The sequence below is a fragment of the Chloroflexota bacterium genome (genome assembly GCA_026706485.1).
Classification (GTDB): Bacteria; Chloroflexota; UBA11872; order UBA11872; family UBA11872; genus JAJECS01.
On sequence record JAPOYR010000002.1, the window covers coordinates 288,150 to 345,820 of the forward strand.

Here is a 57,671-nt window from a genome sequence, read left to right on the forward strand (position 1 = left end):
GAGCACCGGCTGATACCAGGACGTCTGCACGAACGACTGCGCCGCCAGGTTGTAGACCTCGTCGGGTCGGTGCTTCTTGAGAATCTCGATCAGCGAGTACTGGTCGTGCAGGTCCCCCGGTTCGAGCGTGACGTCGTCCTGGATGTGCGCGATGCGGCCGTTGTTCTCCGTGCTCGTGCGGCGCACGATTCCGACGACGTGGTAGCCGCGCTCGAGGAGGAACTCGGCCATGTAGGAGCCGTCTTGCCCGGTGATCCCGGTGACGATGGCGGTCGGCATCAGTGGCGTGTCTCGATGCTCGGTTGCGCCTTCAGTGTACGCGGCCCCACGGTCCGGCCTAGGCCGAGCCGTCCACGGGCGATGGAAACTCCACCCCGACGGCGGCGCCGGTTTCGGTGAGCGTGGCGATGATGTCGTCCGTGAGCGGGCAGCCGTTGGCCTCGCGGTCGGCGGCGTTGGCGGCTTCGATGTCGCCCGGCGCGAAGACCTGGTCGAAGCCCGGTCGTCGGGCCACGCCGCGCATGGCGGCCAGGGTGCTTGCCACGCGCGCTTTGAACTCCTCGAGCGGCATCATGCGCGACACGTCGATGGCCATGAAGCAGTGTCCGACACGCTGGGGACGGTCCTTGTGCTGCCAGTACATGCTGCCAACGTCGACGGTGGACGCGGCGCCGGAGAGGATCCCGGCCATGACGTCGATGAGCAGCGACAGCCCGGCGCCCTTGTATCCGCCCAAGGGCAGCAGCGAGCCGCCGTCCAGGAAGGCCGCCGGGTCCGTGGTGTCGTTGCCGTCGGCGTCCAGCGCCCAGCCCTCCGGGATCGGCTCGCCGCGGCTCTGGGCCAGGAAGATGTGTCCGGCGGCGACCTGCGTGGTGGCCATGTCGAGCACCAGCTCGTCGGGCGGATCGGTGGGCATGGCAATGCAGATGGGATTGGTGGAAACGAACTTTTCGCTGCCGCCCCAGGGGGCGACGATGGCCTCGCCGTTGGTGAAGGCCCAGGTCATGAGGCCGGCGCGCGCGCCGCGCAGCGCCCAGTAGCCCTGGGAGCCGTTGTGATTGGACTCGCGGATGCCGGTCCAGCAGGCGCCGTTGGCCTTGGCGCGCTCGATGGTGGCGTCGATGGCGAAGTCGCACACCACGTGGCCGAGCCCGTTGTCACCGTCGACAGCGACGGTGGTGGGCGTTTCGGTGACAATCCGGGGCCGGGCCTGGGCGTTCACCAGTCCCGCGTTGAGCCGCTCCAGATAGATGGGAATGCGGGTGATGCCGTGGGTGTCGACGCCGCGCAAGTTCGAGTCCACCAGCCCGTGCGCCACGACCTGCGCGTCCTTGTCCGCGACGCCCGCGGTGCGGAAGATGGCGGCGGTGAATGCGCGGAGATCGTCCGCGCTGAATCGCTGCGCTGGGGGTGAAGCGGTGCCCATCGATCACTCCTTCGCCGAGACCGGTCGGCGAACCATAGCGCCAATGGCCACCCCGGCTCGACGCGGTTGATGTCTCGCCAGGAACTCAGGCCGGTTGACCTGGTGAGCATAGCGGCGCCCGGGGACATCGTCGCCATCGTGGGCGCCGGTGGCAAGACCTCGACCATGTTCGCGCTGAGCCGCGCGCTGGCCGCGGCAGGTCGGCGCGTGCTGACGACCAAGTCGACGATCATCTATCGACCGACGATGGCGCAGAGCCCCGGCGTGGTGGAGGTTCCGGCGGAGCGGTGGGCGACGGAGCTGCCCGGCCTGCTGGACGAACGGCGCGAGGTGACGGTGGTGACCGGATCGGCGGGACCCGATCGCTGGCAGGGCGTGCCGGCGGACCGCATCGAGCACCTGCGAGACGCGGCGGGGGCCGACGGCGTGATCGTGGAGGCCGACGGGGCACGGGGTCGGCTGCTGAAGGCGCCGGCGGACCACGAGCCGGCGATGCCGGAGACCGCCAGCGTGGTGATGCCGGTGGTGAACCTGCGGGCGGTGGGACGGACCGTCGCTTCCGAGCACGTGCATCGGCCCGAGCTAGTGGCAGCCCTTTTGGGCATCCGTGTGGACGGCGTGATTGGCATTGAGCACGTCCCGAAGGTGTTGCTGGACGAATCAGGCGGTCTCAAGCGTGCCCCGGCGACGGCCCGCGTGTGGCCCGTGCTCGCGGGCGTCGACGCCGTGGATCAGCAGCACGTTGAGGCGTTGCTTCAGCGGCTGTTCGAGGACCCTCGGGTCAGTGGGGTGGTCACGGCCGATCAGGGGTGGCGCTACTCCGCGTTAGCCGCGAACCGCGCGGACGATATCGCCCAAGCGCAGACGCCTGCCGTAGATCAAGAGCCCGAGGCGGAAGACTCGCGTGCTGATCCAGAGGGCGAGCGGGGCGAAAACGGCCAGAATCCCCACGCTCACGGCGAGTGACAGCGTGTCCTGCGATCCGGCCGCCACCCGCATCAACCCCCCGACGGGGGCGGTGATCGGAATCCAGCTGAGCACCACGGCCAGCATGCCGTCCGGGTCGCCCTGAATGAACCCGCTCAGCATGAAGGGGACGATGGACGGCAGGATGAGGTACGCCGCAAGCTGCTGGCTCTCCTTGAACGTCGAGGTCATCGATCCCACGGTGGCGTAGAACGCCGCGAAAAGCAGGTAGCCGAGCAGCAGATAGGCCAGGGCGAGCGGGAGCACCGCGAGGTTGAAGGTCAGGTCGTCGAGGTCATCGAACTGGCTGAGCAGCACGGGAACCAACGCGAGCGCGGGCAGCACCCACACCAGCAGCTGCGTGAGGCCGGCAATGGCCTGACCGGCCACCTTGCCGAGCAGCAACTGGTCGGGCGTCACGGATGACAGCACGACCTCGATGACGCGTGTTTCCTTCTCCTCGCTCACGCCCTCCAGCAGGTATCCGGCGCTCGTAAAGACGACGATCATGAACAGAATGGCCGCGACGTAGGGCACGACGGAGTCAAGAATCACGCCGGCGCCGAATCCTCGCGGCGGGGAGCCATCCACGCTTTCGGCGCGCAGTGCGACGGGTTGCTGGATGCGGGGCGCAATCTCGGGCGCCACGTGCGCCTCGACCAGAGCCTCGAGCAGCACGGAACGGATGGCGCGACGGGCATCACCCTCGCGTTCGCCGAACGTGCCGAAGTCCTCGGCTACGTAGCGCACGTCCCCGGACGCCATGTAGCCGGCGTCGATGACGAAGTAGCCGTCAACGTCTCCCCGCGAAAGCGCCTCTCGGGCCGCCGGCTCGTCGGCGACGCGCGTGAATCCCGGCGGCAATTCGCGCCCTTCCAGCACTCCGGAGTGGTCGATCAAGCCGTAGCCGTCGACGGGATCGGACGTGGTCGCCTCGGCCGCCGCCGCGCCGATGCGGTCGCCAAAGATGACGAACACCAGCACCGCGATCAGCAGCAGCACGGGCACGGTGGCCGTGCTGATGAGAAAGCCCTTGCGGCCAATCGTGCGCCGCAGCTCCCAGGCCGCCACGACGGCTGCGTTACGCATCCTAGGCCGCCTCGCGCACGGCCTGGATGAACACATCATCGAGCGAGGCCAGCGCGCGCTCGAAGCGGTCGATGCGCACGCCGCGCTGCACCAGCTCGCGCAGGACGGCTTCGGGCGCAACGCCCTCATCGAGCACGGCGTAGTAGCCGCCGTCCTCGACGCGAAGCTCGCCAACGCCGGGAAGCTCGGCGACGCGATCAGGCGACACGAATCGCACCGCGTTGGGCGCGTAGGCGCGGCGGACGTCCGCCACGCGACCCTCAATCACGCCGCGGCCGTCGGCGATGAGGTAGATGCGGTCGGCCAGATCCTCGACCTGGCTCATGACGTGGGTGCTGATGACGATGGCCGCGCCGGCGTCGCGGCGTTCGCGAATGATGTCGAGCAGGAGCTTGACGTTGATCGGATCGAGGTTCTGGGTCGGCTCGTCCAGGATCAAAATGTCCGGATCGGTGAGCAGCGTGGCCGCGATCTGCGCCTTCTGCGCCATGCCGCGGCTGAGCTCATCGGTTTTTCGAGACGTCGCGTCGCCAAGGTCTAGCCGTCCGAGCCAGGACTCGGCGCGGTACCGGGCCTGGGCGCGGCCGAGCCCCTTGAGCCGCCCGAGATATTCCACCGCGTCCAGCGTGCGCACGCCGCGATGGAGCCCGCGCTCCTCCGGGAGATAGCCGATGCGGCGTCGGAGCTCGATGGTGGGCGGCCGGCCGTGGATGCGGACGTCCCCGGCGTCGGGCGCCACGATGCCCATGACGGCGCGAATGGTGGTGGTCTTGCCGGCGCCGTTGGGGCCGAGCAGACCGAGGATCTCGCCGGGATTGACGGTGAGCGAGACGTCGCGAACGGCGGTCACGTCCGCAAACGACTTGCGCAGTCCGTTGATCTCAAGCGCGGGCATGGCGCATGTTTAGCACGCCCCGCGGTAGGTCACGTGTGCCGAAAGCTGCCACCATCGACCAAATCAGCCAAAATGCGCTGTTTGGCCACGCGGAGAACCACGGCTCATGCCCGAGCTCGTCCCCATCGATCACGACCGCCTGCTGGAGACCTTCCTGCGCCTGGTGCGCATCGACAGCTATCACGGCGATGAGGACCGAATCGTGGAGGTCCTGGAACCGATGCTCCATGCGGCGGGCCTCACGACGGAGGTCGACGCCCACGGCAACCTCATCGCCCGCTGGGAGGCCCAGGACAGCGACGCCGAGCCGCTGATGCTCAACGCGCACATGGACACCGTGTGGCCCACGCCGGGCATGGAACCGGTGGTGACGGACGAGGGGGTCGCGTCGGATGGCTCCAGCGTGCTCGGCGCCGACGACAAGGCCGGCGTGGCGGCCATCGTGGAGGGCGTGCAGGCGGTGGCGGACGCGGGCCTGCCGCACGGGCCGATCGAGCTGGTCTTCACGGTCGGCGAGGACGTGGGGCACATTGGGTCCAAGGCGTTCGACCCGGAAGCCATCGAATCGCGCCGAGGCCTGGTGTTCGACGGCGACGGGCCGGTCGGCACGGTGGTGACGGAAGGGCCGTCGGCGCAGGCGTTCACCGCGGTGTTCCGCGGCCGGGCCGCGCACGCCGGCGTCGAGCCCGAAAACGGCGTCAGCGCCATCGCCATGGCGGCTCGGGCCATCGATCGCATGAAGCTGGGACGCATCTCGCGCTACACCGTGGCCAACATCGGCACTATCAACGGCGGGCAAGCGGTGAACATCGTGCCGCCGGAGGTGACGCTGGTCGGCCAGGCGCGCAGTCTGCGCCCGAGGGTTCTCGAGCAGCAGATCGCGCACATGCGCGAGGTCATGGAGGAGGCGGCCAACGAGTTTGGCGGCACGGTGGAGTATGAGGAGACCATGCGCATCGACGCGTTTGGCTTCAACCAGCAGAACCCGGTCGTGATCTGGGCCAACCGCGCGATCCGGGCAGCCGGACTCGAACCGTCGTCCGTCTTCACGGTCGGCGGCAGCGACGCGCACGAGTTCAACGCCAAGGGCATCTGGTCGGTGATGCTGGGGATGGGCTGCACCAGGGCGCACACCGTGGAGGAGTTCGCGCCGCACGAGGCGCTGCGGCAAATGGCGCAGGTCGCCGCGCAGGCCATCGTCCATGGGTAGTAGTTGCGGCACCCACGAGCCTCGCCCATTAATTGCCCGTGCGGCAGAAACACGCCGTTCGTGGTGAGCTTGTCGAACCACGCCCTTCGACAAGCTCAGGGCGAACGGATTGGGGTGCGGACCATGGCCAGATTTGCATCTGACCCAAGGTTCCGGGGCCGACTGTCCGGTTGCCGCGCGTGGGAGCAGGTCTATGCCTGAAAGCCCGGGCCTCGTGCCGATCAACTGGGACCGCCTGCTAGAGAACTTCGTCGACATGCTGTCGGTCGACAGCTACTACGGCGACGAGGAGCGCGTGGCGGCGATCATTCGACCCACGCTGGAGCCGCTGGGCATCCGATTTCGCAATGATGCGGCGGGGAACCTGATCGGGTCCTGGCCGGGCCGTGGGCGCGGCGACGGCCTGATCATGCTCAACGCGCACATGGACACCGTGCAGCCGACGCCGGGCATGCGGCCCGTGGTGGACGCCGACGGGGTGCGCTCCGACGGGTCGAGCGTGCTGGGCGCTGACGACAAGGCCGGGCTGGCGGCAATCATCGAGGCGGTTCGCGCGGTTGACGAAGCCGGATTGGATCACGCGCCGATCGAGCTCGTGATAACCGTGGGCGAGGAGTTGGGCCACATCGGGTCGAAGGCGTTCGACCCGGCGTCCATCGACGCTCGCACCGCATTCGTATTCGACGCCGGCGGGCCGGTTGGCACGGTGGTCATGCGCGCGCCGGGGCAGATTCGCTGCACGGCCACGCTGCACGGGCGGGCGGCGCACGCGGGGATCGAGCCCGAATTGGGCATCAGCGCCATCAGCCTGCTGGCGCGGGCGGTGGACCGAATGCCGCTGGGGCGGATCGACGACGAGACCACGGCCAACATCGGGCGCATCGAGGGCGGTCAGCAGTCGAACATCGTCGCGCCCACGGCGCGCATCGAGGCCGAGGCGCGCAGTCTCAGCGAGGACCGGCTGGCCGGGCAGATTGACGCGATGCGGAAGGCCGTAGCCGACGCGGCGGCCGACCTTGGTGGCTCCTTTGACTTCGAGGAGCACCGCTTCTACGTCGCCTATCAATTGGCCGAGAGCGAGCCGGCCGTTGGGCTGGCGGACCGCGCCATCGAGGCGTCCGGCCTCACGCCGCGGCACGTCAGCACCGGCGGCGGCAGCGACGCCCACGAGTTCAACCTCAACGGCATCACCTCGGTATGCTTGGGGGTCGGCTACATCGACGTGCACACCACCGACGAATTCATGCCGCACGAGGCCCTGCGATACATCACCCAAGTCGCGGCGCAACTCATCACGCAGGCCTGAGCCGCACCGCACGCTCGACTGTTACTGCGGCATCGTCCCGTGGAGCATGGCGGGACCGGTTGGGCCGCTCGGAGTTTCGTGCATCGGCTCCTCGGTGACCTCGAACGCGTGGAACACCTGCACCGGGTGGTCGCTCACCACCAGCACCACCGCGCTGCCCGCGTGGTCGGTCTTGAAGTTGGCGCCGCTGACGCGATCGCCGCTCTCATGCACCATCCAGAAGTGATAGATGTGCTGGTCGCGCGGGGCGTGCAGGCCGTCCACCACGAGCATGACCTCAGAGCCCGCGTCGTCGAAGATCAGTTGCGCCCAGGCGTCGTCGGCCCCCGGCATGCCGTTCAGCGTGACGATGTGGGGTTGCTCCGCATGGATGCCGACGAGCGCGGCGCTCTGGGCCGACAGCTCGCCCTGCATGTCATCAACCGTCTGCTGCAGGTCGCCGACTCTGAGCGTGAGGACGATGACGGCTGCGACCGCCGCCGCGCCGACCGTGGACATGCCCGCAAATCCCAGCACCGGCCATGACGGCATTCGCCATCGCCGCCTGGGAGGCTCGGCGACCACCAGCACTCGGCCACGCAGTCTTGGTGGAGGAGCCTGGGCGCCCGCGTCGAGGGCCAACGTCTCAAGCGCCTGGCGCACGGCCTCCGCTTCGCGGCGCAGCGCGGGATCGCGCGCCAGGACGGCCTCGAGCTCATGGGCCTCGGACGCGCTGAGGTCATCCAGCGCGTAGCCGGTGATGAGGTCGTGAATGTCCGGTGAGGCCATGAGCGCTAGCCCAGCAGGTCCTGGTCGCCCAGGCGTTCGCGCAATTTGCGCAAGCCGGCCCTCGTGCGCGTCTTGACCGTGCCCAAGGGCACGTCCAGACGCTTCGAGATTTCCGATTGGGTGTAGCCGAAATAGGCCAGCCAGAGCACGTCCTGCTCGGTCTGACTGAGGCCCCGGATCGCCTCGCGCAGCTTCTGCCGCCGCTCGGCGAGCCACGCGTGCTCCCACGGGGCGGGCTCGCCGTCGGCCGGCTGGCGAGCATCGAGATCGACCTCGTAGGGATAGAGCTGGGGACGGGCGCTGGCGGCGCGAATCGTGTCGGTGATGCGGTTGCGCGCGATGCGGAGCACCCAGGCAGCGAGCGAGCCGCGCGCCTCGTCGAACTGGTGGCGGCGCGTCCAGACCTGCATGAACACGTCCTGGACGACATCCTCGGCGACGGCCTGCGGAAAGGCACGCCGCGCCATCGACCAGACCGTCGGGCTCAGCAAGTCGTAGACCCCGCCCAGTGCGTCCGGCTCGTTGCGCACGAGCCGACGCCCGAGGATCGCGTCGGGGCGTTCGGCCGGTTCCGTGCGTTCGCTAGTCATGCGCGCTGGGGCTAGAGTGCCACGCCGGTCGACCGGACCCTTAGCGAGGCGTCGCGGGCCGGCAAGGCCCGGGAGCTCGGCGGCGAGCGCAGCGCCGGTCACGTGGCTGAAGCTCGCGGCGTCCGTGGCGCCCGAATTCGATCACGACTCGACGGCATATGCGGCAGCGCGGCGGCGAGGCGCCGTATGTCGGGGGGTTCGTGGACTGCTACGTAGGTTTCGCCACCGTGGATTGGCTGCCGCGCGCCCGGAGCAGGGCGTACTCGTAGCTGTCTTTCAGCGCCAGCCACGAAGCCTCGATGATGTTGGCCGAGCTGCCCACGGTGCCCCACTCCCCATCGCCGTCGGACGACTGGATGAGGACGCGCACCGCCGCGTCCGTGGCAGCGCTGGAGTTGAGGATGCGGACCTTGTAGTCGGCCAGGTGCATGGCGCCCAGCTCGGGGAAGAACCGCTCCAGCGCCTTGCGGGCGGCGCGGTCGAGCGCGCTGACGGGGCCGTTGCCCTCGGCGGCGGTGTGGAAGATCTCGTCGCCCACGCGAATCTTCACCATGGCCTCGGAGAGCATGTCGCGCCCGCCGCGGGTCTCCGCCAGGACGAGGAAGTCCACGAAGGCAAACGGCGGCTCGTAGTCCCCGGACAGTCGTCGCAGCAGGAGCTCGAACGACGCTTCGGCGCCCTCGAACTGGAAGCCGCGCTCTTCGAGCGTCTTCAACTCGTCGACGACCTGCGCGGCGTCGGTGTCGGAGCCGAGGCCCAACGCGTCGGCGCGGGCCACGACCGAGCTGCGCCCGGCCAGCTCCGAAATGAGGATGCGGGAGTCGTTGCCGACCAGCAGCGGGTCGATGTGCTGATAGGCATCGCTGTGCTTGCGCATGCCGCTGCCGTGATAGCCGGCCTTGTGCGCGAAGGCGCTGTGGCCGGCGAACGGCGTCTGCGGATCAAGCGTCACGTTGGCGATCTCGGCGATATAGCGCGCCAACGCGGCGGTCTGTTGCAGCTGCGCGGCGGCGACGCAGTCGTGGCCCAGCTTGAGCTGGAGCGTCGGGATCAGCGTGAGCAGGTTGGCGTTGCCGCAGCGCTCGCCGAGACCGTTGGCCGTGCCCTGGACTTGGCGGGCGCCGGACTCGACGCCGGCCAGGGCGTTGGCCTCGGCCAAGTCCAAATCGTCGTGGGTGTGAATGCCCAGCGGCAGCTCGGTCCAGGCCGCGGCCGCCAAGACGCCGTCCCTGATTCCGGACGGCAGCGATCCGCCGTTGGTGTCGCAGAGCACCAGCCAGTCGGCGTCGGCCGCGGCGCGTACGCACTGTTCCACGTAGGCGCGATCGTGGTTGAGGCCGTCGAAGTAGTGCTCGGCGTCCACGATGACCTCGCGGCCGGCGTCCTTGAGGAAGGCCACCGAGTCGCGAATCATCGCCAGGTTCTCGTCGGGCGTGGTCTCGAGCACATTCTCAGCCTGGAAGCGCGAGAACTTGGCCACGATGGTGACGGTCGGCGTCTCGCAGGCCACAAGCGACTGCAAGTTGTCATCCGCCTCGGCCCGGATGCCCTTGTAGCGCGTGGCGCCAAACGCGGTGATGCGTGCGTGCTTCCAGGATCGCTCGGCGGCGCGGGTGAAGAACTCGCGGTCCTTGGGGTTCGATCCCGGGAAGCCGCCTTCGATGTAATGCACGCCGTAGGCATCGAGGCGCTCGGCGATGCGGAGCTTGTCCTCGGCGGAAAACGAGATGCCCTCGGTCTGCGCGCCGTCGCGCAGCGTGGTGTCGTAGAGCGAGAGTTGCATACGGAAGTTCCTCGGCAAGTCTGGAGGGTTGAGAACCCGAACGGGCGTGGGCCGGGGCCCACCGGCCGGCGGTTCGGCTAGCGAGCCGCCACGCGGACTGCCGCGGCAATGTCGACCGCGCCCGTGAACATGGACTTCACGGGTCGCGGAGATTCCTTGCGTCGGGCAGTCATGGACTCGGGCCTGTCTCGATCAGTGGGGCGGGCGCTGCCGCCGAGGGCATTGTAAGGCCTGCTGGCGCTCATTCGGAGGCCGGGAATCCGGTGAGGTACGGCAGGCGGGCGCTGGTCGCTCGGACTTCGTCGGTGTTTTCGAGAAGCTGTCCCAGGGCGTCCCAGCGGCCCGTCAGGAAGCTGGCGCGGGCGCTGGCGGGGACGGTGGCCGGGTAGGCGCCCTGGTCCGTCACCACACGCTCTGCCTCGATATCGATGGCGAGCTCGGCGTCCGGTGCTTCGTCCAGCAACGCTTGCAGCGATTCGACGTGCTCGGGATCCATCGTCACGCAAGGCAGGCCGATCGTCACGCAGTTGCCAAAGAAGATCTCCGCAAAGCTCTCGCCGACGATTGCCCGAATGCCGCGACGAAGCAGCGCCTGCGGCGCATGCTCGCGGCTTGACCCGCAGCCGAAATTCTCGTTCACGACCAGCACGCCGGCGCCGGCGAAGCGCGGGTCGTCCAGCGGGTGCGCGCCGTCAAGGGCACGGCGGTCGTCCTCGAACGCGTGCGGGCCGAGCCCCTCGAACGTGATCTCCCGCAGATAGCGCGCCGGGATGATCCGGTCGGTGTCGATGTCGTTGCCCCGCACCGGCACGCCGCGGCCCACGATGCGGGCGATGACGGCCCCCTCGCTCATGACGCCACCATTTGCCGCACGTCGGCAACCTCGCCGGCCAGCGCCGCGGCAGCGACCATGGCCGGACTCATGAGCAGCGTGCGGCCCGTGGGGCTGCCCTGGCGGCCCTTGAAGTTTCGGTTGCTGGACGAGGCGCAAACCTGGTCGCCCTGCAGCTTGTCCGGGTTCATGGCCAGGCACATGGAGCAGCCGGCTTCGCGCCATTCGAAGCCGGCCTCCTGGAAAATCTCGTGCAGACCGGCGGCCTCGGCCTCGGCGCGAATGCGCTGCGAGCCGGGAACGACCAACGCCTTGACGCCGTCGGCGACACGCCCGCCCTGGGCCACGCGCGCGGCCTCGTGCAGGTCGCTGAGCCGGGCGTTGGTGCACGAACCGACGAATGCCACGTCGATGGGAATGCCGGCAATGGAGCGTCCGGGCTCGAGGGACATGTGCTCCAGGGCCTCCTGCGCAGCTGCGCGGCCGGGTCCGTCGAGCGCTTCGAGGGACGGCACCACGTCGTCGACGCCCGTGACCTGGCCCGGGTTGATGCCCCAGGTGACCATCGGGGCAATGTCGGCGCCGTCCATGGTCACGACGTCGTCATAGTTTGCGTCGGGACTTGAGGCGAGCGAGCGCCACCACGCGGCCGCCCGCTGAAACTCGTCGCCGGCCGGCGCGAACTCGCGGCCCTCGATGTACGCCTCGGTGGTGGCGTCAGGGTTGACGTAGCCCACGCGCGCGCCGCCCTCGATGGACATGTTGCAGATCGTCATGCGCTCGTCCATGGACATGGAGTCGAGCACCGCGCCGCCGTACTCATAGGCGTAGCCCACGCCGCCCTGCACGCCGAGGCTGCCGATGATGTGCAGGATCACGTCCTTGGCGAAGACACCCTCGCTGAGCCGACCATTGATCTCAATTCGGCGCAGCTTGGGCTTCGCCACCGACATGCACTGGGTGGCCAGCACGTCGCGCACCTGCGACGTGCCGACGCCGAACGCCACCGCGCCGAACGCGCCGTGGGTGCTGGTGTGGCTGTCGCCGCAGGCGATGGTCATGCCCGGCTGGGTGAGGCCAAGCTCCGGCCCGATGACGTGCACGATGCCCTGACGACCGGTCGACCGATCGAAGAACGGCAAGTCGTTGACCCGCACGTTCTCTTCGATGGCGGCGAACATCTGCTCGGCCATACCGTCGGCGTAGGGCCGCTGCTGCGCGTCGGTGGGGATGATGTGATCCACCGTGGCGAACGTCCGCTCGGGATAGCGCACCCGCAGGCCGCGCTCGGCCAGCATCTGGAAGGCCTGTGGACTGGTGACCTCGTGCACCAGGTGAAGACCGATGAAGAGCTGCGTTTCGCCGTTGGGGAGACGCCGCACCGTGTGCAGGTCCCAAACGGTGTCCAGCAAGGTGTTGGCCATCGTCGTCTCCTAATCCTCGCTCGTCGGCGCGTGCACGATGGCCTGCGCCTCGGGCGTGGCCGACCAGTCCTTGCCCAAGCCGGCCAGCATCCGGTTGAGCGCATTGATATAGGCCTGCGCGCTCGCGACCAGGATGTCCGTGTCGGCGCCGTGGCCGTTGAAGACCTTGGCGTCGGCTTCGATACGAATCGTCACCTCGCCGATGGCGTCGATGCCGCTGGTGACGGCATTGACGGAGAACTCAATGAGACGGTTGGGCACGCCGACGATGCGGTTGATGGCCTGGTAGATGGCATGGACCGGGCCGTCGCCGATGGCCGCGTCCGAGAACTCGGTGCCGTCGTCCGACAGCAGGCGCACGGTGGCCGTGGGCATGGAGCCGGTTCCGGCGCTGACCTGGACGTGCTGCAGCACGAACGCCTGGTGGAACGCCTCGCGCTGCCGCTGCTGCGCGATGGCCTCGAGATCGCGGTCGGTGACCTGCTTCTTGCGGTCGGCAATGTCCTTGAAGGCGCGAAACACCTCCATGAACTCGTCCTCTTCCAGGGCATAGCCCATGGATTCCAGGCGGTCGCGCACCGCGTGCCGGCCGGAGGTCTTGCCCAGGACGATGCTGCTGTCGCTCACGCCCACGTCGGCGGGATGCATGATCTCGAACGTCGTGCGCTCCTTGAGCATGCCGTCCTGGTGCAGGCCGGAGGCATGCGCGAAGGCATTGCCGCCGATGATGGCCTTGTTGGGCGGCACCAGCATGCCCATGAAGTTGGACACGAGGCGACTGGTGCGGGCGAGCTCCTTCGTGTCCAGGCGCGTATCGGCTTGAAAGTACTCCCGCCGCGTGCGCAGCGCCATGGCGATCTCTTCCAGGGCTGAATTGCCGGCGCGCTCGCCAACGCCGTTGATGGTGCACTCGACCTGCCGGGCGCCGGCCCGCACCGCCGCCAGCGAGTTGGCGACCGATTGGCCCAGATCATCATGGCAGTGCACCGAAAGCACCACGTCGTCGATCCCCGGCGTGTTCTCGGTGACGTAGGCCACCATGCGGCCGAACTCTTCGGGCTGCGCGTAGCCGACCGTGTCGGGGAAGTTGACGACCGTGGCGCCGGCTTCGATGGCCGCCGCGAAGATGCGGCAGACGAAGTCCAGATCCGAGCGCGTGGCGTCCATGGCCGAAAACTCGATGTGCGAGGTGAATTGGCGCGCGTAGGACACGGCGTCCTGCGTCAGATCGAGCACGTGCTCGCGCCGCGCGCGCAGCTGATGCTGGATGTGAATGTCGGAGGTCGAGATCACGATGTGCAGCAGCGGGTTGGCGGCCGGCTCCAGCGCCTGCCAGGTGCTGTCGATCTGCTCGCGCTTGAATCCGCTCAGGGCGGCGATTTCGACCTCGCGCAGCTCTTGCGCCAAGAGCTGGACGGCCCTGAAGTCGCCGGGCGAGGTGTGCGGAAAGCCGGCCTCGATGACGTCGACGTTCAGTCGCGCGAGCTGCCGGCCAATCTCCAGCTTCTCGTCGATGGTCAGCGCGCCGCCGGCGGCTTGCTCGCCGTCGCGCAGCGTCGTGTCAAATATTCGGATGTGTCGCATCGGTCAAACCCTCGGTCAGTGTTGTGGGCGGTCGCGGGACGACCGCGTCTACGCTCCCTAGCTCCCCTCTCGCAGCGGAGAGGGGCCCGGAAGCGCAAGTTCTAGGGCCCTGCGGGCGGTGACGAGGGTCACCATGTCGATGCGACGTTTCACTCGCGAGTCTTTGGCAGCCAGTCCATCATACTGCGCAATTCGCCGCCGACACGCTCCAACTCGTGATTCAAGTCGGCATTGCGCAAGGCGTTGTATGCCGGACGGCCCGCCTGGTTCTCCAGGATCCAGTTCCGAGCGAAGGTGCCGTCCTGAATCTCGGTGAGCAGCTGGCGCATCACCTGCCGTGAATTCTCGTTGACCACACGCGGGCCCGAGACCAGGTCGCCGTACTCGGCGGTGTCGCTGACCGAGTGCCGCATGTAGGTGAGACCGCCCTGGTAGATCAGGTCCACGATCAGCTTCAACTCGTGCAAGCACTCGAAGTAGGCCAGCCGCGGGTCATAGCCGGCCTCGACCAAGGTGTCGAAGGCCGCCTTGATGAGCGCCGTGGTGCCGCCGCACAAGACGCTCTGCTCGCCGAAGAGGTCGGTCTCCGTCTCGTCCTTGAAGGTCGTCTCGATGAGGCCGGCCTTCGCCGCGCCCAGCGCCTTGGCGTAGGACAACGCCACCTCTCGCGCGCGGCCTGAGGCGTCCTGCGCCACGGCGATCAGCGCGGGCACGCCGACTTCCTGCTCGAACATGTCGCGCACGATGTGACCGGGGCCCTTGGGCGCCACCATGACCACGTCGATCTCCCGCGGCGGGATGATCTGGCCGTAGTGAATGTTGAAGCCGTGGGCGAACATGAGCGCCTGCCCGGCCTTGAGGTTGGGCCGGATCTGGGTATCGAACGCCTCGGCCTGGGTTTGGTCGGGCAGCGCGATCATGGTGGCGTCGGAGACGGCGACGGCCTCGTCGGTGTCCAGCACGACCAGGTCGGCGTCCTCGGCGCGCTCACGCGAGGAGCTGGCGGGCCGCAGGCCCACCACGACGTCGACGCCGGAATCTCGCAGGTTCAGCGCGTGCGCGTGACCCTGGCTGCCGTAGCCGAGCACGGCGACCTTCTTACCCTCCAGCTCGTCGGAGGTGATGTCGGACTCGTAAAGGACTTTGCTATCCACGTGCGCTCCCATTCCGCGAGGTCTTGGTCCCGCGCGCCATAGCGACGATGCCGGTGCGCGTCAACTCGTCGATGCCGTATTCGGCGATTACGTCCAGGAATCGGTCGATTGTCTCGGAAACTCCCGTGATCTGGACAATCATGCTGTCTCGGCCAACGTCCACGATCTCGCCGTGGAAGATGCTGGCAATGTCGGCCAGGCCGGGTCGGTCCTCCGGCGACACGCGCACGCGCACCAGCGCCGTCTCCGTCTGCACGGCGGACACGTCGGTGAGATCGCGGACCGTGATGACCTCCACCAGCTTGTAGAGCTGCTTCTCAAACTGCTTGACCTCGTCGTCCGTGCCTCGGACCTCGATGGTCATGCGGGAATAGCCCGGCTCTTCGCAATTCCCGACGGCCAGGCTGGCGATGTTGAATCCGCGCCGGCGGAACATGCTGGCCACGCGGGTGAGGACACCTGGATGGTCGGCCACCATGGCCACGAGCGTGTGGCTGCGGCTGGTTCCGTTCATCGCGGGTCCTCGATCACGCTGCGGACGCCGGTGCCCGGCACGATCATGGGATAGACGTTCTCGACGCGGTCGACGTGCACGTCCAGCACGACCGGTCCGTCGTAGGCGTGGGCGTCGGCGATGGCTTCGTGCAGCTCGTCGCGCGAGCTCACCGAGACGCCGCGCAGGCCGAACGCTTCGGCCACCTTGGCGAAGTCGGGATTGTCGAGGAACGCGCCCATGTAGCGGCCTTCGTAGAAGAACTGCTGCCACTGGCGAATCATGCCCAGGTGCGCGTTGTTGAGGATGGCGACCTTGACCGGGATCTTCTCCGCGGCCAGCGTGTTGAACTCCTGGATGTTGATCAGCAGGCCGCCGTCGCCGGTGACGCACCAGACGGGCTCGCCGGGCGCGCCCATCTGCACGCCCATGGCCGCGGGCAGGGCGTAGCCCATCGGGCCAAGGCCCCCGGCGCTGAAGAAGCGGCGCGGCTTCTCATACCAGAAGTGCTGCGAGGCCCACATTTGGTTCTGGCCCACGTCGGCGATGACGCGCGCATCGCCGCCCGAAGCGTCGTAGATCGACCGCACGACCTCCTGCGGCAGCACCGTGTCGGGGCTGTCGGGAATGTCGAGCGAGGGGTGGTTCTCGCGCCACTCGTTGAGCTGCGCGATCCACGGGCGCCGCTCGCGATGCTCGATGAGCGGATTCAAGGCCTGGAGGGTGAGCTTGAGATCGCCCACGATCGGCACCTCGGTGTCGAGCACCTTGCCGATCTCAGCCGGATCGACGTCGATGTGCACGACCTTGGCGTTGGGGCCGAACTCGTCGACCTTGCCCACGGCGCGGTCGTCGAAACGCACGCCCAACCCGATGATGCAGTCGGTCTCGCCCATGGCGAAGTTGGCATAGGCCAACCCGTGCATGCCGAGCATGCCGAAGGACAGCGGGTGGGTCTCGGGGAAGCCGCCGACGCCGTGCAGCGTGGTCACCACCGGGACGTTGCCGCCCGTGGCCAGCTCGAAGAGCTCGGGCGCGGCGCCGGAGATGTCGACGCCGTGGCCGGCCATGATCATGGGCCGCTCGGACGCGTTGATGACCTCCGCCGCGCGGCGCACCATCTTGAGGTTGCCGGCGCGGACGGGACGGTAGCCCCGGAGATTCACCCGGTCCGGCGCCGGAACTGTGGTTTCCTCCAGGAACACGTCCTTGGGCACGTCCACCACGACGGGGCCGGGGCGGCCGGACTTGGCCAGGTAGAAGGCCTCAGCCATGACGCGCGGAAGCTCGTCGGCATGCATCACCAGGTAGTTGTGCTTGGTGATGGGAATGCTGATGCCCGTGATGTCGGTTTCCTGGAAGGCGTCGGAGCCGATGGCCGGACGCGCGACCTGGCCCGTGATGTAGACCACGGGCACCGAGTCCATGTGGTCGTTGGCCATGCTGGTGACGAGGTTGGTCGCCCCAGGGCCCGAGGTGCTCGTGGCCACGCCGACCTTGCCGGTGGCCCGCGCATAGCCGTTGGCCGCGAATCCGGCGCCCTGCTCATGGCGCGCCAGCACGTGGCGGATGCGGTCCTGGTAGTGGTAGAGCGAGTCGTAGAACGGCAGCGAGGCGCCGCCGGGCATGCCGAAGATCACGTCGATGTCCTCGGCCAGGATGGCTTCGCAGATCACCTGGCCGCCCGAGCGGGCGGGCACGGCGCCGTTGGTCGAGCCGTTGGATTCAGAGGCGGTCATATGGGAGTGCTCCTGTCAGTGTCGAAGAGTTGCGGGATCGAGGGGGAGCCGCGAACCGGCGCGCTATCGCCGGTTCGCGCCGCCTACCGCGACAGGCAGCGCCCAACCAAGCGGCTCGCCGGCGCGAGCGGCTCGGCCATCGTGGCTCGGACCTGCCGTCACGTGATCGTTCATCCTGTCCTCGGCACGTACAAAAGCCCGTCCCCTGGGGACGGGCTCAACCCGCGGTACCACCCCGATTGCCCGGCATACGCCGGGCCACTCGGCGCCCCGCTAACGGTGGGCGACCGGGCCGGCCTCCCCGTGGATCGACCGACCGGCTCGGGGGCGACCTTCGGTCCCCACAACCCGCTGGCTCGCACCGTCTCCAGCTCGCTCAGGGTTGGAGGGGGACCTACTCTTCCCCGTCAACGCCGTTGGCTTTTCGGCTCCCGCCACGCGCCGACAAGCGGCCGCTTGACAGGTTCGGCTCCAACGTATCAGGCGGTTGGGAGCTGGGCAAGACTTTTGCTCGAAGGATTCGGGGCGGTCCTATTGGGTTGGGCACTGCCTTTCTCTCCCGAGGGCTGGTCAGGAATCGCCGGCACCACCGCCCATTGCCGGCTCCTTAAGATTCCTCGCCTTCGGCTCGGAATGACAGGACGTGGGGCGGAGTGACTGGGTTGTCGCGCGCGTGGGGCCGCCGCGCGATCCCGCATAATGCGCGGATGCCTGCGACTCCCGACCCACCCCCCGGCGACCGGCGCTACGTGGTGTGGGATGTCGAGACGCTGCGGCTGAGCTACGAAGTCCCGGGCGGTTGGCGCCGCATCAGAGACTTCGGCCTGGCGGTGGCGGTAACCATCGACGACCAGGGCATGCAGAAGTCCTGGGAAGAACCCGAGGCCGGCGCGCTCATCGAGTATCTTGAAGGATTCCCCCACGTGGTCGGCTTCAACTCGCTGCGATTCGATTGCGAAGTGATGACGGCGTACGGACCCGTCGACACGCTGCGCGAACGCAGCCTGGACCTACTGGCCGCCATTCAGAGCGTCACCGGCCGCCGCCGCGGGCTGAGCCTGCAAAACCTCGCGCGGACGATGTTCGGTCAGGAGAAGACGCTGGAGGACGGCACGGAGGCGGTTCGGCTGTGGCGGACCGGGCGCCCGGACGATCGGCAGCGCGTGATCGACTACTGCGCGCAGGACGTGGTGCTCACGCGGCGGATCCTGGATTTCGGGATTGCCAACGGCTACGTGCTGGCGCCGGTGCCCGATGTCAATAACCGCGGCGAGCCCGTGGGGGTGCAGGTGCCCGTGACGTGGGGGGAACTGTCCGGACTGGCCGGCGGAGCGACGGAGTCCGAGTCCTAGTCGGGCGTGCTGCCTCGCCCTTGAACATCCCTGCCCGGCGAGTAGGCGGCGCGACATGCATGCCCCCAATTCGTTCGCCCTGAGCTTGTCGAAGGGCCGTTCATGGTTCGACAAGCTCACCACGAACGGCTTGGGGCGGGCTTCACGAGTTGATTCAGAGATTCCTTAGAACGGATTGGGGCGCGGCCTAGGGGCTGATTCGCAGCTTTCCTAGCCGAAGATCACGAGCGCCGCCACCGTGCCGGTTACGGCGCCGATCGCCGCGCCCATGACCAGGGCCACCAGCATCCACATGGCGCCCGAAGGACCGGGGGCAGGGGCGGATGGGAGCGGCGACGCCTCCGCGGACCTGCGGCGGCTGCCGGGCTGATTCACGTCGTCGGCGCCGATGAGCCGCGGTTGGTCGAGTTCCGTTTCCGCCCGGACAGCGCGACGCTCGCTCATGTCGCAGGCTATCACGGGGGTATTTCGGACCCGTGCCGACAGACTCACGCGAGTCTGCCAGTCGCGCATGGCCTTTGCGCCGCAGCATGAGGCCCCACCATTGGCGGGTGCTCTCGATTCGTCAGGCGACGTGCGGACCTGGATTCCGGCCTCCGCCGGAATGACGGAACCAAAATCACCCACTACGGCTATTTCGCGTCGATCAGCTCTTGCACCAGATCGAGCACGGCGTCGGCCACCGCCGCCTTGCTCCGCAGCGAAACTTCGCGGCGCCCGCCGCCGCGGGTGAGCATGGTGACCGCGTTGGTGGCGGCGGCGAAGCCGCGATCGTCACCCGCCACGTCGTTGACCACCACCGCGTCGAGCTCCAGCTCGTGAAGCTTGGCCCGGGCATTGGCTTCGTGGTCGTCGGTCTCCGCGGCGAAGGCCACCCGCACGAAATCGCCGCTGAGCGCCGCCAGCAGACTCGGATTCTCCACCAATCCAACCGTGGGCACGCCGGCGCGGCGCTTGATTTTGCCCGCCGACTGCTCGGCCGGACGGAAATCGCCCACCGCGGCGTTCATGATGAGGGCGTCGCAATCTTGGGTCGCGGCTTGCAGGGCTTCCAACATGGCGCCGGCCGACTCCACCTGTTGAGTCGTGACGCCATAGGGCGGATCCACGGTTGCCGCGCCAATCACGAGCCGCACGTCGGCCCCGCGCTCGACCGCGGCGCGGGCAAGGGCCACGCCCTGGCGACCCGTGGCGCGGTTTCCGATATAGCGCACGGGGTCCATGAACTCACGGGTCCCCCCGGCAGAGACCACGATCGAGCGGCCCGCCAGCGGCCCGGACCGCCCCAGCACGAGCCGCACGGCATCGACGAGGGTTTCCGTAGGCGGCAACCGGCCCTGTCCGGTCGCTCCCGACGCGAGCCGCCCCTCGTCCGGCGGGACGACGTGCACCCCGCGGCCTTGCAGGGCGTCGAGGTTGGCTTGCGTGGCGGGATGCGCCAGCATGCCGGGCTCCATCGCGGGCGCGACCACCAGCGGAGCGGCGCTGACCAGCGCGATCTCCGTGACCGCGTCCTCGGCCAGACCGAGCGCCAGACGCGCGATGGTGGTCGCGGTGGCCGGGGCGATGACGACGACGTCGGCCGCGCGGCCCAGCTCGACGTGGGCGATGCGATGCTCGGGCGTCATTGGCGTGTCCGCCGTGACGACCTGGCGCTGGGTGAGCGCCTCGAAGGTCATCGGCGCGACGAATTGCTCGGCGCTTCGCGAGAGCGCCACATCCACCTGCGCGCCGGACTGCGTGAGCGCGCTGGCCAGCTCGGCCGCCTTGTAGGCGGCGATGCTGCCGGTGACGCCGAGGACGACCCGCGCGCCCGCCAGCACGCTCATTCGCCCGTCATTGCCTGGTGAATGCGGGCCAGGCCCTTCAGCGTGAGGTCGGCGTCCACGCGCTCGAATCCCCCCACGTCCGCGGCGAGCCGGGCCGCCAGACCGCCGGTAGCGACGACCTTCCAGGGTCCGCCGGGCTCGGCGGTGAGCCGACCGATCACGCCGCGCGCGAGCTCCACGTAGCCCCAGTAGACGCCGGCGCGCATCGCATCGACCGTGTTGCGACCCACGAGCCCTTCCGGCCGTTCGATGTCAATCTTCGGCAATTGTGCCCCCGAGGCCGTGAGCGCCTCGCCGAGCGCTCGGATGCCTGGCGCGATGACGACGCCGCGCAGGTCGCCCTGGGCATCGACCACGTCGAAGGTGGTGACGCTGCCGAGGTCGGCGACGATGACCGGCCCTCCGACCTCCTCGCGCGCGGCGACGGCGTTGGCCACGCGGTCGACGCCCACCTGCGCCGGCTCATCGACGCGCAGCCGGATTCCCGGCACCGCTTCGGCGCGCACGACGACGGGCGGCGTCGTTGTGACCGCGGCCAGGGCATCGCTGATGCGCGGCGTCAGGGCCGGAACCACGGAGCCAACGACGGCGTGGACGATTGGGCCGGCATCGACGTAGGCCAGCATCGCTCGCAGCAGGTCGGCGAACTCGTTCTCGGTGCGATTGAGGTCGCTGTGCAACGCCCAGCGCGCTCGGACCGTGGCGTCGTCGATGACGCCGCACGTGACGTCGGTATTACCAATGTCGACAGCCAGAATCACCGTTGCGGCCTACCTGTCGGTCGCGGGTCATGTTGCTTGCTCGGGCGTCCGACCCGCTCCGGCTTTGCTCGCATTCACCCTCACCCTAACCCTCTCCCATCAAGGGAGAGGGAACCTGATCGTACTCCCGCTACGGAGACCCTTGCGTAACCATTCGTCATTCCCGCGCAGGCGGGAATCCACCCCTCATTGAACCTGGGGGCGGAAAGGGTGCGCCCGGTCATCCCCAAGCCCGTCAGGATTTCGCAAGGATCTCCGCTACGGAAGAGGGGACCGGGCGGCTCTCGCGTTGGGGGAAAAGGGACCGGACCGTCGCCCCGGCGTGGAAGAGGTGGATGGAACGCAGTTTCAGCTACGCCACAGGACGGGAACGATCTGAGGGACTAAGAAGCGCCTGAAGCTGAGCGGCGTGACCCACGGCTCACCTGTCGGGCCAAGGTTATGATAGCCGTCGCTCGCCGCCACCCTCCCTGCATGGCTGACCTTCCACGATCCCTGCGACTGACCCACATGACCTGGCCCGAGGTCAAGGCGGCGCGCGACGGAGTGCGGCTGGTCGCAATCCCGCTGGGGTCCATCGAGCAGCACGGACCGAATACCTCGCTCGACACCGATCTCGTCATCGCGGAGGACCTGACGCTGCGCCTGGCGGAGCGCTTTCACCCGCAGATTCTGGTCGCACCGACCATTCCCTACGGCATGTCGGCCTATCACATGGGCTTTCCCGGCACCGTCACGCTGCGTGCGCAGACCTATCTGCACGTGATCGAGGACAACGTGACGTCGCTGCTGCATCACGGGTTCGATTCGTTCCTCTTTACCAACTGGCACACCGGCAACGAGTCCGCCCTGATCCTGGCGCTGCAAACCTTGCCCGCGCGGCTGCCGGTGCGGTTCATGGCCGGCATCTCGCTCTATGACCTGGAAGACGAGACGCTCGCCAAGCGCATCATGCAGTCGGGCACCGGAGGCCACGCCGACGAGTTGGAAACGGCGGAGCTGCTGGCGGTGCGTCCGGACCGGGTGAAGACTGGCGCGCTGGAGGCCGCAGCCCTGCGCGGCGGCCTGCGCTCGCCGCGCAATCGCTTCTGGCGTCGCGGCATCCGCATGAATACCGATTTCTCCGACTTCACCGCCAACGGCGCGGTCGGCGACGCCCGGCTGGCGACGGTGGAGGACGGTCGCGAGATGATCGAGGCGATCGAGCGGCGCGCCGACGAATTGATCGAGCAGTTGCTGGAGGCGCCGGAAGAGCTGATTGCGCAGGGGCGGCTGCTGCGGTGGCGCGATGGGACGGGCGGCGCATGACCGCCGCGCCGCAGCCGCCAATGGTCCTGGCCCAGCAGTCGTGGTCGGAGCTTGCGTCGGTGTTGAATGACATCGAGTTGGTGCTCATCCCGATCGGATCCACCGAGCAGCACGGGCCGAACCTGGGTCTGGGGCAGGATCACTTGATCGCGCAGGCGTTCTGCGAGCTGGCCGCCGAGCGGCTGCGCCCGCGCCTGCTGTCGACGCCGGCGATTCCGTGGGGCATCTCCGATCACCACATGAACTTTCCCGGCAGCATGACGCTGCGGCCGGAGACGTTCCTGGACCTGCTGGAGGACGTGATCAACAGCCTGGTCCACCACGGCTTGCGTCGGTTTCTGCTGGTGAACGGCCACGGCGGCAACAAAGCGCTGGCCGGCGCCGCCATCCAGGACTTTGGCATGCGGCTGGACGTGGACTTCGTGGGCGCGGTTTCTCACGGCATGCTCGACCCCGAGGAGGCGCAGGCTTCGATCCGCGGGGACTTGCCGACCGGACACGCGGACGAGTTCGAGACGTCGTACGCCTACTACCTGGACCCGACGCTCGTACGCGAGGGCGCCCTGGTCCGCGCCGAGATGGACGAGCGCTTCTACGCCTTCCGCATGAAGCTGGCCGAGTTCGACCTGGAATGGCCGAATCCCGAAGGCGCGCTAACCCGCAACGGGGCGCTGGGCGACGCGACCCGCGGCACGCGCGAGGCCGGCGAGGCCCTGATCGAAGGGGCGATTGCCGAGCTTGGGGAAATGGTGGGATTCCTGCGCGAGCACGCACCGCGATGGAATGGCCCGCCAAACGGCCAGCTGCGGTGGGGGCGCCGCGAGAGAGGCTAGCGGCTCGGTCGGGCGCGGTGCATGTGGCTTCCCAGGCTGCACGCAGCCCGGGCCACCGGCCATGTCATCCCGAACGGAGTGAGGGATCTAAGGCGTTGTGCTTATTCGCAGCCGCTTAGATTCCTCGCTGCGCTCGGAATGACAAGGCGGCGGCTTGGAACGACAGGAAGGACGCCCCGCCCCCTCCGCCAGGGTCGAGACGCGACCTAGTCGGACCCGCGTTCCTCGCTTGGCGCGCCGTTGTCCGAGGAGGAGCCGTTCGGACCACTTGCGCCATTCGAAGCGTCGTCGCTGCCGAAGACGTAGGGCTCGGGCGCGGAGACGCCGGCCGTCACCAGCACGGGCGGCTCGGGCAGCGCCTTGGGCTCGTTGCCGGCGGCGATCATCTCGTCGTAGCGCGTGACCATGTCCTCGACGTCCTGGCCGTCGACCTCATCCTGGTCGATGAGCAGTTGCGCCAGGTCGTGCATGGCGCCGGAGTACTGCGTGAGCAAGGACTTCACCTTGCGGTACTCCTGGTCCAGGATCTGGTCGATCTTGCGCTTCATGTCGGGCGCCGTGGCGGACACGGCCGGGCCGAACGGCAGGGTCGAGTAGAAGCTCCCGTCCATGCCCCACACGCTGAGCATGTGGAAGGCCATGTGCGTGGCGTGCGCGAAGTCGGACGTGACGCCCACGGTCGGCGAGCCGATGAACAGCTCCTCCGCCGCGCGGCTGGCCAGCGACACCTGGATGCTGGCGAGCAACTCCTCGCGCACCAGCACGCGCTTTTCCTCGACCGGCTTGTAGGCGGCCAGGCCGAGGGCGCTGCCGTGCCGAATGATGGTGACCTTGGTGAGCCGCTCCCAGTGCTTGAGCTTGACCTGGGCGATGGCGTGCCCGGCCTCGTGGTAGGCGAGGCGGCGGCGGTCTTCCTGCGTGAGGCCGCGGATCGGCTCGCGCAGGCCCCATTCGTGGTTCTCACGCGCGCGTGAGAAGTCGGCGTAGGAGATGGCGTCGCGGCCGTCGAAGTGGGCGTGGATCACGGCCTCGTTGAGGACGTATTTGATCGCGACCGGGGTGTAGTCGATGGTGTCGTTGCCCATGCGGTCGATGGGCATCTCTTCGTGCCGCACCTTCGCCAGGTAGTACTCGATGATGTCTTTGCGGCCTTCGAAGTCGGGCTTGTCGACGTGGATCTTGCGGTCGAACCGGCCGGGCCGCAGCAGCGCCTGGTCGAGCACGGAGGCGATGTTCGTGGCGCCGACGGTGAGCACCGGCGGCGGCAGCGCGCGGCCTTTCTTGAGGCCAAGCGTGCGCAGCAGCCGCGAGAACATGCCGCTGTCGAAGTTGGGCGGGTCCATCTGCAGCAGCAGCTCGTTGAGCAGCCCCAGCCCGCCGCCGCCAAACATGCCGCCCATGCCCATGCCCATGCCCATGCCGCCGCCCGTCTGGCTGGTGCGGGAGGTGCCAATGGCGTCGATCTCGTCGATGAAGACAATGCAGCCGCCATGGCGCCGGGCCAGCTTGCGCGCCTTGCCGTAGAGCATGCGGACGCGCAGCGGGCCGATGCCGATGAACATGGCTTGCAGGCTCGGGGCGGAGAGGTAGCCGAACGGCAACCCGGCCTCGCTGGCCATGACCTGCGCCAGATAGCTCTTGCCGGTTCCGGGCGGTCCCTCGAGCAGCAGCCCGCGGATGGTCTCACCGCCCATGCGCTTGAACTCGCGCACGCCGCGCAGCAGTGTCACCACGCGCCGCGCGACCTCCAGGATCTGATCGTTGCCCCGGTAGTCCGAGAACCACACGCCGGTCTCGCCCGGCTGCACCCAATAGGTCCGGCCTCGCCCCAGGATGTAGAACAGCGCGCCGAACTGGACGATCAGGAACATCATCGCGAACAGCAACTGCGCGATGAACTGCAGGATCCCGACCGTGATCTCGGTGGCCTGGGTCAGCCCCAGCAGCAGCGCACCCGTGATGACCAGGTAGAGCGTGATCGCGCGCCAGTTCTCGCGCACGAAGGTCAGCGGGCTCCGCCGGGCGGCGGCGCGTCGCCGAATATCAGAGTCGATGGTCATGCCCATGCCGGCGTCTCCCCCCGAGCGTGGCCTCTGGCGCGTCGCTCGCGGCGCGCACCATGCCGCCTGGCGATGAACGACGAGTATACCCGCGGAGGCGGCGCCAAAGGTGACGATACGCACGTAGCGACGACGAACTTGCTGGTCGAGTGGTTGGAGAACCGCCGAATCGTCAAGGGCCCCGTGGCTTCCGTGCGTCCCGATTCCGTCAATAGTCCCTACGGCTGGCTCGGGGCGAACGGATTGAGGCGACCGCCATCAACCAAGGCGGACGATCCCTAGCGGGCGGGTCCGTCGTGCCAGCGGCGGCCAAACAGGGCCAGACGCGCCTGCACCATGCCGAAGACCGAGTCGGGGTGATAACGCCTGCTCGCGGCGGCGGACCCGGCGCGCACGCCCGTGAGCAACTCAATACCGCCGCCAATCGTATCCGTGGTGTAGACGTGGAACTCCCCGGCGTCGATGGCCTTGGCCACGTCCCACCGCAGCGTGAGGTGCCTGGCGTTCGCCGCCGGCAGCAGCACGCCCTGCGCCCCGGTGAGCCCGCGCCGGCGGCAGAGATCGAAGAACCCCTCGACCTTCTGCGTTACGCCGCCGACGGCCTGGACCTGGCCGTGTTGATTCACTGAGCCCGTCACGGCCACGTCCTGGCGCAGCGGCAAACCGCTGAGGCTCGAGAGCAACGCGTAGAGCTCGGCGGAGGAGGCGCTGTCGCCCTCGATGCCGCCGTAGGACTGCTCGAAGACCAGGGTGGCGCTGAGGCTGAGCGGCCCCTCGATCCCGAACGTGCCGCTCACGAACCCGGACAGGATCATGGCGCCCTTGTCGTGGATGGGCCCGGTGAGCTTGGCCTCGCGATCGATGCTGAGCACGCCGTCGCGTCCGGGGTAAGTGCGCGCCGAGATGCGGTGCACCTGGCCGAACTCGTGGCCGCCCAGGCCGACGACGGACAGACCATTGACCTGCCCGACCGCCGCGCCTTCGATCTCCACCATCACGGTGCCGTCGGCGATCCGGTCGCGGATCTTCTCCTCGGTGAGGTTGCTGCGGCGGATGCGCTCGTCGATCGACGACCAGACGTGCTCCTCGGCGACCACGTCGGCCCCCGCCCGGCGCGCCCAGTGCCCGGCTTCCCGGATGATGTCGCTGAGATCGCCAAACCGGGTGGACAGGCGGCGGCGGTCCTGCGCCAATCGCACGCCTTCCTCGACCACGCGCGCGACGGCCGTGCGGTCGAAATGCGGCAAGTCTTCGTCGTGACAGCGGGCGGCGATGAACCGGGCATAGCGGTTCATGTTGGCGTCGTTGAGCTCGATCTCGGTGTCGAACTCGGCGCGGACTTTGAACAGGTCGCCGAAGTCGGGATCCACGTCGTGGAGCAGGTAGTAGACCCACGGCGCGCCCACCAGCGCGACTTTGACATCCAGCGGAACGGGCTCGGGATCGAGACGCGCCGGTGGAGCCAACCCAAAGCCCTCCGCCGCGGTTTCGATGCGGATCACCTGATCGCGCAGCGCCCGCTTGAGCCCGTCATACGCGGCCACGTTGGGGAGCACGTCCTCCGCCTGCACGACCAGGAACCCACCGTTCGCCGCGTGGAGCGCGCCGGGCTTGATCATGGTGAAGTCGGTGGAGACGACGCCCATGGTCTGGCGCTGCTCGATCTGGCCGAAGAGGTTGGGGTAGGTGGGGTGTCCTTCGCGGACCAACGGCGCCCCGCTGTCGGGGGCATGGGTCACGAGCACGTTGACCTGATAGGGCACGAGGGGGTCGGCCGGGCGGCGCGCCGTGCGGTCCGGCGTCGCGTCGCCGTCCTCGCTCTCGCGGAAGACTTCGAAGTTCTCGGTCGCATGCCGTTCGACCGCGAGCAAGTACGCCGTGACGCCATCGTGGCTGCGGTAGGCCTCGCGCAGATCTTCGAGCAGCGGCCGGACGACGCTGCGCGCCACGTCGACGTTGAGCGCGTGCAGTTGGTCGCGCGCCTGGCGTTGTCGCCGGCGGAGCGCCCGCATGGTGTCCGCCAGGGCGCCGTCCACGACCTGCCGGGCTTGCTGAATGGCGCTGCGCTCGGACTCCGGCAGTTGCCGCAGCGCCTCCGGCGTCAGCGGCTGACCGTCGCGCACCGCGGCCACGCTGAGGCCCACCGGCGTCTGGACGATGGCAAGGCCGGAAGCCTGGGCGCGACGGTTCAGGTCCTGCAGCGCTGCCTGCCGCTCCGCCTGTTCAAGCTGCGCGATGCCGCGCCGCTGCGCCTCGTATTCATCGGTGGCAAAGGCCCGCGCCATCTCGACTTGGAGCGCTTCGACCAAGTCGGCCATATGCCGCCGAAATTCCGGCGCGGCGCCCGGCGGCAGTCGCAGCGCACGCGGGCGGTGCGGCTCGTCGAAGTTGTGGACGTAGCACCAATCGGGCGGGGTGGGACGGCCGTCCGCCACGGCGCGCAGTCGCTCGAAGATCATGGACGTGCGCCCGGTGCCCGGAAGCCCCATGGCGAAGATGTTGAATCCGGGACTGCGGATGTCCACGCCGAACTCCAACGATCGCTCGGCGCGCTCCTGGCCGATCAACGCGTCCGGCCGCTCGAGCTCGGCGGTGGACTCGAAGCTCAGCGTGTCCGGATCGCACGTCCAACGCACCGCCTCGGCGGATAGCTCGGTCACGCCCGAGGGCAGGGCGCGCGTGTCGTGGCGAACGGGATCGGAATGCAGCGGGGCGCCCTCGGGGTGGAACGCGGCGAAGTCTAGCAGTGGCCCCGGCGGCGGCCGCCTACACTGGCGGGCGTGCGCCGCAGCGCCGGAGAAACTGAGGACGCCTTGAACGTTGTGATCGACTACCCGATGGGCACCAGCGCCGACTGGGATCCCTTGCGTACCGAGTTTCCGGACGACGACTTTGCCTGGGCCGCCGAGCTCGACGCCTCACTCCCCGCCCTGCGCGATGCGGAGGTGATCGGCGCCGCGCGACCGCTCGGTCCCGGCGTCCTCGACGCGGCGCCGAACGTGCGCTGGGTCCAGGTCTTTTCCGCTGGCGTCGAGGCGTACCTGGAATCTCCGGGCCTCAAGGAACGCGACCTGGTGTTGACCAATGTGAAGGTGGTGCTGGGTACCCATGTGGCCGAAACCGGCATCGCCCTGCTCACGGGACTCTCGCGCGGCATCGGGCCGGCGGTGCTGGCCCAGCGGGAGCATCGCTGGGATCCGTCGATCCAGGTGGACGAGCTGACCGGCAAGCGGGCGCTGGTGGTCGGCGCGGGCGGCATCGGCCGCGCGCTGGCCCGCCGGCTGGACGGCCTCGAGGTCGAGGTCCGCGCCGTGGACATCTACCCGCAGGAGCCGGACGACTACATCCGCGAGGTGCGGCCGGTGAGCGAGATGCCCGCCATGCTGCCCGACACCGACATCCTGGCGATCTGCTGCCCCAGCACGGCCGAGACCCAGCGTCTGATTGACAAGAGCGTCTTCGACCTCTTGCCCGACGAGGCCTACCTGATCAACATCTCGCGCGGCGCGGTGGTGGACACGCCGGCGCTCGTCGCGGCGCTGCGCGGCGGCAGGCTGCGCGGCGCGGGTCTCGACGTGCTCGACCAGGAGCCGCCGCCGCCCGATCACCCGATCTGGAGCTTTCCCAACGTGATGATCACGCCACACAACGGCGGGGCGTCGCCCATGCGCGTGGTCCGGATCCGCGAGTTCTTCGCGAGCAACCTGCGCCGCTATAAGGCGGGCGAGCCGCTGGAGAACGTGGTGGACGTCGAAGCCGGATTCTGAGGCGGGGCGGAGGCTTCCAGGATTCACCGGACTGGATTCCGGCCTCCGGAGACCTTTGCAGAATCCAGCCCGAATTGGGGATGACCGGGCGCATCCTGTCCGCCCCCAGGTTCAATGAAGGGTGGATTCCCGCCTTCGCGGGAATGACGGACGGGTTGCGCCAAGGTCTCCTTCCACCGGGAAGGAACAGGGAACCGAGACTTCCTAGATGACGTTGCCCGTGCCGCCGTCGATGGCGACGGCGGTGCCGGTGATATAGGCGGCGCGCGGCGAGACGAGGAACGCCACCAGGTCGGCGACTTCTTCGGCGCGACCAATTCGTCCGAGCGGGATGTCGGACCCCATGCTGGCGTAGTAGTCCTCGAGCGAGACGTTCGCCGATCCGCTGCGCCAACGGCGCTCCCACTGCATGCTCCGAATCGAGCCCAGCATGACGGTGTTGACGCGAATGCGATCGGCGGCGAGGTCCTTGGAGAGCGCCTTGGTGAGCCCGATGCCCGCGGCGCGACTCACCGAGGTCGGCACCGACGCGGCGGCCGGCTGCTTGCCGCCGACGGTGGTCATGTTGACGATGGCGCCGCCGCCGGCCGCGCGGAGATGCGGGATGGCCGCGCGCGTGCAGCGGATGGCGCCGTAGACCTTGAGCTGCAAATCGGCCTCCCAGGCCGCGTCGTCGACGTCCTCAAAGGGCGAGGCGGCGGAGGTGCCGGCGTTATTGACCAGGATGTCCAGGCGGCCGAGCCGCCGGGCGGCGGCTTCCACGAAATCGTGCGGCTGTTGCGCATCGGTCACGTCCAGCGGGAGCGCCTCGACGCGGCGTCCGGTGGCGGCGCGGATCTCCTCAGCGGCCCGCTGCAGCGGTTCGGCACGCCGGGCGCCGATGGCGACGTCGCAGCCCTCGGCCGCCAGCGCAGCCGCAATGGCCCGGCCGATGCCTTCGCTGCCGCCGGTGACGGCGGCGGCGAGCCCCGTCAGCTGGAGGTCCACCCGGGTTGCTAGCCGTCGGCGACGACCACGTCGGCCGTGGCGTCACGCTCGGCGAGGAGGATCTCACGCCCCTTGCGCACAATCTCCTCGCGCTGCCGCTGCTGCCAGCTCGTGCCGGTCTTCGAGAGGAACCACAGCCGCCTGGGATAGCGCGGCACAGCGATCCACACGACTTCCATCCACGGTGGCAGGCGCGCCGGCGGGGCGACGTCGTCCCAATGCACCGGCGTCTCATTGATGCTCAGCGCCACGTTGTTCTCCTTGCCTTTGCGACGGGTATGAGTTTGCGGACGTTCACAAGTTGAGCCTCCGACGGACGTTGTCGACGAGCGTGCGATGCGCCTCGGGTCGCTGCCGCCGCTCCTTGAGCTTTCGCGCCACCGCGCGGTCGCTGTAATAGCGCACGGCGGCGTAGCCGGCAACTCCGATGAGGGCCATCACCGCGACGACGCCGATGACGTTGGACAGCTCCTCGCGAAAGAATACGAACCCGTGGAGATATCGCACGCCGATCAGGATGAGATAGACGGTGACGGTGACGGAGATGGTGTAGGCCAGCCGCCGTCGCAGGCCGCCGTAAATCAGCAGCGGCACGGTGGTGATGATGGCGATGATCAGGAGGGTGCGAAACACAGGCTGACCCGAGACTTACGCCGCGGGCGATGCTACTACAGGGGCACTCGGTGATGGTGGTGGCGTCGATTCCGGCGTCGCTGCGGTACGATGGCGCCCAAGTGGCGGGCATCGTGCGCCTTTTCGCCACGCAGCCGCAGGGCTGCCCGACGAGTGCGCCGTAACGGCGGCGAGCATTGGTTGGGGCTGCACCGTGACACCGATACGTCAGCAGGAGGGATCGCTGCATATGCATCGAGCCGCGCTCCTGCTAGGCCCGTGCCTTCGCGCTAGCTGACCGTTCCGCCACCGTCATGCACCCGACCGGACCTGTAACCACTGGCGACCGCACCCCGCGGCCGCCCGGCCCATGGACCGAGCACGACGCCTGCGGGGTCGGTTTCATCGCGGACATTCAGGGCCGTCGGTCGCATCGCACCGTGCAGCAAGCGGTGCAGGCCGTGTCCCGGCTGGGGCACCGCGGCGCGATTGCCGCGGACCGTAAGACGGGTGACGGCGCCGGCGTGCTTACGCAGCTCCCGCGGGAATTCTTCGCCGCGCAGATCCGAAGCTTCGGCGAGCGCGCCGTCGATCCCGCCGACATCGCGGTGGCGATGGTGTTCCTCGACAACCGCAATCCGCGCGGCGCCCGGCGCTTCCGCACGCTGGCGGAAGAAATCTGCGGCGACCGCGGGATCCGGGTCGTCGGCTGGCGCCAGGTACCGGTCGATACCTCCGTGCTCGGCGCCGGGGCCTACGCCGACCGGCCCGACATTCAGCAGGCCCTGCTCGTGCGAGGCCCGGCGATTCCATCCGCCGACGAGTTTGAGAGCCGGCTCTACCTAGCGCGGCGCGAGCTCACGGGTCGCGCCGCGCGGGAGTCAATCGAGTCCAACTACGTGGTGTCGATGTCGTCGCGGACGATCGTCTACAAGGGACTGGTCGTCGGCGCCGAGCTCGGGCACTTCTACCCGGACCTCAGCGATCCGCGATTCATGTCCGCGCTGGCCGTGTTCCACCAGCGCTACAGCACCAACACCCATCCGACCTGGCAGCTGGCCCAGCCGTTTCGCATGCTGGCGCATAACGGCGAAATCAACACCCTGGACGGCAACCGCAACTGGATGGCCGCGCGGGCGGCGGCGCTGACCAGCGAGCGGTGGGGACGCGACCTGCCCACTCTGCTGCCCGTGACCGACGACCGGGGGTCCGATTCCTACAGCCTGGACCACACCTTGGAGTTCCTGGTCGCCGGCGGTCGCTCCATCGTCCATGCGGCCATGATGCTGGTACCCGAGGCGTGGGAGCACATGGAGGAAATGCCCCGCACGCTGCGGGACTTCTACGACTACCACCGGTGTCTCACCGAGCCCTGGGACGGTCCCGCGGCCCTTGCCTTCAGCGACGGTCGCTGGGTCTGCGCGGCCCTGGACCGAAACGGCCTTCGTCCGTCGCGGTACGTGATCACGGACGACGGCACGATTTGCGTGGCGTCGGAAGTTGGCGTGCTGGACATCGACGCGGAGCGCGTGGCGGCGAAGGGCCGGCTCGGGCCGGGGGAGATCATCGCCGTCGACACGGAGCGCGGAGTGCTGCTGCACAACGACGAAGCCAAGCAGAGCATCGCGACTCGAGCCCCCTACGGGGACTGGCTGGCCGAGCACCTGGTCGACCTTGCCTCGATCACAAGCGCGCCGGACGCGGCGAATGGCGACGGCGCGGCGACGGCCCTGGCCAACGGCACACTCACGCAATACCAGCATGCCTACGGCTTCACGCGCGAAGACCTCACCCACATCCTCGATCCGATGGCGCGCGAGGGCCTGGACCCGGTGTTCTCAATGGGGAACGACGCGCCGCTGGCGGTGCTTTCGGGGACGGGTCCGAGCGTGTTCGGCTATGTCAAGCAGCGCTTCGCACAGGTGACGAATCCACCCATCGACCCCCTGCGCGAGTCTCTGGTCATGTCGCTGGACGTGCGCATGGGGCCGCGCGCCAGTCTGCTGAGCGAGGTGCCGGAGGCGGCGCACCTGGTCCACCTGCGTTCACCCGTGATCCGACCGACCGACCTGGCGGCCATCGAGTCGCTCACCGATCCGGCCTTCCGCACCGCCCGCGTGGATGTCACGTTTCCGGCACTCGAGGGCCCTTACGCACTGGGCGACGCGATCGACGCCGTCTGCCGGGAAGCCGTTGAAGCCGTGGACCGCGGGGCGCATCTGCTGGTTCTGACCGACGAGGCCGTCGACGCCGAACGCGCGCCAATGCCGATCCTGCTGGCCGTCGGCGCCGTCCATCACGCCTTGATCGCAGCCGGTCGCCGCATGCGCGCCGACATCATCGTTTCGAGCGGGCAAGTGTGGGACGTGCATCACTTCTGTGCGTTGCTGGGCTACGGCGCCAGCGCGGTGTGCCCCTGGCTGGCCCTGCAGAGCGCCGAGGCGCTCACCGCCACGAACGGTCACGGTGCTCGGTCCGGCGCGGACAACTTCGTGATCACGGCCGAAGCGGGCATCCGCAAAGTGATGTCGAAGATGGGCATCTCCACGCTCAGCAGCTACCGCGGCGCGCAAATCTTCGAGGCCGTTGGACTTGCACCGGAGCTGATCGAGCGCTGTCTGCCAGGCACGCCGTCGACTATTGGCGGCGTCGGCGCCGTGCAACTGGCCGAAGACGTGCTGGCGAGACACGACGCGGCGTTCAGCGAACCCGACCAGCGATTGCCCGACACGGGATGGGTGAGGTTCCGCCGGAACGGCGAGTTCCACGCGGCCAATCCCACGCTGGTCAAAGCCCTGCAGCGGGCGGTGCAGACGGACGATCCGGCGGATTTCGAGGCATTCGACCGCGCCGTTGACGATCGGGAGCCGTACGCGATTCGCGACCTGCTGCGATTTCGGTCCGCCGGTCCGCCCATTCCGCTGGACGAGGTGGAGTCGGTCGAATCGCTGCTGCCGCGGTTTTGCACCACGGCCATGTCCATCGGGGCGCTGAGCCCGGAGGCGCACAGCACCATCAGCAAGGGCATGAACCGCATCGGCGCCCGCAGCAATACGGGCGAAGGCGGCGAGGACGCCACGTGGTACGCCCCCGACGCCTCCGGCGAGTGGCCGGACAGCCGCATCAAGCAAGTCGCGTCGGCGAGATTCGGGGTTACGCCGCAATACCTGGCCATGGCCGAGCAACTCGAGATCAAGATGGCGCAGGGCTCCAAGCCCGGCGAAGGCGGCCAGATTCCGGCGACGAAGGTCTCGGAGTACATCGCCGGGCTGCGCTTCACGGTGCCCGGCATCCCGCTGATCTCGCCGCCGCCGCACCACGACATCTACAGCATCGAGGACCTGTCGCAGCTCATCTACGACCTCAAGGAGGTCAACCCCCGGGCGGCGATTGGCGTGAAGCTGGTCGCGGAATCCGGAGTCGGAACCATCGCGGCGGGCGTGGCCAAAGCCTATGCGGACTACGTGCTCATCAGCGGGCACGACGGCGGCACCGGGGCCTCGCCGCTCAGCTCGATCAAGAACGCCGGCGTGCCCTGGGAGATCGGTCTCAGCGAGACCCAGCGCGTGCTGGTGCGTAACGACCTGCGCGATCGCATTCGCGTGCGGACGGACGGCGGCCTGAAGTCGGCGCGCGACATCGTGATCGCCGCCCTGCTGGGCGCGGAGGAGTTCGGATTCGGGACGATGGCGGCCATCGCCGTCGGCTGCATCATGGCGCGCCAGTGCCACCTCAACACCTGTCCGGTGGGCGTGGCCACGCAACGGGAAGACCTGCGGGCGCGGTTCACCGGCGAACCGGCGTACGTCGAGCGATATTTCCTGCATCTCGCCCGCGGCGTGCGCGCGATCCTGGCGCAGCTTGGGGCGCACCGCCTCGAGGACATCGTGGGCCGGGTGGAGCTGCTGGAACCGGATCCGGACAAGCTCCACGATCGAGCGGCCGACATCCATCTCGGGAGCATCCTGGCTCCGGCCGACGAGACCCGACGCTCGCCGCGCATCCAGCAGGTGGCTCGCAACGACCGCCCCGGGAGACCCTCGCTGGACGTGGACATGCTCGAAGCCGCGCGGCCTGCCCTGGACGACGGCCAACCCGTGCGGGGGCACTACCACCTCACGAACGACCGCCGCGCCGTCGGCACGCGCCTGAGCGGGGAAATCGCGCACCGCGTCTCCCATCACGGTCTCCCACCGGGCACGATCCACCTCGAATTCACGGGCAGCGCCGGCCAGAGCTTCGGCGCCTTCGGCATTCGCGGGTTGCGGCTGCGCCTGGTCGGCGAGGCCAACGACTACGTGGCGAAGGGTCTCGGTGGAGCCGTGGTGTCCGTTCAGCCGCCACCGGAGTCGCGCTTTGCGGCCGCGGAGAATGTGATCGCCGGCAACACCTGCCTCTACGGCGCCACTGCCGGCGAGCTGTACCTGGCCGGTCGCGCGGGCGAGCGATTTGCCGTGCGCAATAGCGGCGCCACCGCCGTGGCCGAAGGCATTGGCGACCACGGCTGCGAGTACATGACCAGCGGCGTGGTGGTGGTCCTGGGTCCGGTGGGTCGAAACTTCGCCGCCGGGATGTCCGCCGGACGCGCGTTTGCCTACGACCCCGCCGGAACCTTTCCCTCGCACGTGAACCACGAGCTGGTGACGGTCGGCCGGGTGACGGACGAGGAGAGCGCGGAGCTGCTGCGGGACGTCATCACCCGCCACGTGGCGGCCACCGAAAGCCACCTGGGGCAGTCGCTGCTGGACCGGTGGGAGGCGGTGCTGCCCGACTTCTGGCAGGTCGTGCCGTATCCGCCGCAGGTGGACACGAGCACGGAGGCCCAGGTTGACGCCGAGCGCGCGGCCAAGCGCGCCGCGGCCCGCGAGCGCCGGGCCCGGCAGGCCGTGGCGGCGGGCAGCCGCGGCTAGGGACGCGCCCGCCTAGCTGGCCGCTGGATCGTCCCAGTACAGCGCCACGCGTCCGTCGGGGCGCCGCAGCTCGGCGGAATCGGGAAGCTCGTTGTGCCAGACGTGCCGCTGGCCGAACGCGATGTCGCCCTGGCTGCTGCCTGCGGCGACCGTCAGGGTCGCCCCCGACTGAAGGACGGTTCCGGCCGGGATTTCGACCGACTGCGGTCCGCGCAGGCTCACGAGGCGCCACCCGGAGAGATCAACCGGCGCGCCGCCGTCGTTGGCAATCACCACGGTCTCGGCCACCTTGTCCACCGCCATGGCGAGCCCCGGCACGGGCGGCGCCCAGAGCCCGCGGGCCGCCGCGCGAGCCTCGCGCTGGGCCTCGGCGATCGCGCCAAAGAGCGGCGTATCGGGCGTGTATTCGTGGGCGCGCACCCAGCCCTGCCGCGCCAGCTCGACCGAAAAGACGAGGTCGCCGCGCGCCACGTGCCGTAGCAGCCGCTCGCCGTCGTCGTGCGGCTCGCCACCAGCAACGAGGCTGACCGCGCCGTCGCCCACAAGCGCCGCCAGAGCGGCTGTCGCTTGGTCCGCCAGCGCGGCCTGTCCGCCGTGGTCTCCAGGTTCGGGCGCGTCGATTCCAAGCAGACGCACGGTGTGCTCGGTTCCGTTTATCCGGACGACGAGGGTGTCCCCGTCGATCACGCGCACGACCCGCGCCTCCTGGCCGGCCGGAATTCGGTCCGGCGTCGGGTTGCTCGTCGGCGTTGAGATCGGTTGTGCGGATTTTGCGGTGGTCGCCGGTATCGGGGATGGAGGAGACGCACGCGAGCCAGATAAGTTCAGCGCAATCGGGCTGTCAACGGCCGTTGCCGACGAGCCGGCCGCGACCGTCACTTCGCGAGGTGACGCGGCGCCTGCCGGTGCCGAGCGCGCCGCACGGGCCGTGACCGTGAGCACGGGTGGGTCCGGGTCGTCGGCGCCGCATGCCGCCGTCACAAGCGCGGCGCACGTCACGGCTACGACGCCGAACCGCAATCTTCCGGCCTGTCCAGTCAACACGTGTGAGGCGCGGGCACCCGCTTGATCATCGTTTGAGGTCGCCTATGCTATTCGCGTGAGCCGCGCGATGACGAGCGGTAAAGACAGGGTGGACAAGAAGATGGAAATGTCGGAGTCCCGGGAACGCATGATGACCCGCCGAAGCCTGCTTCGCGTGGCGGGCGGCGGCTTGCTGGGCGCGGCCGCCGGGGCCGTGCTCGCGGCCTGCGGCGAGACGGAAACGGTCACGCAGGAAGTGATCAAAGAGGTTCCGGTCGAGACCGTCGTGACGCGAGAGGTCATCAAGGAAGTTCCGGTCCAAACCGTCGTTACGCAAGAGGTCATCAAGGAAGTGCCGGTCCAGACCGTCGTTACGCAGGAAGTCATCAAGGAAGTTCCGGTCGAGAAGGTCGTGGTCCAGGAAGCCGCGATGCTGCCGCCGCTGATCGTGGGGCAGCTCAATGCCTTCACCGGATCGCTCTCCTTCTTTGGCCCCATCCATCGCAACGCCGCCGCCCTGGCGGCCGATCACGTCAACCGCGCGGGCGGCGTCGGCGGCGGGTCGTTGATCATCATCAGCCGCGACACGGGCGTGAATCCGGTGCAGGGCGTCGAGTCGGCGCGAGCGCTGGTGGAAGTGGAGAACGCCGTGGCGATCGTCGGCGCCTTGGCCAGCGGGGTGACCATCCCGGTCGCCACCTCGGTCACCGTGCCGAATCAAGTTGTGCAGATCTCCGGCGCCTCCACAGCGCCCAGCATCACGGTGCTCGACGACAACGATTTCCTCTTCCGCACCGCGCCCTCCGACGCGGCGCAGGGCGTGGTCCTGGGGCGTCTCGCCTGGGAGCAGGGATTTAAGAACGTCGGGGTCATGTACATCAACAACCCCTACGGCGAGGGCCTGGCCGAGCGGTTTGACGCGACGTTCACCGAACTCGGGGGAACCATCGTCGAGGCCGTGCCCCACGAGGACGAGCAGCCTACGTTTGCCTCTGAGCTGGAGCGCGCCACCGCCGGCGGCGTGGATGCGCTCATCGCCATCAGCTATCCCGGGCAGGCGCAGACCTACGTCCGCGAGTCGCTGGAAGGCGGCTACGCCGACAAGTTCCTCTTCGTGGACGGCACCAAGTCGGCGGAGATGAACGAAGCCATCGGCTGGGACCGGCTCGAGGGCACCCTGGGCACGGCGCCGGGATCGGTGGACAGCCCGCAGCTCGCCGCGTTCGCGAGCGCCTACACCGACGCCTACGCCGTGGAGCTTCCGGTAGAGCCCTATCTGGCGGAGACCTACGACGCGGTGGCCGTGATCGCGCTGGCCGCGGCCAAGGCGGGCACCACCACGGACTCGGTAGCGATCCGAGACGCGCTGCGCTCGATCGCGAATCCCCCGGGTGAGGTCGTGGGCCCCGGCGTGGCAGGCATCGGGCGGGCGCTGAGCCTGATTGCCGATGGCGCAGACGTCAACTACGAGGGCGCCTCCGGCGCGGTGGACTTCGACGAAAACGGCGACGTGTTCGGCCCCATCGAGATCTGGCAGATCACCGGCGGCGAGATCAAGTCCACCGGCCGCTTCGAGACTCCGTAGCGGCCGAGCGACTCGCAGCACATGCCATAGGGGCGGCTCGTCGAGCCGTCCCCGTGTCACTTCGAGCCCTGATTCTGAAAGTCCGAGCCCTGTCCCTGTCTTTCCGAGCGCAGCGAGGAATCTCAGGGGCGCGGAGCATGCACCGCCGTCCTTAGATTCCTCGCCTGCGGCTCGGAATGACGGATCGGTCAGCCGCCGTCTAAGCGGACGCCCGATTTGCCCGATCCCCGCCGTGTCACGCGCCGCAGCTCGCCCAGGATGCCGCCCGGTCGCAGCAGGATCACTGCGACGATGAGCACGCCGACCATGAAAAAGCGGGCGTTCGGATCGGCGAGCTCACCCGGCAGGAACCGCGCGCCGACCCAGAGCCCCCAGACCACGAACGCGCCCAGGATGGCACCCAGGTTGTTGCCGGATCCACCAACCATCAGCATGGCCCAGATGATGAAGGTGCCCAGCAGCGGATCGAACGTCAGCGGCGAGACAAAGCGGATGTGGTGCGCGAACAGCGCCCCGCCAACGCCCATGATCACGGCCCCTAACACAAACGCCTGCAGCTTGAAGCTGAAGACGTTCTTGCCACTGGCCGCGGCGGCGACCTCGTCTTCCCGGATCGCCCGCAGCACGCGACCCCACGGCGACTTCATGACCCGCTGCACCAGCACGAAAAGCGCCACCAGCACGACGATGACGGCGACCATGTAGAGGTAGTTGTATTTGTCGGACGGCAGCCAGCCCTCCAGGAATTGGGGGATTTGGTAAAGGCCCTTCGACCCGTTGGCGACCCATTTCTCGTTGAGAAAGAAAAGCCGCACGCTCTCGGCGATGCCCAGGGTGGCGATGGCGAGGTAGTCGTCGTTCAGGCGCAGCGTGACGTAGCCGATCACGAGCGCGATGACGCCGCACACCGCTCCGGCCGCGGCCAACGCCAGCACGAACCACAGATCAATCCCGAGATCGAGCATTCCGAGCTGGGCCCAGTTGCCGGCAAACACGAACTCCTCGAACAGCAACGGGTCCGCCGCCGGCGAGGTCATGAGCGCGGCCGTATAGGCGCCGAGGGCGAAGAATCCGGCGATGCCGATGTTGAAGAGCCCGGTGAAGCCCCAATGCACGTTCAAGCCCAGGGCGAACACCGCGTAGATGCCCGCCATGACGACGAACCCGACCGCGTAGTCGACTACCCCAATGACGTTATCGATGGCTCATGGCTCCCTGTCAGGTGGACCCTCCCAGGAGGCCCCGCGGTCTGGCGAGCAGCAGCACGATCATGATGATGAAGGCGACGGCATGCTTGTAGCTGGGCGTGATCCACTGGGTCGAGACTTCCATGCTGACGCCAATGACCAGCGCGCCGACCAAGGCTCCGTAGGGATTGCCGATACCGCCCAGGATCACGGCGGCGAACAGCGGAATCAGGAACTCCCAGCCCATGCTGGGGAGCAGCTGCGCCTGAAACACCGCCAATAGGACTCCGGCCATTGCCGCCAGTCCGCCGCCAATGGCCCAGGTGGCCCAGATGACACGCTCCGTCGGAATCCCGCTCACCCGAGCCAGGTCGGGATTGTCGGCCGTGGCGCGCATGGCCTTGCCGATCTTGGTGCGAGTGAGCAGCACGTACACACCAATCACGAGGGCGACGGCGAGCCCCCCGATGAACATGCTGTCCGGTGGAATGCGAACGTCCATCGGCAGGTGGTAGACCTGCCGAAACTCACGCGGGAATTGGTGTTTCTCGCTCGTCCAGATGATCTGAATGAGCCCGCGCAGGGCGATTGCCAGTCCCAGCGATGTCATGGCGATGACCACCGCATTCACCTTGCGGTTTCTCAGCCGGCGATAGATTCCGATGTCCAGCACGATGGCGCCGATGGCGACGACGGCGGCCGCCACCGGCAGCGCAATGAGCAGCGGGTAGCCGAAGCTGAACGGCCCGAATCCCTGCCCTTCAATTCCCACCAGGGGCAGCACACCGGTGATGATCGCGAATGCCACGTAGGCGCCCATGGCCATGTAGTCGCCATGGGCGATGTTGGCGAAACCCAGGTTGCCGTAGATCAACGTCAGACCGATGGCGCCGGTGGCGATGATGGCGCCCAGCACGAAGCCGTTGACCACGAGCCCCATCTTGACGAAGGGGAGAAACCCGAGGACGAGCATGGCCGCAATGGCGACGGCCACGCTGTACTGCGGCATCCAGGCCAGGCGCGCTCGCTCGACGGCGGCCAGCAGGGCAGTCACGCGGTCGCCGTCATTCCGCGTCCGACTCCCTCTCCCTTGAGGGGACCCTTGCGCGACCCGTCCGTCATTTCCCGCGCCACCACGAACTCACCCGTGTCATTTGAGCGCAGCGAGGAATCTCGGATATCCATCCGCGGCCGCGTCCATCATGGCCCGCGTCCGACTCCCTCTCCCTTGGGGAGATCCTTCCAAAGTCCGGTAGGGGCGGGTCTCAGACCCGCCCGACGCCAGGCATCCGGCGCGACTCCAGACTCGACCGAACTGGATTCCAGCCTTCGCCGGAATGACGGAGGGGAGACCCATCGCGCCTGCCCTCACCCGCCCAGATACAGGCGGGCCACTTCGGGATTCTCCAGCAGCGCCGGTCCATGGTCCTCAAGGCGGTTTTCGCCGCCGGACAGCACGTAGCCCCGGTCCGAGTGCTGCAACGCCTCGCGGGCTTGCTGCTCGACCAGGAGTAGCGCTACGCCGGTCGCGTTGATATCGCGGATGCGCTCGAACACCATGCCCATGATCGCGGGCGACAGCCCGGCTGACGGCTCATCGAGCAGCAGGAGCCTGGGGTCGAGCATGAGGGCGCGGGCCAGAGCCAGCATCTGGCGCTGGCCGCCCGACAGGCTGCCCGCTCGTGCCTTTGGCCGCCGCGCCAGATCGGGGAACAGGCCGAACATCTCATCGATGCGCGCCCGACCGTCATCGCCGCGGATGAAGGCGCCCATCTCAAGGTTCTCGCGGATGCTGAGGGACGGAAAGACGTTCGCGGACTGCGGCACGTAGCACAGTCCCGCCCGCACCACCCGCTCCGGGGCATGGTCGGTGACGTCCACGCCGCGAAACGTCACGGCGCCGCTGCGCACCGGCACCAGGCCCACCACGGCTTTCATCAACGTGGACTTGCCGCAGCCGTTGGGGCCGATGATGGTCACGATTTCGCCCGCATTCACGACCAAGGAGACGCCGTGCAGGATCTCGGTTTCGCCGTAGCCGGCGACGATGTCGCGGGCCTCAAGCAGCGCCATGGACCATGCCTCCGAGATAGGCCTCCAGCACCTGCGGATCGCGCTGGACCTGCCGCGGCGATCCCTGGGCGATGACCGCGCCGTCAGCCATGACGATGACCGGATTGCAGAGGCGCGAGACGAGGTCCATGTCGTGCTCGATGAGCAGGAAGGTGACGCCGCGCTCGGCGCTGGCCCGCTGGATGTTGTCCGCCAGCGAGTTGAGCAGGGTGCGGTTGACGCCGGCGCCCGGTTCGTCGAGCAAGACGAGTTGCGGGTCGGCCATCAGGGTCCGCGCAAGCTCCAGCAGCTTCTTTTGGCCGGTGGAGAGGTTGCCGGCGTATTCGTCGGCCAGGTGCGCGAGCTGGACGAACTCCAGCACCTCCAGCGCCTTGGCCTCGATGCGGCGCTCCTGTCGCGCCACGGTCCAGGGCGTGAGCCAGGCGGCCCACAGGCGCTCGCCGCGCTGATTCGCGGGCACCACCGCCAGGTTCTCGAGCACCGTCAACCGCTGGAACTCTCGGGGAATCTGAAACGTCCGCATGATGCCGCGGGCGAAAGTCTGGTGGGGCCGCAGGCCGCCGATGTCGTGACCATTGCAGAGAATCCGGCCGCTCGTGAGCGGCAACGCCCCGGAGATGAGATTGAACAGCGTGGTCTTGCCCGCGCCGTTGGGACCGATGAGGCCGGTGACGGCGCCGGGCATCACGTCGAACGAGCAGTGGTCGACGGCGCGCACGCCGCCGAAGTCCTTCACCACGTCGCGGACTTGCAGCAGGGGGGTGGTGGCCGTCACGTCGCCTCCGCTTCGCCCTGGTTGACGCGATACCTACCGTAGCGCCACGCGACGGGTGCACCGCGGACGCGCGGGCTGCTAACGGCCCAGCAGCTCAATGCGGCCACCGTAACGCTCGAAGTCGCCAGTGTTGAATGTCAGCAGCCGGCGTTCCCCGTGGGCCAACATGGTTGCGACGACGTTGGCGTCGTGAATCTGCCGTCCCCCGGCGGGAACCTCTCGACATAGCGCCACCAAGAGCTCGGTCACCATGGGCCCGTCCTCGAGGATCTCGAAGCTGCCGATCAGCCGGCTCACGTCATCGAGAGCTTCTTCGCGCGTGAGGGCCACCGGCCAGGTCTGCGGACGAGTGACCACCGACAGGTATTCGCGTATCACCTGACGACTGATTCTCAGTGGTTCGGGGGCTCGAAAGGCGCGTTCCAGGCTTTTCCGCGCCGCGTCGTGGTCCGGCGCGCCGGGGATGCGGGACATCACCAGCACGTTCGTGTCGATGAACACGGCGGCGCTAGAGCCTCTCCTCATAGAGATCCTCTCGCCTGAGACTCAGGCCCTCCGGCCACACCGCGGTGGGATGGACGGGCCACGCCTCGTCGAGCGGAAGCCTGGGCTCGGGCTTGGCGTGCGTTCGACGGAACAGCAGTTCCTCGGCTTCCATGTCCACCTCGGCCGTCTCCCAGCCGGCCACGCTCCAGGCCAGCGCCTGACTGTGACCGTTGCCGCGGCGCTGATTCGCCCACCACGGCCGGTGGAGACGCGCGGATGCGGGCAGCTCGAAGCCAATGATCGCCTCGATCTCGCCGAAGGAGGTCCGCCACTCCTGGCCCTGCAGCCCGCGCAGATGCCGATAGAGCCGCTGGTATTTGCCTCGGATCGCCATCGCCCTATATCTCTGGTCACGGTCGATTGCCATGTCGGGCCTGCCGTCTGGGGGAAGTGTCGGGCGGATGACCGATAGTACTATTTTAGGTAGTTAGTGACCAATGCACGAGCAATTCCATGTCGTCAGTCGGCGGCGTCCGCGGCGCGTGCGGCGCATACTTGAGGCGCGCGCAATCGAGAATCCGCTTCATGGCCACATCTGATCCGATGCCGTTGTCGGTGGCCCGCATTCGCCGAATGAACGGCTGAGGCGGGGAGCTTCGCTTTGGCGTCTGCAAGCGCCGACGAACGAATCCGCTACGAGCCCGACGAGCGGTGTCCGCCGTTGGTGGCGATTGGCGTCGGCGTTCAAGGAGCCTTGCTGGCGCTGGTCCCGCTCGCGGTCGTCGCCGCCATCAGCGGCGTCGCGGCCGGCCAGGACGAGCGCCAGCTCACGTGGACCCTGGTCGCGGCCCTGGTGGTCGGCGGCATCGTCACCATCCTCCAAGCAGTTCGGGTCGGGCGCGTGGGCCTGGGTCACATCATGATCATGGGCGTCACGCCCAACTACATCGCGGTCTCGGTGTTGGCGTTGGCGGAGGGTGGGCCGTCCACGGTGGCGAGCCTGCTCGTGCTTTCGTCAGTGTTCTATTTCGCCGTGGCAGCTTGGCTGCCGCAGTTGCGACGCGTCATCACCCCCGCTGTGTCCGGCACGGTGCTGATGCTGATCGCGGTGACCCTGCTCCCGATCGCCTGGGATCGGCTCCAGGAAGTTTCTGAGGGCGCACCGGCGTTCGGAGGCCCGGGCGTCGCCGCCGTCACGTTGATCGCCACCACGATCCTCGCCCTGCGTGCGCCTCGGCAATGGCGGATCTGGTCGCCGTTGGCCGGAATCGCGGCTGGCTGCGTCACCGCGGTGTTGCTTGGCCTCTATGACTTCGGGCGCGTGGTCGACGCCCCGTGGTTTGGGCTCCCCGACGCCGGGTTTCCAGGACTGGACCTCACGCCGACGGCGGGATTCTGGGCGCTGTTGCCGATGTTCCTGGTGGTGACGGTCGTCCAAGCGATCAAGGCCGTCGGCGACGGGGTGGTCGTGCAGCAGGTCGCCTGGCGGCGGCCGCGGGCGACCGACTTCCGTCTGATTCAGGGGACGATCTACGCGAGCGCGTTGGGCACGCTCTTGGCGGGGCTGACCGGTACGCCGCCCACGAGCGCGTTCTCGGCGTCGACGGTTTCGCTGACAAACTTCACCGGGGTCGCCGCGCGCCGCGTCGCCTATGTCGTGGGGATCATCCTTGTGGGACTGGCCGTCTTGCCCAAACTTACGGGCCTGATGCTCACCATTCCCAACCCGGTGATGGGAGGGTTCCTGGTGACGGCCGTCGGCATGCTCTTCGTCGAAGGCGTGCGGACGGTCGCGCGCGGGGGGCTGGACGCGCCCACGACCCTGGTGGTGAGTCTGGCGTTTGCGCTGGGCGTGGGCTTCGAGCAGCACAACGTGTTCGAAGGCGTGGTCCCCAGCCCTTGGAGCTCACTGCTTGGCAACGGCATCACCGTCGGCGCCGCAACCGCGATTGGCCTCACGCTCTTCCTGGAAGTCACCAAGCCCAGGCGCCGCCGCTTCGAGGGTCGCCTCGACATGGCCGATCTGCCGCGACTCGACGCCTATCTGCAGGAGACCGCGGCGGCCATGCGGTGGAATGCCGCATCAACCGAGCGGTTGCGCTCCGCCGGCGAGGAGGCGCTTTCCAGCTTGCTGCGGCCGGCTGACGGCGAGGATGACGGCAAAACGCCGCGCCTGGTCGTTACGGCAAGTCCCGAGGGTCGGGCCGTCGATCTGGAATTCGTGGCCGCGGTCGACGAGGAAAACCTGGCCGATCGCCTGGCCTATCTCTCCGACCACGACGAATCACCGGCTGAATGGGATGTCTCGTTTCGCCTGCTCCGCCACTACGCGTCGACGGTCCGGCACCAGAAGTACCACGGCATCGACATCGTCACCGTGCGGGTCGACGGATCGCCCTGACGCCGGCCGACGCGATCGGATCCGGCTGTCAGCCGCCGTCGAGTTCCGAAAGAAACCCGCGCACCACCTCGGCGCAGGCTTGCGGCTGTTCCAGCTGCAGAAAGTGCGTCGTCTCAGGCAGAAAGTCGTAGTCGACCGTGAGCACGTGGCTCAGATCAAAGGTCGGAAGATATGAATACGGCAAGGTTGGATCGGCGCCGACAACCTTGACGGGGCACTGCAGCGTTTCAAAGTCGACTAACACGGCAAATGCGCTGGCGTAGTCAATGATCTGCGCCTCGAATTCACGCGGGCAGCGCAGCTCGAAACCCTCGCCGTCGGCGGACTTCCGCAGCGTGGCGCGCGCCACCAGATCGAACACGCCGGGGACGCTGCGGTAGTAGGTCGGAATGAAGCTCAGCAGATCCGCGAGCTGCTCCGTGCTTTGAAACCGCTCGGTGCGGCGGCGGGCCGCGGCGGCCGTTCGCATGGCCGCGGCGTCAAAGTCCTCATAGCTCCTGCCGGGCTTGCATATCGGCGGGTCAAACAGCACCAACGCGCCGAATTCACCGCCCGTGGTCGGGGACAGCAGGGTCGTCAGCGCCGAAAACGAATGAAAGATGCCGACTTTCGGCTTGCTCCCGAAGTGCCGATCGATCGCCTGCATGATTCGGTCGTGATCGAGAACCAGCGTCGGCACGTTGTGGTCGGCAAGGGAGGTGACAGCGTTCCAGCCATGATTTCGCAGGTCGTAGACGATCAGGTCGAAGTCTTCGGCCAGGAGCGACCAAAATGGATAGTAGAGGTCGATCGCCAGACCGTTGCCATGGCTCAGGACAAGCCGTGGGCCTGCCGGATTCCCATGACGACGCAGCGTCACGACGGTGTCGTCGTCCACGCGCACCTCGTGAATGGAAAGCGGCTCGGGCACCTGCCACACGGTTTCGTCGGTCGTCATGCGTTCGCCGGCGTTCCCAGCGTGCAGCCGTTGCCGCGGCCTTGTTCGGGCGCCGCGCGAAGTTCATGGGCGACGGCGGCGGCAAATTGCTCATTGCCAAGGTCATCCAGCCGCCACCGAACGCCCGGCATTTCGGGCGATTGCAACGTGGACTGGGTCGTGCCGCCGAGCATGGCCGTCGGAATGTGAACGCGGGACGGATCCAGGGCCATGCCCATCCCATGGGCTTTGATCAGCGCTTCCTTCATCGTCCAGAGCTTGAAGAACAGGTGAGTCCGCGCATCGCCGCGCGTACGGGCGAGCAGCGCCTGCTCCTGTTCGCCCAGCACGGTCTCCACCAGGAGGTCGAGGTTGCGGTGCGCGACGCGCTCCTCGATATCTACCCCCAGCCGGCCGGCCGGCGCGAACGCGATCAACCCATGGCCGCCGCTGTGGCTCACGTTGAAGCTGTCGGGGACCGGCATCCCGTCCACCGTGGCAAACGGCTTGCCATGCTGGGACTCCTCGAACGCCAACTGCCCGTTCTCGCACCCGAGCCGTCGACAGAGAATGGCGCGCAGGGCCGCGCGGCACAAGCCAAAGCGACGCCGGGGACCGGCGAACTGGAAGCGTCGCCACCTGGATCGCTCAGACTCATCCAGCCACCCCATCGCCTCGGCCTCTCGGGCCGCATCCGGCGTCAGGTCGATGTGGACAATCCTCGCCTCGCCCACCAGCTTGAACGGACGCCACCAGTCCCCGACGCACGAAACCCCCATGGACTAGGCTGGCGATTCGCGTCGGCTCCCCATGGGCGACAGTATGGCCCCCTCGCGGGAGCGTGACGCTAGGCGGCTTGCGCGTCGATGTACGCGGCCAGGTCCTTCAGGGTGCTGAAGCCTGCGCAGTCGTCGGGCGTGAGCGGAACGTCGAACTCGGCGACGATGACCTTGGCAAACGCTACGAAGTCCATCGAAGGAACTCCGGCGTCCGAGAGGTTGGCGTTCAAGTCGTCCGGAACGGACACGGGCTGACCGTCCACTTCGAGGTTCTCGGCAACGAGTTTCTGGATACGTTCTGCAGTCGACGCCATGGATCGATCCTTTTCTGGAATCACCAGTTGGGCAAAGAGGCCATCAGTGTAGTCAGCGGGCGGAAGGCGATCAATTTGGCGGGCGGTCACACGACCGCGATTGCACGAGTTGCCGCGACACTGGCCGGTCGAAGCGCAAGGGTGGATTCCCACCTCCGCGGGAATGACGGCCCGGAGCCAACTCACCTCCAGCAGCGGTCGGTTTGCGCTAGGAGTTGCGAGTCGTTAGGAGGCCTAGGCCCAGTGATGCCGGCGCTGGAAGGGATAGCTTGGCAGAGGAACCCGGCGCCGCGTCTCGCCCGCGAAGAGCCCGGGAAAGTCGATCGCGAGGCCGACGTCGTAGGCGGCAGCGACCGCTTCGACGAAGCGGCCATCAGACTCGGAGGCCGAGCCATCGATGCCCGGCTGCCGCAGGCTGCTGATCACGACCGGCGCCGGAGCGGTGTCGGCATCGGGCCAGGCGGGATGGACCTGCGGCCCCAGCACCGCATGGGGACCAATCTCCACGACCACGTCCACGCCCAGGGTTGCCAGCGTCTCGACGCAGCGCCCGAAGGCCACCGGCACGCGCGCCTGGCGGTGCCAGTAGGCCGCATCGAGCGCGTTGTCCGATTCGAGCACCCCACCGGTCACGCTGCTGATCAAGGGTGACGAGGGACCGGCGACCGCAACATCCTCAAGCGCGGCCTCCAGGCTGCCTTCGAGGGCCAATCCGGGTCCCGGCAGCGCCGACATGAGCGCGCCGCGCGCCACGGCAAAACGCAGGCCGTCGTCCAGGCTGAAGACCCCCGCCGCCTGGGCCGCCGCCATCTCTCCAATCCCGTGCCCCACCACCACGCCGGGCCGAACGCCCAGGCTCTCCCACAGGGCGGTGAGCGCGCACTCCAGGGCATAGATCGCCGGATGCGCCCATGTGGCGTCGTTCAAATCACCCGCGGAATCGCTCCGCCCGAACATCGCGTCGAGCAGCGACGCGCCGCGCTCGTCGCTGACGACCGCCTCGCAGCGATCCAGTACGGCCCGTACCACCGGCTCGGTCTCGTAGAGGGTCTGGCCCATCCCGGTCCAATGGCTGCCCTGGCCGGTGTAGGCAAAGGCCACCCGCCGCGCCGTCTCCGGCTGCCGCTCGAACGGCGATTGGGCGATGGCCCGCAACCGGTCGCCCAGCGAATCGGCGTCGTGGAACACCACGCCCGCGCGGTAGTCCAAGTGACTGCGTCCCACACTCGCCGTCCACGCCATGTCCGCGAGGTCGGAGCTTGCGACGGCGCCGTTGCTCGCGGCAGGTCCGCCTTGCTCTCCCAGCCATGCCACGTAACGTTCCGCCAGGTCTCGCAGCGCCTGGTCGGACCGTGCCGATAGCGGCAGCAACCGCGTCGGGCGTTCGCCTATCTCCTCAGCCGACAGCGGCACGTCGGCCAGCGCCTCGGGCAAAGACGCGGGTATCGAGCGCGCGGCGCCGGCCGGAACGCGGACCTCGTCGGACGTAACCGACGAGCCTTGCATTGAGTCGTAGCCCGCCAGGACCACGTTGGCGTTGGCGCCCGACATGCCAAACGCGCTGACAGATGCCAGGGGCGGCCGGTCGGGAGTCTGCGGCCAGGGGGTGTCGCTCGCCGCCACGCGGACGGGCAGCCGGTCCCACTCGATCTGGGTGCTGGGGGAATTGAAGTGCAGCTGCCGGGGAATCACGCCCTGCTGCAGGGCCAGCACGGTCTTGATCAAACTGGCGATCCCCGCCGCCCATTCGGTATGACCGATGTTGGCCTTGACGGAGCCGAGCACCAGGGGGCGGTCCGGATCGCGGCCGCGGCCATAGACCGCCGCCGCGGCGTGCACCTCGATCGGGTCGCCCAATGCCGAGCCGGCGCCGTGCGTTTCCAGATAGTCCACGTCCGCGGGCTCGACGCCGGCCCGCGAGAGGGCGTCCTGAAGCAGCCGCTCCTGGGCCGGACCGTTCGGCACGGTGAGACCCGCGCTTGCCCCGTTCTGGTTGACCGCCGCGCCGCGAATGACGCCCCAAATCCGGTCGCCGGCCGCTTCGGCGTCCGGCAGGCGCTTGAGCACCACCATGCCGCAACCGTCGCTGCGCACGAAGCCGTCCGCGTCGGCATCGAAGGTGCGGGAGCGTCCGCTGGTGGACAACATGCCGAGATCGTTCAGGAATCTTGTGATCCCGCGGGACAGGGGAATGCTCACGCCGCCGACCAGCGCCATATCCACCTCGCCGCGTTGGAGCCCGGCTACTGCCTGATGCACCGCCACCAGCGACGAGGCGCAGACGGCGTCGAGCGGAATCGCCGGGCCTTCCAGCCCGAACACGAAGGCGAGGCGTCCGACGGCCATGCTCCCGGCGGTGCCGACAAAGCTGTCGGGCTGGCCACTGGCCGCGATGACGTCGCGATATTCGTTGCCGCCCAGCCCAACGTAGACCCCCGTGCTGCTGCCACGCAGTCCCTCCGGATCGATGCCCGCATCCTCGAGCGCGTGCCACGTCGTCTCCAGCAGCAGCCGCTGGCGCGGATCCATGCCGCGCGCCTCGATCGGCGAGATGCGGAAGAAGCGGGAGTCGAATTGCTCAATGCCCTCGATGAACGCGCCGCGGCGAAACACGGGGTCTTCAGCCGCCGGGTCGCCAAACAACCCGGTCCAGGAACCGTCCGCGTCGCGCGCCTCGGTCACGGGGTCAACACCCGCCTCCAGCTGCCGCCAGAAGGCGAGCGGGTCGTCCGCGCCGGGGAAGCGGCAGGCCATGCCGACGATGGCGATGCCGTCATCCTCTCGCTGCGACGGGGGGGCGAGCGCCGGGGCCTCCGGCTCCGGCGACGGCGCGGCGCCGCCGACCTGGCCGAGCTCGCCGACCAGATGACGCGCGAGGCTGGCAACGTCCGGATAGTCGAACACCAGCGTATTCGAGGCCACGTATTCGTCCGCAAACGCCCGGTTCAGCCGGTTTCGCAGCTCCACGGCCATCAGCGAGTCCATGCCCAAGTCGAAGAAGCCAACCGTCGGCGACGGCGTGCTGGTCAACCGCAGCACCGCCTGCAACTCCCGCTGCAGGAAGGACACCAGCACCTGCTCGGGATCGGCCGCCGGCGCGGTTCGCAGTTGGGTCAACAGGTCGTCCGACGAGGCCGCGGCGTCGGCCTCGTCATCGGCCGTCGAGGTGAGCATGTCTTCCAGCAGCGGCGGGCGGTCTTGCACGGCCTCTTCGAAGACCGACCAGTCCATCGACATCACGACGGAGTTCGTGGTGTCCTGCCGCACCAGCCGCTCGAGGGCCTGGATGCCTTGCTGCGGGGTAAACCAGCGCCCGCCGAGAGCGGCCCGCCGTTGCTCGATCCGTTCCCGTTGCTCGGCGGCTTCGCCGATCTCCGACCACGCGCCCCAGGCAATGGACTGTCCCGCGAGACCAAGCGCGCGACGGTGTCCCGCCAGCTGATCCAGGAAGGCGTTGGCCGCGGCATGGTTGGCCTGGCCCGGATTCCCCATCACGCCGACCCGGCTGGAGAAGAGGATGAAGAGGTCCAGATCGCGGTCCAAGGTCGCGCGATGCAAGTGCCAGGCGCCCACGATCTTGGGCCGCAGGACTCGCTCGAAGCTCGCCCAGGTCTGATTGGTCAGCGCGGCGTCCGACAGCACGCCGACGCTGTGGATGACGCCTCCGAGCGGCGGCAAGTCCGCATCGATGCGCGCCAGCATGGCGTCGATTGCTGCGGTGTCGGTCACGTCCGCCAGCTCGACCTCGACCCTGACTCCACGCCGGCGCAGCGCATCAATGGCCGCCTGCGCCTCGGGGTCGGGGTCTCTCCGGCCATTCAGCACGATGGCGCCCGCGCCGTGCCCCGCCAGCCATTCGGCCACGGCGCAGCCGATGCCGCCCAGGCCGCCGGTCACCAGGTAGGAGCGGTCCGGCCGCAGTTGCCCCCGCATCAGCGGCGGCGGCGTGAGGACGATTTTGCCGATGTGCCGGGCCGATCGCATGAAACTCAAGGCGGCTCCCGCCTCGGCCAGCGGCCACCGGCTGTGGATGATCGGCGTCAGCTCTCCCGCCGACAGCCGCTCCATCACCTCTCGGAGCACCTCGCCAACCCACGCGGGGTCGGTTTTCTTGAGTACGTCCAGCTCCAGGATGTCGTAGGAAACGTCCGGGCGAATTGCGGCCATCTCCTCATGGCTCAGGATGTCCCGCCGGGCCAGCTCGACGAACCGTCCACCCTGCGCGAGGCAGGACAGGCTCGCCTCGATGAATCCTTCGCTCGTGAGGCTGTTGAGCACCACGTCAACGCCCTCGCCGCCGGTGGCTTCGAGGATTTCTGCGCCGAACGTGGTCTGGCGGCTATCGAAGAGATTCTTGACGCCGACCGACCGGAGGTATGCCTGCTTCGGAGCGCTGGCGGTGGCGAAGACTTCCGCGCCTGCCGCTTGGGCCAGCTGGATGGCTGCCAGCCCGACGCCGCCCGCGCCGGCGTGAATCAGCACGCGGTCGCCAGCTTCCAGGCCCGAGTAGTGGTAGGACAGCGCGGCCGAAACGTACGCGCTCGGGATGGTTGCCAGGGCCGACACGGACATGCCCGCCGGCGCCGGCGCCACCAATTCCTCGCGCGTGATCATTTCCGGCCCGAACGCGCCGAAGCCCAACCCGACCACGCGGTCGCCGACGGCGACGGTCGACACCTCGGAACCTACGTCGAGGATGTGCCCGCACATCTCCCGGCCCAGATCGCCCTCCTCGATGAAGCCGAGCGAACGGAACACGTCCCAGAAGTTGAGCCCGGTGGCCTCGACCGACACGCGAACTTCTCGCGGGTCTAGGGAACGCGCGGGGAGCGGCTTGATCTCGGGGCTGTCGAATATGCCGCTCCGGTCCGGAGCCAGCACCCAATCGGAATCCTCGGGCAACTCCAGCCGCTCGCCGGCGGCGCCGGGCCGCACCAGCCGCGCCACGCGGCGACTCCCCGAGCGGTAGGCGATGTGGTTCTCCGGGTCGGGATACAGCAGCTCATTGACGAGATCGGCCAGCGGCACGGAGGCGCCGGGGTCCAGATCGAGCATTCGCGGCTGCAAGTGGGCCGCTTCCAGCGTCACGACTTTGCCCAGGCCCCAGAGAACCGCGCCGGCAAGCTGTCCGCGCTGCTCACGCTCGAGCACCTGCGCCCCACGCGTGACGAACCACACGCCGCGTTCCGGCACGACGTCGGAGTCGCCCAGCCCTTGCACCATCGCCAGCGCGCTTGCCCCCGCGTGGGTCACGTCCCCGGCAATCTCGTCGGTCGTTGCCTGCCGGCCATGGCCGTCGAGCCCTGCAAGATGCACGACGCCGTTGAACGGCACGTCTCCAGGCAAGCCTTCGAGCAGCGATTGCCAGGACTCGCGACTCGCGGGGTCCACGTCGGCCTTGACGATCATGGAGCCGCCGGCTGCCAAGGCGCCGGTTTCTGCCCCGTCTCGGCCTGCGAGGACGACCGTCTGGTTGCGCGCCGCCAACGACGCGGCGAGCTCGTCCGCGACGCCGCCGCGGTCCGACGTCACCACCCACAGCCCTGGGGATTCAGCCACCTGCGCGGGACCCTGGGCCACGATCACGCCCTTGTCCAGCATTTCGAACGTGAAGGAGTCATCGACGCCCAAGACCTCCACTCCCGTGAATCCCACGTCGCCAAGAGCCCGCCGCCATACCGACGGCTCGGCCAGGGCGTGGTGCGGACGGTAGTCGTCGGCGAACCGCCACCAGCCGTCTAGCTGGCCGAAGGTGAGGTCCATCCAGCCCAGGCCGCGCAGGTTCTCGAGCGCCACCAGGTGACCCGACGGCGCGAGCAGGTCGGCGCAGTGCGCCAGCGTCTCTTGGAGATAGCGAGTGGCGTGGAGCACGTTGGAGGCGATGAGCAAGTCGTAGCCGTGGGCGTCGAAGCCCTGCGCGATGGGGTCCCGCTCGATATCCAGCGGGCGGTAGTCGATGCCGTCGCTGCCGAACCGCCCCTCGGCCTCGGCAAAAAAGCCCGCCGAGATGTCCGTGTAGATGTAGTCGAAGCGCCCTTCCGGAAGCTCCGGCAGCACGGACGCCGTGGCCGATCCCGTCCCGGCTCCGACCTCGATCACCCGCAGGCGTCGCCCGTCGGGCAATGCGGCGACCAGCGCCTGGACGGCCTCAGACAGCATTTGGTTCGCGGCGCGCGCCACCGGCGCCTTCAGGTACAGATCGGCGGCGGTCGGTTCGCCGCTGCTGAACAGCAGCGTCAGCGGGTCCTCGTTGCCGCGCAGCACGTCGGCCAGGGCGAGGCCCGACCGCCGGAAGAGCCCGATTTCGATCTGGCCGTCGGGATACATCCCCGCCATTCGATCGGCGAACTCGTCGACGTCCCGCGGCATGTGGTCCGGCAACGGGTCGTCCGGCCCCACGACCACTTTGAACCCGTCCTCGGTCTCCTCAACTACCCCGGAATCGGCGAGCATCTCGAACATGCGGCGGAAGACGCGCTGGTGCTCCGGCAGCACGTCGAGCCGTTGCCGCAGGTCTTCGGGGCCGACGACTTCGCCCTTCGCTCGCTCCCACCCCAGCTCTTCCAAGGTCGCGAGCGCGCGGGACCGCGACCATCGCTCCAGATCGGCCAGCAGCGCGTTCCGGCCTTCGGGATCGACGCCGGCGTCATTCAGATAGCCGGGGAACACCTGCGAACCAGCCGCTACCTCAGCCGGGCTGGGGAAGAATTCGGCGGCCTCGATGCCGGGCGGAAGCACGCGCTCGCGCCAGGCGATCTCGTACAGCAGGTCCTCGACCCCTTCGACCGCCGCGAGCAGTGCCGCCCGTGTGGCTCGCTTGATCGTGTACCCGCTCAATTCGCCGATGAGAACGCCGCTGGGGTCGTAGAGGCGCAGCTCGCCGCTCAGGACCTCCGGCGGCTCTTCCGATTCCCCTTCCGCCTCCTTCGAAACCTCGCTCATGCGGACGTGGCAGTGCACGCGATCCGGCAGCCGTCCTCTGAGCCAGAATCGCTCCCAGCCGAAGGGCAGATAGGTGGCCTCGTCCGGCGCGCCGGTCACGTTGCGTGCGATCCCCACGACCTGGAAGCAGCCATCCAAGACCAGCGGATGCACGTCGAGTTGGTTTCGACCCACGGCTTCGGGCAATACCACCTCGGCCAGGGCCTCCCCGAGACCGGACCACGCCGTTCCCAGCGTGCGGAACAACGGGCCAAGGTCGACGCCGGTCGCGCTCCTGGCGCGGTAGTAGGCCGGCACGTCGGCCGGTGACAGGCGGGCCTTGACCGCTTCCAGATCGATCCGCTCACCGGCTTCCGGCAGCGGCGCGTCCGGCGCCGCGCGGCATTCCACGTGCGTGGTCCACTCCTGCTCGGACCCCTTGCTGAAGATTTGCACCGGGCGCGGGGACGCCGGCTCGGCGGCGTCGAGCACGACCTGGATCATTCGGCCCGCGGCATCCGAGCCGTCGGCGGATTCCTTCTCCGAGAAGACCAACGGGCTGTGCAGCTGCATGTCGTCGACGACGATCGAGCCGCCGCCCTCGGCCAGACACGCGGAGGCCGCCATCGCGCCGTAGAGCGCGCCCGGCGCCACGAGCCGGTCGAAGACCTTGTGATCCCGCAGCCAGGCCGGGTCGGACGGGAGAACTTCCGTCTCAAAGGTGATCTCGCCACGAGCGGATTCGTGGCGGACGCCGAGCAATGGGTGACCGGCGCCGGTCCGCCGCTGCTTCGACGCCTCCAGCCAGTAACGCTCGCGCTGGAACGGATAGCTCGGCAGCGCAACCCGACTCCGGGACTCACCGGCGAAGAGTCCCTCGAAGGAGAGATCCAGTCCGGCTTCGTAGGCTGCCGCGACGGCGTCGACGAAGCCGGTCTCGGGCTCCGAAGAGGCGCCGTTCCTCGGTGGACGCCTGAGGCTGGCAAGCACCATCGGCGCGTCGGCGGCGTCTTCTGGCCAGGCCAGCGTGGTCATGGGTCCCAGCACCGCGTGCGGGCCGATCTCCAGCACCAGATCAACCCCGAGATCCGCCATCGCCCGCACGCCGCTGGCGAACGCCACCGGCTGACGGGCGTGACGCCGCCAGTAGGCCGCGTCCAGCGCCATGCCTGGCTCCACCGCCCGGCCGGTGAGATTGCTGATGACTGCGAGCGTGGGAGTCTCGATCGCCACGCCGTCGAGGGACGCTTCCAGCCCATCCAGGGCCGGCTCGACCAGGGCGCTGTGGAAGGCGCGGGTCGTGTTCAGCCGTCGCGCTCGGATGCCCTCGGACTCCGCGCGCTCCAGGACGGCTTCAATGCCCGCGGCCGGACCGCTGACCACCATGTGGGCGCCGTTGTCCGCCGCGATGCTCAGCTCGACGCTGTTGGAAGCCGCATTCAGCGTTTCGACTTCCGCCGCCACCCGCGCCGCCGGCGCGAAGATGGCGGCCATGGCGCCAGGCTTGACGTCGGACAAGAGCGCGCCCCGAGCCGCGGCGAAGCGCATGCCGTCTTCGAGGCTGAAGATGCCGGCCGCCTGCGCCGCCGCGATCTCCCCAACGCTGTGCCCCAGCACCACGCTGGGCCGCACGCCCACGCTTGACCACAGCGCCGTCAGGGCGCACTCCAGCGCGTAGAGGGCCGGCTGCTCCCAGGCCGTGTCGCCCAGGTCACCGGTTGCTCCGTCGCGATCAAACATCACGTCCAGCAACGAGGCGCCCCGCGCCTCGCGGAACACCGCCTCGCAGCGGTCGAGCACCGCGCGCGCCACCGGCTCGGTCTCGTAGAGAGCCCGTCCCATGCCGACCCACTGGCTGCCCTGTCCGGTGTAGACAAACGCCACGGTGGTCGGCGAACGCGGCTCCGCCCTCGTGTCTGAGCCGGACAACGCGGCGAGCCGGTCGCGCAACGATTTGGCGTCGTGGAACACGGCGCCTGCCCGGTGATCGAAATGGCTCCGCCCGACGCCCGCCGTCCATGCCGCATCCGACAAGTCCGCGCCGTCGGCGCTCTTGTCAATCCACGACAGATATCGCTTGGCGACGTCCCGGAGCGCATCCTGCGACTTGCCCGACAGGGGCAAGAGTCGAGTTCGGCGCGGAACGAGATCGTCCTTCGGAAGCGGCAGCGCCGCCAGAGAATTCGGCAACGAAGCCCCGACATCCTGCGCAGCGCCCGCCGGTGAGTCCTCCGCGCTGGGCATGCCATTCGCGCCGGAGTATTCGCCAACCACAAGGTGGGCGTTGGTGCCGGATATCCCGAACGAGTTCACCCCGGCCAGCCGCGGCCGCCGGCGGTCACGTGGCCACTCCGCCATGGTTGACGTGATCTGCACCGGCTGGCTATCCCAGTCGAAGCTCGGGTTCGGGTCCTGGAAATGCAGATGCTTCGGGATTACGCCTCGCTTCACGACCAGGGCGGCCTTGATGAGTCCGGCGACTCCGGCAGCGGACTCCAGGTGCCCCAGGTTGGTCTTCACCGAACCCATCAGCAGCGGTCGGTCGGCGTTCCGTCCTTGGCCGTAGACAGCGGCCACGGCATCGAGCTCGATCGGATCGCCCACGGCGGTGCCGGTGCCGTGCGCCTCCACGTAGTCGACGTCCGACGGCCGGACGCCCGCCTCGGCCAGCGCCGTCGCCATCACCTGTTCCAGCGCAGGCGTGTGCGGGACGGTCAGCCCGACGCTGGCACCGCCGTGATTGACCGCCGAACCTCTGATCACCGCCCAGATGCGATCCCCGTCGGCCTCAGCGTCGCTCAGGCGCTTGAGTACGACGACCCCGCAGCCTTCACCCCGCACGTAGCCGTTTGCCGAGGCGTCGAAGGTCTTGCACTGGCCATCGGGCGACAACATCATCGCGTCGGCGCGCAGCTCGTAGATGCGACCGTTCAGGATGGCCTGCACGCCACCGGCGATGGCCAGGTCCGCCTTGCCGAACTGCAGGTCCTGCACGGCGTCGTGCACCGCCACCATGGCCGACGCGCACGCGGCGTCGACCGCCTTGGCCGGCCCCATCAGCCCCAGGAAAAAGGAGACCCGTCCGCTGGTGCCGTTGAGGTTGGTGCCGCTAAGGGCGTAGAGACTTCCGGCTGCCTCGGTGGGTCTGCTGGAGTCCACCACCAGCATGCGGTACTCGTCGTTGCTGATGCCGGTGTAGACGCCGGAGCGGCTGCCGATCAGCCGCGCCGGGTCGATCCCCGCGTCCTCGAGGGCCTGCCAGCTCGTCTCCAGCATCATGCGCTGCTGCGGGTCCAGCAGCTCCGCCTCGACCGGCGAAATGCGGAAAAACGAGGCGTCGAACCGGTCGATATCGTCGACAAAGGCGCCGAAGCGGCAGGCAGGGTTCGCAACGTCGGGATCGCGGATGATCTCGCCCACGCGTCCGACGCCGGAACCGGGCACCCCTTCGGTTACCGCGTTTCCGCCATCGACCAGTAGCTGCCAGAAGGCATCCAGATCGGTCGCGCCCGGAAACCGGCACGCCATGCCCA

41 protein-coding genes, 1 pseudogene and 1 other annotated feature (2 of these 43 cut by a window edge) are annotated in these 57,671 nt (G+C 68.4%); of the genes and pseudogenes, 10 read left to right on the forward strand and 32 right to left on the reverse strand.

What is annotated here, in order from left to right:
- Both gmd and OXG79_01620 read right to left on the reverse strand, forming a co-directional pair.
- Positions 1–279, reverse strand: partial view of a GDP-mannose 4,6-dehydratase gene (gene gmd, locus OXG79_01615; GenBank protein MCY3782465.1) — the start only. The gene continues 723 nt to the left of window position 1, outside the view; only the first 279 of its 1,002 coding nucleotides appear in the window; its start codon is at positions 277–279; its stop codon lies beyond the left edge, outside the window.
- Between the two features lie 58 nt (positions 280–337).
- Positions 338–1,426, reverse strand: a complete 1,089-nt coding sequence (locus tag OXG79_01620; GenBank protein ID MCY3782466.1) for an Ldh family oxidoreductase — start codon at positions 1,424–1,426, stop codon at positions 338–340.
- A 69-nt stretch (positions 1,427–1,495) separates the two neighbouring features.
- On the opposite strand from OXG79_01620, the pseudogene yqeC reads away from it, so the two are divergent.
- Positions 1,496–2,161, forward strand: a pseudogene (gene yqeC, locus OXG79_01625) (selenium cofactor biosynthesis protein YqeC).
- A 90-nt stretch (positions 2,162–2,251) separates the two neighbouring features.
- Here yqeC and OXG79_01630 read toward each other — a convergent pair.
- On the reverse strand, positions 2,252–3,481 hold the full coding sequence (locus tag OXG79_01630) for an ABC transporter permease (protein MCY3782467.1): 1,230 nt from the start codon (positions 3,479–3,481) through the stop codon (positions 2,252–2,254).
- Between the two features lies 1 nt (position 3,482).
- Entirely contained in the window at positions 3,483–4,376 is an 894-nt protein-coding gene (locus OXG79_01635; GenBank protein ID MCY3782468.1) for an ATP-binding cassette domain-containing protein, read from the reverse strand.
- Positions 4,377–4,482: 106 nt separating this feature from the next.
- Between OXG79_01635 and OXG79_01640 the strand changes: the two genes are divergently transcribed.
- Entirely contained in the window at positions 4,483–5,586 is a 1,104-nt protein-coding gene (locus OXG79_01640) for a M20/M25/M40 family metallo-hydrolase (protein ID MCY3782469.1), read from the forward strand.
- 193 nt (positions 5,587–5,779) lie between these two features.
- A complete protein-coding gene (locus tag OXG79_01645) occupies positions 5,780–6,892 on the forward strand; it encodes a M20/M25/M40 family metallo-hydrolase (GenBank protein ID MCY3782470.1) in 1,113 nt (370 codons plus the stop codon).
- Positions 6,893–6,913: 21 nt separating this feature from the next.
- On the opposite strand, the gene OXG79_01650 is transcribed toward OXG79_01645, so the two are convergent.
- From OXG79_01650 to ilvB, 9 genes are all read right to left on the reverse strand, one after another.
- Positions 6,914–7,660, reverse strand: a complete 747-nt coding sequence (locus tag OXG79_01650; protein ID MCY3782471.1) for an anti-sigma factor — start codon at positions 7,658–7,660, stop codon at positions 6,914–6,916.
- Positions 7,661–7,665: 5 nt separating this feature from the next.
- Complete coding sequence (locus tag OXG79_01655; GenBank protein MCY3782472.1) at positions 7,666–8,250, reverse strand: sigma-70 family RNA polymerase sigma factor; 585 nt, start codon at positions 8,248–8,250, stop codon at positions 7,666–7,668.
- A gap of 208 nt (positions 8,251–8,458) precedes the next feature.
- Positions 8,459–10,033: a citramalate synthase gene (cimA, locus tag OXG79_01660; GenBank protein ID MCY3782473.1), complete on the reverse strand. Its 1,575-nt coding sequence runs from the start codon at positions 10,031–10,033 to the stop codon at positions 8,459–8,461.
- 241 nt (positions 10,034–10,274) lie between these two features.
- Entirely contained in the window at positions 10,275–10,886 is a 612-nt protein-coding gene (locus OXG79_01665; GenBank protein ID MCY3782474.1) for a 3-isopropylmalate dehydratase small subunit, read from the reverse strand.
- Positions 10,883–12,289: a 3-isopropylmalate dehydratase large subunit gene (gene leuC, locus OXG79_01670; protein ID MCY3782475.1), complete on the reverse strand. Its 1,407-nt coding sequence runs from the start codon at positions 12,287–12,289 to the stop codon at positions 10,883–10,885. Before leuC ends, OXG79_01665 begins: the two co-directional genes overlap by 4 nt.
- A gap of 9 nt (positions 12,290–12,298) precedes the next feature.
- Positions 12,299–13,873 carry a 2-isopropylmalate synthase gene (locus OXG79_01675; protein ID MCY3782476.1) on the reverse strand — a complete coding sequence of 525 codons (1,575 nt, stop codon included), beginning with the start codon at positions 13,871–13,873 and terminating at the stop codon, positions 12,299–12,301.
- 149 nt (positions 13,874–14,022) lie between these two features.
- Positions 14,023–15,027 carry a ketol-acid reductoisomerase gene (gene ilvC / locus OXG79_01680; GenBank protein MCY3782477.1) on the reverse strand — a complete coding sequence of 335 codons (1,005 nt, stop codon included), beginning with the start codon at positions 15,025–15,027 and terminating at the stop codon, positions 14,023–14,025.
- Entirely contained in the window at positions 15,020–15,541 is a 522-nt protein-coding gene (ilvN, locus tag OXG79_01685; GenBank protein MCY3782478.1) for an acetolactate synthase small subunit, read from the reverse strand. Before ilvN ends, ilvC begins: the two co-directional genes overlap by 8 nt.
- A complete protein-coding gene (ilvB, locus tag OXG79_01690) occupies positions 15,538–17,259 on the reverse strand; it encodes a biosynthetic-type acetolactate synthase large subunit (GenBank protein MCY3782479.1) in 1,722 nt (573 codons plus the stop codon). Before ilvB ends, ilvN begins: the two co-directional genes overlap by 4 nt.
- 204 nt (positions 17,260–17,463) lie before the next feature.
- Positions 17,464–17,679, reverse strand: a binding site (T-box leader).
- A 287-nt stretch (positions 17,680–17,966) separates the two neighbouring features.
- Here ilvB and OXG79_01695 point away from each other — a divergent pair.
- Positions 17,967–18,611 carry a ribonuclease H-like domain-containing protein gene (locus OXG79_01695; GenBank protein ID MCY3782480.1) on the forward strand — a complete coding sequence of 215 codons (645 nt, stop codon included), beginning with the start codon at positions 17,967–17,969 and terminating at the stop codon, positions 18,609–18,611.
- A gap of 210 nt (positions 18,612–18,821) precedes the next feature.
- Here OXG79_01695 and OXG79_01700 read toward each other — a convergent pair whose 3' ends face one another.
- From OXG79_01700 to OXG79_01710, 3 genes are all read right to left on the reverse strand, one after another.
- Positions 18,822–19,055, reverse strand: a complete 234-nt coding sequence (locus tag OXG79_01700) for a hypothetical protein (GenBank protein MCY3782481.1) — start codon at positions 19,053–19,055, stop codon at positions 18,822–18,824.
- Between the two features lie 188 nt (positions 19,056–19,243).
- Entirely contained in the window at positions 19,244–20,440 is a 1,197-nt protein-coding gene (gene coaBC / locus OXG79_01705; protein ID MCY3782482.1) for a bifunctional phosphopantothenoylcysteine decarboxylase/phosphopantothenate--cysteine ligase CoaBC, read from the reverse strand.
- A complete protein-coding gene (locus OXG79_01710) occupies positions 20,437–21,201 on the reverse strand; it encodes a type III pantothenate kinase (GenBank protein ID MCY3782483.1) in 765 nt (254 codons plus the stop codon). The genes coaBC and OXG79_01710 overlap by 4 nt, the downstream gene beginning before the upstream one ends.
- A 474-nt stretch (positions 21,202–21,675) precedes the next feature.
- On the opposite strand from OXG79_01710, the gene OXG79_01715 reads away from it, so the two are divergent.
- A complete protein-coding gene (locus OXG79_01715; protein ID MCY3782484.1) occupies positions 21,676–22,509 on the forward strand; it encodes a creatininase family protein in 834 nt (277 codons plus the stop codon).
- Positions 22,506–23,342 carry a creatininase family protein gene (locus OXG79_01720; protein MCY3782485.1) on the forward strand — a complete coding sequence of 279 codons (837 nt, stop codon included), beginning with the start codon at positions 22,506–22,508 and terminating at the stop codon, positions 23,340–23,342. Before OXG79_01715 ends, OXG79_01720 begins: the two co-directional genes overlap by 4 nt.
- 206 nt (positions 23,343–23,548) lie before the next feature.
- Here the strand turns inward: OXG79_01720 and OXG79_01725 are convergent, their stop codons facing one another.
- Positions 23,549–25,408, reverse strand: coding sequence for an AAA family ATPase (locus OXG79_01725; protein ID MCY3782486.1), 1,860 nt, complete (start codon positions 25,406–25,408; stop codon positions 23,549–23,551).
- Between the two features lie 272 nt (positions 25,409–25,680).
- On the reverse strand, positions 25,681–28,062 hold the full coding sequence (locus OXG79_01730) for an AAA family ATPase (GenBank protein MCY3782487.1): 2,382 nt from the start codon (positions 28,060–28,062) through the stop codon (positions 25,681–25,683).
- Positions 28,063–28,224: 162 nt separating this feature from the next.
- Here OXG79_01730 and OXG79_01735 point away from each other — a divergent pair, with 162 nt between their 5' ends.
- A complete protein-coding gene (locus OXG79_01735; GenBank protein ID MCY3782488.1) occupies positions 28,225–29,169 on the forward strand; it encodes a D-2-hydroxyacid dehydrogenase in 945 nt (314 codons plus the stop codon).
- 204 nt (positions 29,170–29,373) lie between these two features.
- Here the strand turns inward: OXG79_01735 and OXG79_01740 are convergent, their stop codons facing one another.
- From OXG79_01740 to OXG79_01750, 3 genes are read right to left on the reverse strand one after another with little or no spacing between them, the layout of a single operon-like run.
- Positions 29,374–30,156, reverse strand: coding sequence for an SDR family oxidoreductase (locus tag OXG79_01740; protein MCY3782489.1), 783 nt, complete (start codon positions 30,154–30,156; stop codon positions 29,374–29,376).
- Between the two features lie 8 nt (positions 30,157–30,164).
- Positions 30,165–30,407: a hypothetical protein gene (locus OXG79_01745; protein ID MCY3782490.1), complete on the reverse strand. Its 243-nt coding sequence runs from the start codon at positions 30,405–30,407 to the stop codon at positions 30,165–30,167.
- Between the two features lie 43 nt (positions 30,408–30,450).
- Positions 30,451–30,789: a hypothetical protein gene (locus OXG79_01750; protein MCY3782491.1), complete on the reverse strand. Its 339-nt coding sequence runs from the start codon at positions 30,787–30,789 to the stop codon at positions 30,451–30,453.
- A gap of 293 nt (positions 30,790–31,082) precedes the next feature.
- Here OXG79_01750 and gltB point away from each other — a divergent pair, with 293 nt between their 5' ends.
- Positions 31,083–35,678 (forward strand): glutamate synthase large subunit, encoded by a 4,596-nt coding sequence (gene gltB / locus OXG79_01755; protein ID MCY3782492.1) that lies wholly within the window; start codon positions 31,083–31,085, stop codon positions 35,676–35,678.
- A 12-nt stretch (positions 35,679–35,690) separates the two neighbouring features.
- Here gltB and OXG79_01760 read toward each other — a convergent pair whose 3' ends face one another.
- Positions 35,691–36,371: a lamin tail domain-containing protein gene (locus OXG79_01760; GenBank protein MCY3782493.1), complete on the reverse strand. Its 681-nt coding sequence runs from the start codon at positions 36,369–36,371 to the stop codon at positions 35,691–35,693.
- Positions 36,372–36,852: 481 nt separating this feature from the next.
- Between OXG79_01760 and OXG79_01765 the strand changes: the two genes are divergently transcribed.
- Positions 36,853–38,286, forward strand: coding sequence for an ABC transporter substrate-binding protein (locus tag OXG79_01765; protein MCY3782494.1), 1,434 nt, complete (start codon positions 36,853–36,855; stop codon positions 38,284–38,286).
- 188 nt (positions 38,287–38,474) lie between these two features.
- Here the strand turns inward: OXG79_01765 and OXG79_01770 are convergent, their stop codons facing one another.
- The 6 genes from OXG79_01770 to OXG79_01795 form a co-directional block, all read right to left on the reverse strand.
- Complete coding sequence (locus OXG79_01770) at positions 38,475–39,488, reverse strand: branched-chain amino acid ABC transporter permease (protein MCY3782495.1); 1,014 nt, start codon at positions 39,486–39,488, stop codon at positions 38,475–38,477.
- A 16-nt stretch (positions 39,489–39,504) separates the two neighbouring features.
- A complete protein-coding gene (locus OXG79_01775; protein ID MCY3782496.1) occupies positions 39,505–40,527 on the reverse strand; it encodes a branched-chain amino acid ABC transporter permease in 1,023 nt (340 codons plus the stop codon).
- A 314-nt stretch (positions 40,528–40,841) separates the two neighbouring features.
- Positions 40,842–41,546 (reverse strand): ABC transporter ATP-binding protein, encoded by a 705-nt coding sequence (locus OXG79_01780; GenBank protein MCY3782497.1) that lies wholly within the window; start codon positions 41,544–41,546, stop codon positions 40,842–40,844.
- Positions 41,533–42,303: an ABC transporter ATP-binding protein gene (locus OXG79_01785; protein MCY3782498.1), complete on the reverse strand. Its 771-nt coding sequence runs from the start codon at positions 42,301–42,303 to the stop codon at positions 41,533–41,535. Before OXG79_01785 ends, OXG79_01780 begins: the two co-directional genes overlap by 14 nt.
- A 96-nt stretch (positions 42,304–42,399) precedes the next feature.
- Complete coding sequence (locus tag OXG79_01790) at positions 42,400–42,846, reverse strand: PIN domain-containing protein (GenBank protein MCY3782499.1); 447 nt, start codon at positions 42,844–42,846, stop codon at positions 42,400–42,402.
- The gene (locus tag OXG79_01795; protein MCY3782500.1) at positions 42,830–43,234 is read right to left on the reverse strand and encodes a hypothetical protein; all 405 of its coding nucleotides are present in this window, start codon (positions 43,232–43,234) and stop codon (positions 42,830–42,832) included. Before OXG79_01795 ends, OXG79_01790 begins: the two co-directional genes overlap by 17 nt.
- Before the next feature lie 234 nt (positions 43,235–43,468).
- Between OXG79_01795 and OXG79_01800 the strand changes: the two genes are divergently transcribed.
- Positions 43,469–45,208: a hypothetical protein gene (locus OXG79_01800; protein ID MCY3782501.1), complete on the forward strand. Its 1,740-nt coding sequence runs from the start codon at positions 43,469–43,471 to the stop codon at positions 45,206–45,208.
- A gap of 28 nt (positions 45,209–45,236) precedes the next feature.
- Here OXG79_01800 and OXG79_01805 read toward each other — a convergent pair whose 3' ends face one another.
- From OXG79_01805 to OXG79_01820, 4 genes are all read right to left on the reverse strand, one after another.
- Positions 45,237–46,145: an alpha/beta hydrolase gene (locus OXG79_01805; protein ID MCY3782502.1), complete on the reverse strand. Its 909-nt coding sequence runs from the start codon at positions 46,143–46,145 to the stop codon at positions 45,237–45,239.
- Positions 46,142–46,660 (reverse strand): 4'-phosphopantetheinyl transferase superfamily protein, encoded by a 519-nt coding sequence (locus tag OXG79_01810; GenBank protein ID MCY3782503.1) that lies wholly within the window; start codon positions 46,658–46,660, stop codon positions 46,142–46,144. Before OXG79_01810 ends, OXG79_01805 begins: the two co-directional genes overlap by 4 nt.
- Before the next feature lie 311 nt (positions 46,661–46,971).
- Entirely contained in the window at positions 46,972–47,217 is a 246-nt protein-coding gene (locus OXG79_01815) for an acyl carrier protein (protein ID MCY3782504.1), read from the reverse strand.
- A 234-nt stretch (positions 47,218–47,451) separates the two neighbouring features.
- Positions 47,452–57,671, reverse strand: partial view of an SDR family NAD(P)-dependent oxidoreductase gene (locus OXG79_01820; protein ID MCY3782505.1) — the 3' portion only. It continues 49 nt past the right edge of the window; only the last 10,220 of its 10,269 coding nucleotides appear in the window; its start codon lies beyond the right edge, outside the window; the stop codon is at positions 47,452–47,454.

Coding starts and splice junctions, on each gene's coding strand:
- OXG79_01620 (MCY3782466.1), bottom strand. CDS start 1,426: ATGGGCACCGCTTCACCCCCAGCGCAGCGATTCAGCGCGGACGATCTC.
- OXG79_01630 (MCY3782467.1), bottom strand. CDS start 3,481: ATGCGTAACGCAGCCGTCGTGGCGGCCTGGGAGCTGCGGCGCACGATT.
- OXG79_01635 (MCY3782468.1), bottom strand. CDS start 4,376: ATGCCCGCGCTTGAGATCAACGGACTGCGCAAGTCGTTTGCGGACGTG.
- OXG79_01640 (MCY3782469.1), top strand. CDS start 4,483: ATGCCCGAGCTCGTCCCCATCGATCACGACCGCCTGCTGGAGACCTTC.
- OXG79_01645 (MCY3782470.1), top strand. CDS start 5,780: ATGCCTGAAAGCCCGGGCCTCGTGCCGATCAACTGGGACCGCCTGCTA.
- OXG79_01650 (MCY3782471.1), bottom strand. CDS start 7,660: ATGGCCTCACCGGACATTCACGACCTCATCACCGGCTACGCGCTGGAT.
- OXG79_01655 (MCY3782472.1), bottom strand. CDS start 8,250: ATGACTAGCGAACGCACGGAACCGGCCGAACGCCCCGACGCGATCCTC.
- cimA (MCY3782473.1), bottom strand. CDS start 10,033: ATGCAACTCTCGCTCTACGACACCACGCTGCGCGACGGCGCGCAGACC.
- OXG79_01665 (MCY3782474.1), bottom strand. CDS start 10,886: ATGAGCGAGGGGGCCGTCATCGCCCGCATCGTGGGCCGCGGCGTGCCG.
- leuC (MCY3782475.1), bottom strand. CDS start 12,289: ATGGCCAACACCTTGCTGGACACCGTTTGGGACCTGCACACGGTGCGG.
- OXG79_01675 (MCY3782476.1), bottom strand. CDS start 13,873: ATGCGACACATCCGAATATTTGACACGACGCTGCGCGACGGCGAGCAA.
- ilvN (MCY3782478.1), bottom strand. CDS start 15,541: ATGAACGGAACCAGCCGCAGCCACACGCTCGTGGCCATGGTGGCCGAC.
- ilvB (MCY3782479.1), bottom strand. CDS start 17,259: ATGACCGCCTCTGAATCCAACGGCTCGACCAACGGCGCCGTGCCCGCC.
- OXG79_01695 (MCY3782480.1), top strand. CDS start 17,967: ATGCCTGCGACTCCCGACCCACCCCCCGGCGACCGGCGCTACGTGGTG.
- OXG79_01700 (MCY3782481.1), bottom strand. CDS start 19,055: ATGAGCGAGCGTCGCGCTGTCCGGGCGGAAACGGAACTCGACCAACCG.
- coaBC (MCY3782482.1), bottom strand. CDS start 20,440: ATGAGCGTGCTGGCGGGCGCGCGGGTCGTCCTCGGCGTCACCGGCAGC.
- OXG79_01715 (MCY3782484.1), top strand. CDS start 21,676: ATGGCTGACCTTCCACGATCCCTGCGACTGACCCACATGACCTGGCCC.
- OXG79_01720 (MCY3782485.1), top strand. CDS start 22,506: ATGACCGCCGCGCCGCAGCCGCCAATGGTCCTGGCCCAGCAGTCGTGG.
- OXG79_01725 (MCY3782486.1), bottom strand. CDS start 25,408: ATGGGCATGACCATCGACTCTGATATTCGGCGACGCGCCGCCGCCCGG.
- gltB (MCY3782492.1), top strand. CDS start 31,083: ATGCACCCGACCGGACCTGTAACCACTGGCGACCGCACCCCGCGGCCG.
- OXG79_01765 (MCY3782494.1), top strand. CDS start 36,853: ATGACCCGCCGAAGCCTGCTTCGCGTGGCGGGCGGCGGCTTGCTGGGC.
- OXG79_01780 (MCY3782497.1), bottom strand. CDS start 41,546: ATGGCGCTGCTTGAGGCCCGCGACATCGTCGCCGGCTACGGCGAAACC.
- OXG79_01790 (MCY3782499.1), bottom strand. CDS start 42,846: ATGAGGAGAGGCTCTAGCGCCGCCGTGTTCATCGACACGAACGTGCTG.
- OXG79_01795 (MCY3782500.1), bottom strand. CDS start 43,234: ATGGCAATCGACCGTGACCAGAGATATAGGGCGATGGCGATCCGAGGC.
- OXG79_01805 (MCY3782502.1), bottom strand. CDS start 46,145: ATGACGACCGACGAAACCGTGTGGCAGGTGCCCGAGCCGCTTTCCATT.
- OXG79_01815 (MCY3782504.1), bottom strand. CDS start 47,217: ATGGCGTCGACTGCAGAACGTATCCAGAAACTCGTTGCCGAGAACCTC.